This is a genomic window from Lysinibacillus sp. GW247-5R2A, assembly GCF_059424475.1.
Window position 1 is genome coordinate 1 of the sequence record NZ_JBWKZL010000007.1, and the last position, 57,671, is coordinate 57,671.

47 protein-coding genes, 1 pseudogene and 1 riboswitch (1 of these 49 running past the window's edge) are annotated in these 57,671 nt (G+C 37.6%); of the genes and pseudogenes, 16 read left to right on the forward strand and 32 right to left on the reverse strand.

Annotated elements, in window-relative coordinates:
• Positions 1 to 144 precede the first annotated feature (144 nt).
• Entirely contained in the window at positions 145 to 915 is a 771-nt protein-coding gene (locus AC07YC_RS11815; RefSeq protein ID WP_494919472.1) for a Cof-type HAD-IIB family hydrolase, read from the reverse strand.
• A 433-nt stretch (positions 916 to 1,348) separates the two neighbouring features.
• Between AC07YC_RS11815 and AC07YC_RS11820 the strand changes: the two genes are divergently transcribed.
• From AC07YC_RS11820 to AC07YC_RS11830, 3 genes are all read left to right on the forward strand, one after another.
• Entirely contained in the window at positions 1,349 to 1,558 is a 210-nt protein-coding gene (locus AC07YC_RS11820) for a DNA-dependent RNA polymerase subunit epsilon (RefSeq protein WP_336636783.1), read from the forward strand.
• A 5-nt stretch (positions 1,559 to 1,563) separates the two neighbouring features.
• The gene (gene rnjA / locus AC07YC_RS11825; RefSeq protein ID WP_025113774.1) at positions 1,564 to 3,231 is read left to right on the forward strand and encodes a ribonuclease J1; all 1,668 of its coding nucleotides are present in this window, start codon (positions 1,564 to 1,566) and stop codon (positions 3,229 to 3,231) included.
• A 337-nt stretch (positions 3,232 to 3,568) separates the two neighbouring features.
• Positions 3,569 to 4,372, forward strand: coding sequence for a serine/threonine protein kinase (locus AC07YC_RS11830; RefSeq protein WP_494919473.1), 804 nt, complete (start codon positions 3,569 to 3,571; stop codon positions 4,370 to 4,372).
• A 47-nt stretch (positions 4,373 to 4,419) separates the two neighbouring features.
• Here AC07YC_RS11830 and AC07YC_RS11835 read toward each other — a convergent pair whose 3' ends face one another.
• Positions 4,420 to 5,253 (reverse strand): TetR/AcrR family transcriptional regulator, encoded by an 834-nt coding sequence (locus AC07YC_RS11835; RefSeq protein WP_494919474.1) that lies wholly within the window; start codon positions 5,251 to 5,253, stop codon positions 4,420 to 4,422.
• A gap of 99 nt (positions 5,254 to 5,352) precedes the next feature.
• On the opposite strand from AC07YC_RS11835, the gene AC07YC_RS11840 reads away from it, so the two are divergent.
• Positions 5,353 to 8,442, forward strand: a complete 3,090-nt coding sequence (locus AC07YC_RS11840; RefSeq protein WP_494919475.1) for an efflux RND transporter permease subunit — start codon at positions 5,353 to 5,355, stop codon at positions 8,440 to 8,442.
• 51 nt (positions 8,443 to 8,493) lie between these two features.
• On the opposite strand, the gene AC07YC_RS11845 is transcribed toward AC07YC_RS11840, so the two are convergent.
• Positions 8,494 to 10,062, reverse strand: a complete 1,569-nt coding sequence (locus tag AC07YC_RS11845; protein ID WP_494919476.1) for a glycoside hydrolase family 10-like protein — start codon at positions 10,060 to 10,062, stop codon at positions 8,494 to 8,496.
• Positions 10,063 to 10,629: 567 nt separating this feature from the next.
• Here AC07YC_RS11845 and AC07YC_RS11850 point away from each other — a divergent pair.
• A complete protein-coding gene (locus AC07YC_RS11850) occupies positions 10,630 to 11,883 on the forward strand; it encodes an MFS transporter (RefSeq protein ID WP_494919477.1) in 1,254 nt (417 codons plus the stop codon).
• Positions 11,884 to 12,492: 609 nt separating this feature from the next.
• On the opposite strand, the gene mprF is transcribed toward AC07YC_RS11850, so the two are convergent.
• The 3 genes from mprF to AC07YC_RS11865 all read right to left on the reverse strand — a co-directional run bounded on the left by mprF (position 12,493) and on the right by AC07YC_RS11865 (position 17,635).
• A complete protein-coding gene (gene mprF, locus AC07YC_RS11855; RefSeq protein ID WP_494919479.1) occupies positions 12,493 to 15,021 on the reverse strand; it encodes a bifunctional lysylphosphatidylglycerol flippase/synthetase MprF in 2,529 nt (842 codons plus the stop codon).
• Between the two features lie 304 nt (positions 15,022 to 15,325).
• Positions 15,326 to 16,033: a response regulator gene (locus tag AC07YC_RS11860; protein WP_494919480.1), complete on the reverse strand. Its 708-nt coding sequence runs from the start codon at positions 16,031 to 16,033 to the stop codon at positions 15,326 to 15,328.
• Positions 16,034 to 17,635: an ATP-binding protein gene (locus tag AC07YC_RS11865; protein ID WP_336636775.1), complete on the reverse strand. Its 1,602-nt coding sequence runs from the start codon at positions 17,633 to 17,635 to the stop codon at positions 16,034 to 16,036.
• Positions 17,636 to 18,035: 400 nt separating this feature from the next.
• Here AC07YC_RS11865 and AC07YC_RS11870 point away from each other — a divergent pair, with 400 nt between their 5' ends.
• The 3 genes from AC07YC_RS11870 to AC07YC_RS11880 all read left to right on the forward strand — a co-directional run bounded on the left by AC07YC_RS11870 (position 18,036) and on the right by AC07YC_RS11880 (position 20,316).
• Positions 18,036 to 19,298: a dicarboxylate/amino acid:cation symporter gene (locus AC07YC_RS11870; RefSeq protein ID WP_336636774.1), complete on the forward strand. Its 1,263-nt coding sequence runs from the start codon at positions 18,036 to 18,038 to the stop codon at positions 19,296 to 19,298.
• 135 nt (positions 19,299 to 19,433) lie between these two features.
• The gene (locus tag AC07YC_RS11875) at positions 19,434 to 19,637 is read left to right on the forward strand and encodes a YczO family protein (RefSeq protein ID WP_012293071.1); all 204 of its coding nucleotides are present in this window, start codon (positions 19,434 to 19,436) and stop codon (positions 19,635 to 19,637) included.
• 130 nt (positions 19,638 to 19,767) lie between these two features.
• Entirely contained in the window at positions 19,768 to 20,316 is a 549-nt protein-coding gene (locus tag AC07YC_RS11880) for a GNAT family N-acetyltransferase (protein WP_336636773.1), read from the forward strand.
• 33 nt (positions 20,317 to 20,349) lie between these two features.
• On the opposite strand, the gene AC07YC_RS11885 is transcribed toward AC07YC_RS11880, so the two are convergent.
• The 7 genes from AC07YC_RS11885 to AC07YC_RS11915 form a co-directional block, all read right to left on the reverse strand.
• Positions 20,350 to 21,321, reverse strand: coding sequence for a S66 family peptidase (locus AC07YC_RS11885; protein ID WP_494919483.1), 972 nt, complete (start codon positions 21,319 to 21,321; stop codon positions 20,350 to 20,352).
• Positions 21,322 to 21,336: 15 nt separating this feature from the next.
• The gene (locus AC07YC_RS11890) at positions 21,337 to 21,831 is read right to left on the reverse strand and encodes a GNAT family N-acetyltransferase (RefSeq protein WP_036147294.1); all 495 of its coding nucleotides are present in this window, start codon (positions 21,829 to 21,831) and stop codon (positions 21,337 to 21,339) included.
• Positions 21,832 to 21,951: 120 nt separating this feature from the next.
• On the reverse strand, positions 21,952 to 22,467 hold the full coding sequence (locus tag AC07YC_RS11895; protein ID WP_494919484.1) for a GNAT family N-acetyltransferase: 516 nt from the start codon (positions 22,465 to 22,467) through the stop codon (positions 21,952 to 21,954).
• Between the two features lie 130 nt (positions 22,468 to 22,597).
• The gene (locus AC07YC_RS11900; RefSeq protein ID WP_494919485.1) at positions 22,598 to 23,077 is read right to left on the reverse strand and encodes a hypothetical protein; all 480 of its coding nucleotides are present in this window, start codon (positions 23,075 to 23,077) and stop codon (positions 22,598 to 22,600) included.
• Between the two features lie 6 nt (positions 23,078 to 23,083).
• Positions 23,084 to 23,746 (reverse strand): potassium channel family protein, encoded by a 663-nt coding sequence (locus AC07YC_RS11905; RefSeq protein ID WP_004224679.1) that lies wholly within the window; start codon positions 23,744 to 23,746, stop codon positions 23,084 to 23,086.
• Positions 23,747 to 23,899: 153 nt separating this feature from the next.
• Complete coding sequence (locus AC07YC_RS11910) at positions 23,900 to 24,355, reverse strand: TlpA family protein disulfide reductase (protein ID WP_025113759.1); 456 nt, start codon at positions 24,353 to 24,355, stop codon at positions 23,900 to 23,902.
• Positions 24,356 to 24,536: 181 nt separating this feature from the next.
• Positions 24,537 to 25,079 (reverse strand): peroxiredoxin, encoded by a 543-nt coding sequence (locus tag AC07YC_RS11915; protein WP_008174083.1) that lies wholly within the window; start codon positions 25,077 to 25,079, stop codon positions 24,537 to 24,539.
• 411 nt (positions 25,080 to 25,490) lie between these two features.
• On the opposite strand from AC07YC_RS11915, the gene AC07YC_RS11920 reads away from it, so the two are divergent.
• From AC07YC_RS11920 to thiW, 7 genes are all read left to right on the forward strand, one after another.
• Positions 25,491 to 26,033: a helix-turn-helix domain-containing protein gene (locus AC07YC_RS11920; RefSeq protein WP_012293063.1), complete on the forward strand. Its 543-nt coding sequence runs from the start codon at positions 25,491 to 25,493 to the stop codon at positions 26,031 to 26,033.
• Positions 26,034 to 26,050: 17 nt separating this feature from the next.
• Complete coding sequence (locus tag AC07YC_RS11925; RefSeq protein WP_043989687.1) at positions 26,051 to 27,157, forward strand: ABC transporter ATP-binding protein; 1,107 nt, start codon at positions 26,051 to 26,053, stop codon at positions 27,155 to 27,157.
• The gene (locus tag AC07YC_RS11930; protein ID WP_494919487.1) at positions 27,147 to 27,956 is read left to right on the forward strand and encodes an ABC transporter permease; all 810 of its coding nucleotides are present in this window, start codon (positions 27,147 to 27,149) and stop codon (positions 27,954 to 27,956) included. The genes AC07YC_RS11925 and AC07YC_RS11930 overlap by 11 nt, the downstream gene beginning before the upstream one ends.
• Positions 27,953 to 28,750 carry an ABC transporter permease gene (locus tag AC07YC_RS11935; protein ID WP_036226211.1) on the forward strand — a complete coding sequence of 266 codons (798 nt, stop codon included), beginning with the start codon at positions 27,953 to 27,955 and terminating at the stop codon, positions 28,748 to 28,750. The genes AC07YC_RS11930 and AC07YC_RS11935 overlap by 4 nt, the downstream gene beginning before the upstream one ends.
• Entirely contained in the window at positions 28,747 to 29,820 is a 1,074-nt protein-coding gene (locus AC07YC_RS11940; protein ID WP_336636769.1) for an ABC transporter substrate-binding protein, read from the forward strand. The genes AC07YC_RS11935 and AC07YC_RS11940 overlap by 4 nt, the downstream gene beginning before the upstream one ends.
• A 489-nt stretch (positions 29,821 to 30,309) precedes the next feature.
• Complete coding sequence (locus AC07YC_RS11945) at positions 30,310 to 31,506, forward strand: MFS transporter (protein ID WP_336636768.1); 1,197 nt, start codon at positions 30,310 to 30,312, stop codon at positions 31,504 to 31,506.
• Between the two features lie 58 nt (positions 31,507 to 31,564).
• Positions 31,565 to 31,672: riboswitch (TPP riboswitch) on the forward strand.
• 94 nt (positions 31,673 to 31,766) lie between these two features.
• Positions 31,767 to 32,273: an energy coupling factor transporter S component ThiW gene (thiW, locus tag AC07YC_RS11950; RefSeq protein ID WP_494919488.1), complete on the forward strand. Its 507-nt coding sequence runs from the start codon at positions 31,767 to 31,769 to the stop codon at positions 32,271 to 32,273.
• 89 nt (positions 32,274 to 32,362) lie between these two features.
• On the opposite strand, the gene AC07YC_RS11955 is transcribed toward thiW, so the two are convergent.
• The 17 genes and pseudogenes from AC07YC_RS11955 to AC07YC_RS12035 form a co-directional block, all read right to left on the reverse strand.
• Complete coding sequence (locus AC07YC_RS11955) at positions 32,363 to 34,960, reverse strand: VWA domain-containing protein (RefSeq protein WP_494919489.1); 2,598 nt, start codon at positions 34,958 to 34,960, stop codon at positions 32,363 to 32,365.
• Positions 34,944 to 36,689 carry a vWA domain-containing protein gene (locus AC07YC_RS11960; RefSeq protein WP_494919490.1) on the reverse strand — a complete coding sequence of 582 codons (1,746 nt, stop codon included), beginning with the start codon at positions 36,687 to 36,689 and terminating at the stop codon, positions 34,944 to 34,946. The genes AC07YC_RS11955 and AC07YC_RS11960 overlap by 17 nt, the downstream gene beginning before the upstream one ends.
• Before the next feature lie 11 nt (positions 36,690 to 36,700).
• The gene (locus AC07YC_RS11965) at positions 36,701 to 37,576 is read right to left on the reverse strand and encodes a DUF58 domain-containing protein (protein WP_494919491.1); all 876 of its coding nucleotides are present in this window, start codon (positions 37,574 to 37,576) and stop codon (positions 36,701 to 36,703) included.
• Positions 37,573 to 38,568 (reverse strand): AAA family ATPase, encoded by a 996-nt coding sequence (locus AC07YC_RS11970; RefSeq protein ID WP_494919492.1) that lies wholly within the window; start codon positions 38,566 to 38,568, stop codon positions 37,573 to 37,575. Before AC07YC_RS11970 ends, AC07YC_RS11965 begins: the two co-directional genes overlap by 4 nt.
• Before the next feature lie 11 nt (positions 38,569 to 38,579).
• Positions 38,580 to 40,025: a DUF8809 domain-containing protein gene (locus AC07YC_RS11975; RefSeq protein ID WP_494919493.1), complete on the reverse strand. Its 1,446-nt coding sequence runs from the start codon at positions 40,023 to 40,025 to the stop codon at positions 38,580 to 38,582.
• A 12-nt stretch (positions 40,026 to 40,037) separates the two neighbouring features.
• The gene (locus tag AC07YC_RS11980; RefSeq protein ID WP_336636761.1) at positions 40,038 to 40,883 is read right to left on the reverse strand and encodes an ABC transporter permease; all 846 of its coding nucleotides are present in this window, start codon (positions 40,881 to 40,883) and stop codon (positions 40,038 to 40,040) included.
• Positions 40,880 to 41,815, reverse strand: coding sequence for an ABC transporter ATP-binding protein (locus AC07YC_RS11985; RefSeq protein ID WP_336636760.1), 936 nt, complete (start codon positions 41,813 to 41,815; stop codon positions 40,880 to 40,882). Before AC07YC_RS11985 ends, AC07YC_RS11980 begins: the two co-directional genes overlap by 4 nt.
• Positions 41,815 to 44,208, reverse strand: a complete 2,394-nt coding sequence (locus AC07YC_RS11990) for a DUF8725 domain-containing protein (protein WP_494919495.1) — start codon at positions 44,206 to 44,208, stop codon at positions 41,815 to 41,817. Before AC07YC_RS11990 ends, AC07YC_RS11985 begins: the two co-directional genes overlap by 1 nt.
• A gap of 164 nt (positions 44,209 to 44,372) precedes the next feature.
• Positions 44,373 to 45,260: a transcriptional regulator CcpC gene (gene ccpC / locus AC07YC_RS11995; RefSeq protein WP_008174113.1), complete on the reverse strand. Its 888-nt coding sequence runs from the start codon at positions 45,258 to 45,260 to the stop codon at positions 44,373 to 44,375.
• A 69-nt stretch (positions 45,261 to 45,329) separates the two neighbouring features.
• Positions 45,330 to 45,770, reverse strand: coding sequence for a cyclic-di-AMP-binding protein CbpB (gene cbpB / locus AC07YC_RS12000; RefSeq protein WP_336636758.1), 441 nt, complete (start codon positions 45,768 to 45,770; stop codon positions 45,330 to 45,332).
• 197 nt (positions 45,771 to 45,967) lie between these two features.
• Entirely contained in the window at positions 45,968 to 46,207 is a 240-nt protein-coding gene (locus AC07YC_RS12005; protein ID WP_036123559.1) for a hypothetical protein, read from the reverse strand.
• Between the two features lie 63 nt (positions 46,208 to 46,270).
• Complete coding sequence (fadH, locus tag AC07YC_RS12010; RefSeq protein ID WP_494919497.1) at positions 46,271 to 47,038, reverse strand: 2,4-dienoyl-CoA reductase; 768 nt, start codon at positions 47,036 to 47,038, stop codon at positions 46,271 to 46,273.
• A 152-nt stretch (positions 47,039 to 47,190) separates the two neighbouring features.
• Positions 47,191 to 48,375, reverse strand: a complete 1,185-nt coding sequence (locus AC07YC_RS12015) for an iron-containing alcohol dehydrogenase (RefSeq protein ID WP_494919498.1) — start codon at positions 48,373 to 48,375, stop codon at positions 47,191 to 47,193.
• Positions 48,376 to 48,391: 16 nt separating this feature from the next.
• Entirely contained in the window at positions 48,392 to 49,153 is a 762-nt protein-coding gene (locus tag AC07YC_RS12020) for a 3-hydroxybutyrate dehydrogenase (protein ID WP_336636756.1), read from the reverse strand.
• 12 nt (positions 49,154 to 49,165) lie between these two features.
• Positions 49,166 to 50,482: pseudogene (locus tag AC07YC_RS12025) on the reverse strand (GntP family permease).
• Positions 50,483 to 50,549: 67 nt separating this feature from the next.
• Positions 50,550 to 52,070: a CoA-acylating methylmalonate-semialdehyde dehydrogenase gene (locus tag AC07YC_RS12030; protein WP_494919499.1), complete on the reverse strand. Its 1,521-nt coding sequence runs from the start codon at positions 52,068 to 52,070 to the stop codon at positions 50,550 to 50,552.
• A gap of 15 nt (positions 52,071 to 52,085) precedes the next feature.
• Positions 52,086 to 52,979 (reverse strand): NAD(P)-dependent oxidoreductase, encoded by an 894-nt coding sequence (locus AC07YC_RS12035; RefSeq protein WP_336636755.1) that lies wholly within the window; start codon positions 52,977 to 52,979, stop codon positions 52,086 to 52,088.
• 236 nt (positions 52,980 to 53,215) lie between these two features.
• On the opposite strand from AC07YC_RS12035, the gene AC07YC_RS12040 reads away from it, so the two are divergent.
• Positions 53,216 to 53,827 (forward strand): TetR/AcrR family transcriptional regulator, encoded by a 612-nt coding sequence (locus AC07YC_RS12040; RefSeq protein WP_336636754.1) that lies wholly within the window; start codon positions 53,216 to 53,218, stop codon positions 53,825 to 53,827.
• A gap of 45 nt (positions 53,828 to 53,872) precedes the next feature.
• On the opposite strand, the gene AC07YC_RS12045 is transcribed toward AC07YC_RS12040, so the two are convergent.
• Positions 53,873 to 55,879 (reverse strand): putative bifunctional diguanylate cyclase/phosphodiesterase, encoded by a 2,007-nt coding sequence (locus tag AC07YC_RS12045; RefSeq protein WP_494919501.1) that lies wholly within the window; start codon positions 55,877 to 55,879, stop codon positions 53,873 to 53,875.
• Positions 55,880 to 55,908: 29 nt separating this feature from the next.
• Positions 55,909 to 57,671 carry the 3' portion of an RNA degradosome polyphosphate kinase gene (locus AC07YC_RS12050; RefSeq protein WP_494919502.1) on the reverse strand. The gene runs 394 nt beyond the window's last position, so 1,763 of the gene's 2,157 nt are visible here — the last part of the coding sequence; its start codon lies off the right edge, out of view; it ends in the stop codon at positions 55,909 to 55,911.

Genomic DNA, 57,671 nt, shown 5'->3' on the forward strand with positions numbered 1-57,671 from the left:
TTTCAATTCATTTGAATAAACCTGATTTTTTCGAGCCATAGAAAATCCCCTTTAAGTAGAATGTTAACTACAGTTTAGTGTAGTTTTTTTTACATTGTCTACTTAAAGGGGATAATATCAAATTGACAACTAGTTGTTTCTTTATTATATGATGGCAAGCTTGCGCATTATTTTAGCGAGACCATCTTCGTCTACATGATCGGCAATATGATGTGCAATAGCCTTCACTCGTTCATGACCATTTCCCATTGCAACACCTGTCCCAACCGCTTGCAGCATTTCTATATCATTAATGCCATCTCCAAAAGCAATTGCATCCTTTAGTGTGATCCCCATTTTATCCAATACTTTTTCAATTCCTACCGCCTTCGAGCCGCCCTTTGGCAAAATATCGCAAGAATACGGATGCCAACGGACAAATTGGACATTCGGAAACATTTCACAATATAAAGGTTCATCTTTTTCTTCCATAAATATAAGTGTTTGATATACATCGTTCTGCATATAATAGAATGAATCCAATTCTGGATAAGGATATCTAAGTGTATCCAAGCTTTCCGCTACCATTATATGATCACTAACAGATGCAATCATCCGTTTGTCATCTAAAAATACTACTGGTTCATTACGGGCGTCACCAAAAGCAATAATTTTAGCTAATTCTTCTTTTTCAATACCATTCGTATAGACAACCTCACCCTTGTAAACAACATATTGCCCATTGAAGGTCACATACGTATTAATATCAAGTTCTTCTAGTAATGATTCAATCATAAAAGGTGCACGACCTGTAGCAATCGCCAATTCATAGCCATTACGGCGTGCTTCCAAAAGAGCATTTTTCGCAGATTCAGGTAATTTTTTTTCGCTGTTATAGAGAGTGCCATCAACATCAAAAAACAAAATTTTATTCATTTTATAATCCCTTTCTATAAATATTACCCATCAAGGTGAATGACTTTACATAGACAATAATTTTTATTATAATGATCCTAAGGAGTGATGTGCCATGCTGAAGAAACTAAAACGAAAATTGTTGAAGCAACTTCGTGGCGTACTCGGAAAAAAATCAATTGCCTAACATTTGCCCTTCATTATTTGAAGGGCTTTTCTTTATTTTAGAGGAACTGCGTGATAATATAAAGGAAATGCATTTATTTGGCTATACGCAACCACTGTCTCACTACTTCCTATTCATTTTATAACATAGTGCACAACCGACGTATTGAGATACAAGGACTACAAACGTACATTTCTTCTTATAAGAAATTCGTTGTTTTCTTGTAGCACGTGTGTGGTAGTAGTCAAAGGTGCAATAAAATTGTACGCAATTAAAGGAGAGCAAACTATGATTTACAAAGTTTATTATCAAGAAAAAGCACATGAAATTCCAGTTCGCGAAAACACTAAAAGTCTATACCTTGAAGCTGCTTCTGAACGAGAAGTACGTCAAAAGTTAAAAGACCGTAACTACAATATCGAGTTCGTTCAGCTGCTTGAAGGTAACTATTTAGAGTACGAGCAAGCAAGCCCGAACTTCATCTTGGAGGAAATTTAACAAACATGAAGTTTGTTAAAAATGACCAAGCAGCTGTTTTCGCGCTCGGCGGACTGGGCGAAATCGGCAAAAATACTTATGGCGTTCAATTTCAAGATGAAATTATTTTAATTGACGCTGGCATTAAATTTCCAGAAGATGACTTACTCGGCATTGACTATGTTATTCCTGACTATACGTATTTAGTACGTAACGTCGATAAAATCAAGGGACTATTTATTACACATGGACATGAGGATCATATTGGCGGTATTCCTTACCTTTTACGTCAAGTGAATGTCCCAGTCTATGGTGGTAAGCTCGCACTTGGCTTATTACGTAATAAATTAGAAGAACATGGCTTGCTACGTACAACTAAACTCATCGAAATTAAAGAAGATGATGTTATTAAATTTAGAAAAACATCTGTTAGCTTCTTTAGAACAACTCATAGTATCCCTGATGCTTATGGAATTGTTGTGAAAACACCACCTGGTAATATCGTTCATACAGGTGACTTTAAATTCGACTTTACACCTGTTGGCGAACCGGCCAACCTAACAAAAATGGCCGAAATTGGACGAGATGGCGTACTTTGCTTACTATCAGATAGTACAAACGCTGAAAAGCCTAATTTTACAATGTCAGAGCGTACAGTCGGCAAAAGTATCGATGAAATTTTCCGTAAAGTGGATAGCCGAATTATTTTTGCTACATTTGCGTCAAATATTCACCGTTTACAACAAGCAACAGACGCAGCTATAAAATATGGAAGAAAAATTGCTGTCTTTGGTCGTTCAATGGATAATGCGATTACAATTGGACGTGAGCTTGGTTATATTAACGCTCCAAAAGATACATTTATTGATGCTCAAAGCATTAACCGACTTCCAGCAAATGAAGTAATGATTTTATGTACAGGCTCACAGGGTGAACCAATGGCTGCATTATCACGTATTGCCAATGGTACTCATAGACAAATCCAAATACAACCTGGTGATACAGTTATTTTCTCTTCTTCACCGGTTCCAGGTAATACTGTGAGTGTCAATAAAATCATCAATTTATTGTTCCGTGCAGGTGCAGAAGTTATTCATGGTGCATTAAACAATATCCATACTTCTGGTCACGGCTCACAAGAAGAACAAAAATTGATGCTACGTTTAATGAAACCTAAATTCTTTATGCCTATCCATGGCGAATACCGTATGTTAAAAATGCATACACACTTAGCGGAAGATTGCGATGTACCACTTGAAAATACATTTGTTATGGAAAATGGCGATGTATTAGCATTAAGTGCCAATGAGGCACATGTGGCTGGTCGTATCCCTTCTGGTGATGTTTATATCGATGGCAATGGTATTGGAGATATCGGCAATATTGTGTTACGTGATCGTCGCATTCTTTCTGAAGAAGGCTTAGTAATCGTAGTCGTAAGTGTCGATATGGAAAATCAAAAAATTGTTTCAGGTCCTGATATCATTTCTCGTGGCTTTGTCTACATGCGCGAGTCAGGTACGATGATCAATGAAGCTCAAAAAATGCTTAATCGTCATCTGAATGAAACTATTCAAGGCAAAACTCCTCAATGGACAGAGCTTAAAAACGAAATTACAGACGTTTTAGGTCCTTACCTATTTGAAAAAACAAAACGTCGTCCAATGATTCTACCGATTATTATGGAGGTTTAGCCTCATGGAAAGAAGCTATGTACTATGTACATAGCTTCTTTCTTTTTGTTGGACAACAAAAGGTGAATTGTAAATTTACTTATTTTTTATCTTTTTTTGAAACCTCTTTTTTTATTTTTGCGTATATAGTAATAACAACATCAAAAAGGAGCGTTTTTATGCTAGATAAAATTCTTCATTCCCTACTCAATGGTAAATCCAAACGTCATTATTCTTCGTCAAGCAGTCGTCGCAAATATTCTAAACGCCATAATTATTATGGGCATAAGCATTATAAACGTAGTTCTCGTAAAAGCTCACGTAGTTTTTTTAGCTCTTTAAGTTTTTTCAGTAGCTAATGTGGTGGAAACGACTTTCAGAAAAAAACTTTGATCATGCCGTAGAGCTTTTCATAGCCGAGCATCCTGATTTCACGTTTAAAAAATTTCTTGGCTTTGGCTCTTATGGTCGTGCGTACTTAATTGAAAATTGCTCATCAAAAGGTTCGTTCGTCTTAAAATGCCTGCGTCCAAAGCATCGTCATCACCAAAAAACGATACATAAATTCAGGCAGGAAATTCAAATTCTACAACAATTATCATTGCCGAATTTACCTAAAGTCCATTCGACTGGAACTATTCAAGATGTGCCTTATTTTATAATGGACTATATAGACGGCCAAACCTTTGAACAGCTTATTTTTCAAGAAGGTATTAAATTTACCGTCGCTCAGTCACTTGAAATAACAAAACAGCTTTTAGAGCAAATTAACCTGCTACACAATCATGGTATTGTCCATCGGGATTTGCGTATACCTAATATCTTATTAGTTGATCAACAATTACACATTATTGATTTTGGTCTCGCAACGACATTACAAAAGGCCGTTAATCTTTCTTCCATACAAAACCCGAAGCGAGCTGAAAATCATATTAGTGATCTATATTTCGTTGGCCATTTTCTATTGTTCTTACTTTATTCAGATTTTAAACCAAGTAAAAAGAAAGAGGATGCTTGGCAGCAAGAATTGAATTTACCGATCGAAGTGAAGGATTTTCTCGAACGATTATTATGGATTCAAGACCCTTTTAGTAGTGCTTTAGAGGCATGGCAATCAATGCCCCATTTAACAACACCTTCCATGCATTCGAAAGAAAAATAAAAAATAGAATTGTTCACCCCCTAAAGTGAACAATTCTATCTTAAGGTTTAAATATTTAAGTATTTTGCACATACATAAGCAATCCAATGATACGCCGGATTAAGTCGTAAATTTTCTATTAGCCCCTTTACGATGGCTTTACTGTATGTCGGCTTTTCTATTTCGAGTTTTAACAGCTCCAATGATTCTTTTTCTATAGAATCCTCTATATTATCAATATTCTGTTCAATTAATTGCAGTAACATTTCCTTTGAAAAGTCTGGTTCGCAAGGCTTCGCAATAAAAGTAACAAGTTCCTCTGTAATAAATGGTATCGTCGTATGACGTGCAATAATATCTGTTTTCTCTGCTAAAGATTTCGCAAGTTGTTCTAAATCAAGAGGCATATCTGAAAAAATAAACAGTTCCGCATAGCTCTTCATAAAACCTTTTATACAATACATGACATCGTATTTTGTTTTTTGTAATTTATCCTGATACAGTTGCTCCAGCATAAAAATGATAGATTTAGACATCTCTGCTTCATACGCTGTTATTTTATAAAAAAGCTCTTTTTTTGTTAGAAAAACCTTTTCGTTAAAAAATACCCTAGCAGACGCAGAGTGTTCTTTGAATGCCTTAAAGATACTTTTATAAAATTCAACCAACATCGTTTCTTTGTTATACGTCCCTCTGACTACGCGGTCAACATCTGTAATGAAGTGTTGTAAATAGTAGTCAACCATAGAGATAACAAGCTCATCTTTTGTTTTGAAGGATAAGTAAAATGCACCCTTAGAAATCCCACAACGTTCTGTTATTTGCTGTACAGATGTAGCCTCAAAACCTTGTTCAGAAAACAACTCTAATGCTTTCTCCATAATTAATTGCTTTTTTAACATATTTTTAACTCTCTCCTAATGCATTTCGTTGACAAATGACCGATTAGTCATTAGTATAAATAATTGAATTTAGTTAGTCAATAAAGGGTAGGTGTGAAGGTGAAAGGTTTAGTTAATTTCGTATTGAAAAACAAATTGGCAGTGTGGTTATTAACAATTATCATCACTGTCTCTGGTATTTATTCCGGTACAAGAATGAAAATGGAATCTATACCTGATATCTCAATCCCATACTTAATTGTCATGGGCGTATATCCTGGTGCAACGCCTGAACAAGTCATGAATGATCTTTCCATCCCATTCGAGAAATCTATAGAAAGTTTAGAAGATGTGAAGGCAGTTTACTCAACATCCTCTTCCAACGTAGCACAAGTGCAAGTTGAATACGACTATGGCATTGATATGGATGAAAAAAAGCGTCAGTTAGAAGCAGCTTTAGATAATTTAAAATTACCTGAAGGTGCCCAGGAGCCAACTATTATGGCTATCAGCATGAATATGATGCCAGTAGTAGCTCTATCCGTAAGTAGCTCTAAGGAAGATATTGTCGATCTTACATCTACAGTAGAAGATATTTTACTTCCTAAAATTGAAAAAATTGATGGTGTTGCCTCTGCAACCATTACAGGTCAGCATATTGAACAAATATCATTTAAATATGATGAAGAAAAAATGGCCGCTTTAGGTTTAACAGAGGAATCAGTCAAGCAAATGATTCAAGCAAGCGATATGTCCTTGTCACTTGGATTATATCAATTTGCTGTTGGCGAACAAGCAGTTTCCGTAGACGGTAAAGTTCAATCCGTAGATGAACTAAAAGATTTATTAATTCCAGTCACACCTTCAGCAACAAATCCTTCACCATTCGTTCGTCTAGGTGATATTGCAAAGATTGAAGTAGAAGGTAAAGTACAATCTGTGTCCCGTACAAACGGTCAAGATGCTATCGCAATTCAAATCGTTAAGGGTCAAGATGCTAACACTGTAACTGTTGTTAATGCCGTTAAAGACCTTATGAAAGATGAAGAAAAACGTTTAGATGGTCTAAACGTAGATATCTCTCTTGACCAAGGTGCCCCAATCGAAGATTCTGTCTTTACTATGATTGAAAAGGCAGTATTTGGTGGTGCAATTGCTGTATTAATCATCTTGTTATTCTTACGAGATTTCAAATCAACAATTATTTCGATTGTTTCAATTCCTGTTTCAGTTTTCATGGCATTACTACTGCTAAACTGGATGGATATTACATTAAATATTATGACTCTTGGTGCGATTACCGTGGCCATCGGACGTGTTATCGATGACTCGATTGTAGTTGTTGAAAATATTTATAGACGTATCCATTTAAAACAAGAAAAATTAACAGGTCGTGCTTTAATTCGTGAAGCAACAATTGAGATGTTTAAACCGATTCTTTCGTCAACATTAGTGACAGTGGCTGTATTTGCTCCACTTATTTTTGTAGGTGGTATGGTTGGTGAATTATTCATGCCATTTGCACTGACAATGACGTTTGCATTAGGTGCATCATTATTAGTAGCCATTACAATTGTACCTGCATTATCTCATTTCTTATTCCGTAAAAAATTATACGGTGAGAAAAAAGAAAGCCAGCATAAAGAAGTTGGTAAACTAGCAACATGGTACAAAGGCGTGTTAGAAAAAGCTTTAAATCATAAAATTATTACGTCTCTCATTGCGATTTTCTTACTTGTAGGTTCATTAGCGTTAACTCCTTTAATTGGGTTTAGCTTTATGGGATCACAGGAAGAAAAAGTTATGTACCTAACATATACCCCTTCAACTGGAGAGCTTGCAGATGAAACTGCGGCTAATGTTGAAAAAGTAGAAAAAGAATTAATGAAACGTAAAGACGTTGATATTTTACAAGTTTCCATTACAGATGCGAACAATGTCGATCCATCAGCTATGATGATGGGCGGAGGCGCTGGCGGTGCTTTAATGTACCTAATCTTTGATCCAGATATGAAAGACTTCCCTAAAGCACGTGAAGAAGTGGAAGACTATGTATTTAATATCGGTCAATCAGGAGAATGGAAATCTCAGAATTTCTCTTCAATGTCTATGTCTTCAAACGAAGTAAGCTACACACTCTACAGTGATGACTTAGATAAACTACGAGATGCTGTCAATCAAGTTGAAGGTGCTTTAAAAGATGTGGATGGCCTTGAAGATATTAAATCTGATAATGAGGATCCATATGTAGAAAATGTACTAAAAGTAGAACAAAAGAATGTCCTTCAATATGGTTTAACAACGGCTCAAATCGTGATGGCTTTAAATGCCAACACATCACAAGAAGTTTTAACAACGGTGAAAAATGATGGAAAAGATATTGATGTCATTGTTCAGCGTGATGCTAAAGCAGCCGCGACTTCACTTGATGATGTTTTAGCAACTGAAATTAAAACAGCATTAGGCACAACGATGACTATTGGTGAGCTAGTAGACCTTGAAGAAGGTACGACTCTTAACTCACTATCTCGTTCAAAAGGTGAATACTTCGCAACTGTATCCGGTACAATTATCGGCGATGATATTTCAAAAGCAACTTCTGCTGCCGATAAGAAAATTGATAAATTAGATTTACCAAAAGGTGTAACAACAGGTGTTGCTGGTGTTGCTGCAGATATGCAAGAAACATTCACGAAGCTGGGTGTTGCTATGCTAGCGGCCATAGCGATTGTATACTTCATTTTAGTTGTTACATTCGGTGAAGGTTTAGCTCCGTTCGCTATTCTCTTCTCACTTCCATTCGCCGTAATCGGTGCATTTGTTGGTTTATTCGTAACCGGTCAAACGATTTCTGTTTCTGTTATGATGGGCCTACTGATGTTAATCGGTATCGTCGTGACCAACGCCATCGTATTAGTTGACCGTATTATTCATATGGAACATGATGGTCTAGCCATGCGTGAAGCTATTCTAGAAGCCGGCGCTACACGTTTACGCCCGATTCTTATGACAGCCATTGCAACAATCGGTGCGATGGTTCCTATGGCACTTGGTTCTGGTGGTAGTGGATTAATATCAAAAGACTTAGCCATTACTGTAATTGGTGGTTTATTATCTTCCACTCTATTAACATTAGTTGTTGTACCAATCGTGTATGAAATGCTTTCAAAAATGTTAAAGAAAAATCGTAAAGATACGGAAGAAAATTAATAAAAAACAGCTACTCATGCGGTTCAATCGCTTGAGTAGCTGTTTTATTATTTATTGAACTTCTTTTACTACAAAGGCTTCCTTGCTTTCTATACCTGTAGCAGATACAGCCTTAATGCCGTATGTATAGCTTTGCTTAGCAAGAGCTGACTTGTCCACAAATTGAGTGATGCCATCCTTATTATAAACAACATCCACTATATTTTGAGGGTCTTGGTAAGAGCCTTCTTTATTCCCTTTAAAACGATAAATAACATACTTACGTGGCTGTGTTTCATTATCGTCAATAATTTCAATCTTACGACCTGCCGCTTCCTTTGTCACTTCTACATAAGTTGGCTTGTTCGGCACTGTGTCATCATTCCAGGTTGTTTCTGGTGTCAATGCCGTATAATTATATAATTGTTGACTTACAATTGTTGCATAGCCTAATTTATTAGTTTGAAAGCTTCTTAACGAGAAATGCATTTGCCCATCGGCTGCTACCTTTTCTGAACGATTGTCTAGTATTTGACTTGGCAATTCCATTTTATTTTTCCACGCAGCATCACTGTCATTACCAACTTTGTAATCAGCCAGCCCGATGTATAGATGAACAGGGTGCGTTTTTGCATATGTTTGTACTTCGTGGCTCCACCAATTTAGCAATGTCCCATATTTCGCAACAGACAATGTTCTGGACCAATAAATTTGTGGGGTAATATAATCAATCGTGCCATTTTGAATCCACGTTCTGACGTCTGCATATAAATCATCGTAATTATTGACACCAGCTCGTGTATCACTTCCTGTGTTATCCAATGATTTATTACGCCATACTCCAAATGGTGAAATACCAAATTGTACATATGGCTTTGTTTCTTTTATGGCTGTATAAAGATTTTCTACAAGCTTGTTCACATTATCTCTTCGCCAATCCTCCACTTTTTTAAAGGAAGCACCATATTTTTTGTAGGCTGCTTGATCCGGGAAAACCTCATTAGCGATTTTGTATGGATAAAAATAATCATCCATATGAACGGCATCCACATCATAATTGGCTACTAGCTCACTTACTATTTCAACTAAATAGTCTTGCACCTCAGGTAAGCCAGGATTTAAGTAATATTGTTTGCCATATTTAACAACCCAGTTTGGATGAGTTCTAGCTACGTTATCGGCAGCAAGGTCAGTAAGCTTTTGTCCAGACATTGTTACACGATAAGGATTCATCCAAGCATGCAATTCCATCCCTCGTTTATGTGACTCCTCTACTATTATCTCAAGAGGATCGTAACCGGGATTTGTACCTTGCTTTTTCCCTGTTATGTAGGACGACCATGGGGCTAGCTCAGACGCATACATTGCATCATTTGTTGGTCTTACTTGATAAATAACCGTATTGAATCTATTGGCTTTTAATTGATCCAATGTTTGGCGTGCCCAAGCCGTGTACTGCTCCTTCGTCATACCTGCTTTCATATCAAGATTAAGAACTGTTGAAATCCAGACAGCCCGCATTTCTCTTTTCGGCTGTGTCGTGCTTGCCTTCACTGTATTAGCAGGGATTGCCGATAGGCATAACACCAAAATCATAGTGACTAAAGCAATAAATTTCCATTTACTATTTTTATTTCTCATATTTCCTCCATTTGCTATTTTTCTATTTTAGTATATGATAAGTTCTCCCTATATGCACGTCCCCGAAACAACTTTTTCACTTGATGGTCCAAGTCATGTAATCTTAATTCCTCCATTGATTTACAAGAAGCATGAAACAAATTAATTCTTATGCGGCATCTCGTTTAATAAATGAACTAAATACCCCCACAATATGTATAATTTTAAAATCCCCTCAAAAAATAGATGACCTTTATATACATGATTATTCCAAGTTTATATAATGATTGTTACAATTTCCTTATTTTAAAATCCCACCTAATTTTTGTTTGATTCTTTCTTTACCCGATCATGAACTGTATGCTACAATCAACACAGCTTATATAGAACGGAGGGTATTCCAAATGACAGCTTCAATTAGACTACGATTTCACATTACAAATTAAATATGCATACACTTTGCCTGCTGTGCAAGGAAAATGGAATTAGGTCTAGTCTGTTTTAGGAATACTGGAAAAGAGGGGACTTCTACTCCCCTTTTTTTTGTTGTCTTTTTACTTTCCACACAGGCACTACTGTTAGAAAGGGATGACGAATTTGGAACATTGGAAACGTAACACAATACTTTTTTTAAGTAGTCAAACGATTTCACTTTTTGGCTCTGCTCTTGTGCAATATGCCATTACATGGTATATCACGCTTACAACGCAATCAGGTAGCATGATGACCATTTCGATTATTTGTGGCTTTTTACCAACCTTCTTCTTAGCACCTATTGCTGGTGTCTGGGCAGATCGCTATAACCGAAAATGGCTGATTATCCTGGCAGATGGCCTAATCGCCTTGTCCACGCTCATTTTAGCCATTTTATTTTTAATCGGCTATGATGAGCTCTGGCTACTATTTGTTATATCAGCGGTACGCGCAGTTGGTGCAGGTATTCAAACACCAGCTGTTGGCGCAATTTTACCGCAATTTGTACCTGAAGAGCATTTAATGAAAGTTAATGGTGCAAATAGTAGTATTCAAGCTTTTATTATGATTCTTGCCCCTATGGCAAGTGGAGCATTATTAACGATGGCTTCAATCGAGTCTATTTTCTTTATTGATGTTACGACGGCTGCTATTGCCATCGCTATCTTCTTAATATTTCTGCACATTCCTGCACATGCAAAAGCTAATCAGCCACAAACAACAGGCTATTTTAGTGATATGAAACAAGGCTTCATCTACATTAAAAAGCATGCTTTCTTAAAGCATTTGTTCCTGTTCTTTGCCTTTTTCATGCTGCTCGCTGCACCTGCTGCCTTTTTAACACCTTTACAAGTTACCCGTAGCTTTGGTAATGATGTCTGGCGTTTGACTGCCATCGAGATGGCCTTTGCCATTGGGATGTTAATTGGTGGTATTGCAATTGCAACATGGGGTGGCTTTAAAAATAAAGTGCATACGATGACATTATCTGCCTTATTATTTGGTCTTTGTACAATGGCTCTAGGAGTCATACCTGTTTTTTGGCTGTATCTTATGATCATGACCGTTACTGGAATAGCTATGCCAATCTTTAACGCACCCGCAACAGTGTTATTACAAGAAAAAGTGGATAGTGATTATATGGGAAGAGTATTTGGCATTCTCAGTATGATATCTACCTCTATGATGCCTTTAGGTATGCTAATCTTCGGTCCAATTGCAGATATTATTGCTATCGAGTGGCTACTTATCGGTACAGGAATCCTCTTATTTATCCAAGGATTTTTCCTGTTTGGCAGTAAAGTCTTATTAAAAGCTGGCAGACCTACTACTGAGCATATGGATGTTGAAACGCTAGAAAAAAAGTGAAGACTTCGTATAAGAGACCGTTGCTGTTGATAAAAAATAATTAAAACGTAGCTTTTATATTTTAGACGCTAAAAAACCCTGTTTTATGCAGGGCTCAGACTGTTGACAAAAGTCATCGAGAAGTTCAGTCTCGACGGCTTTTGTCATTTTTTCTTCTTTTTTTATTTTCAATATTTGATAAATAATTGCCATTTTCAATATAATCTTCGAGCATAGTTGCTATTTTATGGAACCAAATGTAAGCATCGCCTGCATGGACGATTTTTGGGGACCTCATAAGGTTGTCCATCGCATATCCTGCTTTTCCTGAATATGGAGTTATTATGTAGAAGTTGATTGGAACGGAGGGCGGCGACTCCTGCGGGAAAAGCGGGAAAGTCGAGATCTGGACTGAGCGCAGCGAGGGAAGCAGCTCAACCCCGCCCGCGGAAAGCGTCCGCCCTTCGTTCCAATCAAAGGCGTTACTTTATTTTATTGTAAAAGAAAAAAGACTGTAGGAAAACTCAAAAATTATTGAGTTTGTCTACAGTTGAAAGCCCTGCTTTACCTCTTGCTTCAATACGTGAATGATACCTATTCGCGCTAAAAAAATGATAAAGTCTACATGATTTACTTCTTTTTCCTCTTTTGCCCGATTAACAATGTGATTTGTGCCATCGTGAATGGTAATGAAGATTTTTTCCGATAGGCTACATATTTGGGTACCCAAAAATCTGCATATTTTAACTTGAAGTTTTTTAATCCTTTAAAATGATAAAAATGCTGTCCATGTAGAAAGATTTGTGCAGCTATTTTTTCACTTAAAAAGGAATATCTAGACTGTCCGACATTGGATAAAGGCGACATCCCCATATTAAAAACACGATAGCCTTCCGATTTTGCCCATTCAAATAATGATAGGAAAATAAAATCCATTGTTCCAGATGGTGATCCTGGCTTAAAACGCATTAGATCTACTGACAACCTTTCGCCTTGATCATACATAGGCATAATACTAGCAAAACCGAACGTTCCTTGCGCACCACGTAAAACAGCAATATTGGAAGTGCTTAAATAGTGTTCATCAAAAAAACCTAGTGAAAAACCTTTCTCTGCCCTTCCCTGCAACCATTTTGTTGAAACCTCTTTCAATTCCTTCATGACTTCCTGAGAATAAGGTGGGCTCATTATTTCCACTATATAATTTTCCCGTTCAAACTTATTTCTTATCGCTCGACTGCCCTTCATTTCTTTACCCGTGAACGTAAATTTCTCTAAATCTACAAAGGCTTCCTCTCCAAGCTTAAAGAAACTATATCCATACTCATGTAATGCAGAGAAAATTTTATTGTTAATTTCATAAAAGACAGGTGTATAGCCATGACGATCAGCCAATTCCAAAAATTCCTGGATAGCAGATAAAAAATCAGATTCATTCCCAACCGGATCTCCAAGAACGATCATCTTATCTGCATAAATTTGATAAGAGAATAAAACAGTTCCTTTTTCATTCCAATGTACAAATTTATCATGCAAAAAAATCAAATGTGAATACTCCGTTCCTTCATAGGACTTCAAATGATCTTGAATAGCTTCCTCCTGCTCTTTAGATAAAAGCTTTACCATTTTTTTAGGTGTCCGTATAAAATAGCCTATATAAAAAATAACAATGGCAATCAGAATGCCGATGATTGCACTATTAAAGAGGTCCCGATAATCGGTTATCATATAGTCTTGTAGGGCACTAGGGAAATGAATTTTAGCGGAGGGTAAATTGACATAGCCAATTACCACATACATCGCTGTGATAACAGTTACTACAACAAGATCAATGATGACAATCCCCCACGTCAAAACATAACTTTCTCGATAAAACTGCTTTTTGGACACCATTAATAACACTGCGACAATGACTAAAAAAATGGCTTCCTCATAATCAAAACCCTTAAAAAGTGAAAATAACGCCGAACTACTTAGCACCACAATCGCGAGCTGGTATGCCCTTTTTACTTTGTATTTGATTCCCCTACATAATCCTAGCAGTATAAAGCCAGCTGCTACGGTCAATTGATGGGATACATTCATAATGGGCGAGGATAAAAACTCCTGAGCAATCTTTAGACGACTTAGTACCCCAGGCAAAGCTGCAGATAGCAATAAAATAATGCCAGCTATAAACACCAATATGGTTAATAGCGTATGGCTTAGTTTCTGAAAAATAATAGTAGGTAAGTCATCCCAAGATTCATTCCAACGCATCCAATATTCTTTAATAAATAAGAGTGCGGAAACTAAAAATGGTAGAACAAAATAGCCGACACGGTACAAAATTAATAGGAACAGCACCTTTTCATCAGCAATTCCTATACTTTGTGTTCCCCATAAAAAAACGAGATCAAAGGAGCCAACTCCTCCAGGTATCATACTGACTATTCCTGCACTAGAAGCAATTAAAAATATGGGAATTAAAGCTGATAAACCAATTGGAATCTTCAAAATGAGCGTTAAAGCCCAGATCACAAAAAATACAGCTAGCCACTCTGCTACTGAAGTGATCATTAATTGAAGTGATATTTTTGGTTTTAAAGAACTTTCCTTTTTATAGCGAATCAGATACGTCGCCAAAAAAGCTAGTACATATAGGCTGACAAGTATAACAGCAATCGATAACCATCGTTCTTCTTTGAGCATTGGAAAATCCCAAAAGAATATATACATAAACCACGTTAACAAAGAAATTCCAGTTAAATAAAACAGTGTCACCGAAGCAATACTTTTTATCATGCCTTCTTTATCTTCTTTATATTTTGAATAAAAGTAATCACGTAAGAATATACCTACTAACCCGCCAAAGCCAATAAGATTCGAAAAGGTATTAACAATAAATGAATGATTAAGTAAATTACGTTTATTGATTTTAATACCTAATATATTTACTAAAATAACATCGTAAAATATCATGGGCGTAATCGCGACAAAGGTAATCAGAAAAATTAATAAAAGCTCCCATAGCTGCAGCTCATTCACTTCTTTTTGTAGTAAACGAACATCTATCCCACTCACTGTTTGTTGAATTTCATAAATAGCTATCGCCAAAAGTATTACTGGGAATAAAATTTTCAAAAATTTCAACAGTGCCTCTTTTCGAATGTTAAACATATGCCTAACCTACTTCCCATAAGCTAACTTAAAAATTTGCTATTACCTAAACAAGGTAACGGACCATTTCCATATTGTAACGTATTCTTTGCTATATGTATTGTCAAAGTAAGGTACTACTATTCATACTAGTAAATAAACTATTGCACAATGTTACGCTCCTAAATGGCCAACATCAAAAAAGGCCATTTTCATCCCTCTATATAGTAGAGAAATAAAAATGACTATATGGGCTCTAATTTTTTCAGTGACACATACATCTAAGGGGATTATTTTCCCATCTATAAATCTAGAAAACTAATGATTAAATATAATAACGATGAATAGGACGTCCTACACTTCCATATTGGATATCTACTTTTAATAGATTTTGCTTTTCTAAAAAATCAAGATAGCGTCTAGCTGTAACACGTGCTGTACCTATATAAGTAGATACCTCCTCGGCAGATACTGCCCCTTCACTTGTTTGAATATAGGCAAGTACCTTATCTAAAGTAGCTCGATTAAACCCTTTTGGTAGCTCTGCTATCATCATTGCTTCCGCTCCTGTCGTTGTAACGACAATTTGCTCCGGAAGACGTTGCTGCATAAGATGATCTACATCATGTTGGGTTAAATCCTGCATACCGCTTATTTTTTTTCTGTAGCTTTGATAATTTTTTAAAGTTTGCTCAATCCGCTCAAATGTAAAAGGCTTCATAATATAATCATATACACCTAAGTGTAAAATACGTTGCACAGTAGGCATATCGTTCGCGGCAGTTACCGCGATCACATCGACAGGAAGATGCTCCTCTCTAATTTTCCCTAACGTAATAATGCCATCTTGCTCTGGCATAAAAATATCCATAAAGACAAGCTCAGGGGTTAATTGTTTAATTTTTTGAATTCCCTCAATACCATTACTAGCATAGCCAACTAATGAAAAACCTTGAATTTGCTCAATAAATTGCCTGTTCACTTCACGTACCATTGGATCATCTTCAATTAATAAGACATTTATTACATCCATCTATACTTCTCCTAACTCAAATAAAATTAAGAAACTTGTTCCTTTCATAAATTCACTCACTACTTCAATATCTCCATTGCCTTTTCTTACAATTTCATAGACTAAATGCAAGCCAATGCCCCGATTTTCATTCGCCTTTGACGAAAATCCATTTTCAAACATACGATCCTGTACCTCTTTGGACATACCAATTCCATTATCGGAAACGGCTATCGCTAAGACGCCATCATGCTCATCCACAGAGATGGCTACATACTTATTTTCCTTCGAAAGGACATTTAGAGCCTCAAAAGCATTTTCGATTAAATTGCCGAGTAACACAACAAAATCATGGTGATCTACTAGGGGAGGAAAGCGTTTAAAATGGCTTTTTCGATCAATCTCAACCTCGATACCAAGCTCTTTTCCATAGCTTACTTTACTTAATAGCAAACCTGAAATATTTTCATTATGAAAGCGTTCGTTTAAAAATTTCGTCAAGGATGCTTCATTTTCAGTAGTGACTGTAACATATTCGAGGGCTTGCCTTGTATGTCCCAATTGTAATAGCCCAGCAATTGTATGAATCTTATTTTTATGCTCATGGGTTTGCACACGTAATGCTTGAACAAAGGCTTTTACACCTGTTACTTCCTCCGCAAGCTTTTTCACAGTTGTTAAATCTTTAAACATAGCAACTGCACCAACTAACTCGCCATTGACAATAATCGGTACACGATTACTTAAGATACTATGATGATTAATGTACAGCTCTTGATTGTAAACAGGTGTTGCTGTTTCAACAATTTCAGGCAAACGGGTATCGGGCAATACATCATAAATTTTTTGTCCAATACAGTCCTCTATTTTCCTAGTAACGCCTAAAATAACAGCCGCTTTCTCATTAAAAATTGTTATATTCATTTCCTTATCAACGGCTATTATTCCTTCATGCATCGCATTAAACGTTTCTGTTCTTTCCACATACATTTTTGCAATTTCATGAGGTTCAAGCCCAAACATTTGTTTTTTTATATGCCGTCCAAGTGTATATGCACCAAAAATACTGAAAATCAGCGAGATAACAATGGTGATCATAATTTCTCGCTCATAGCTTTGTAGCATTTCTAACAAAGTCGGTAATGAATAGCCAACTACTACAATCCCCACTTGTTCCCTATTGTCATTTATAATGGGCACAAAAGCGCGTATCATAACACCCGATTCTCCACGTGCCTTCGATACATAATAATGCTCACTAAATGCTGCATTTAAATCCTGCGACTCACTGTGCTCTCCTAATTCCTTACTTACCGGATGTGATAATTTAATACGTTCCATATTCATCACAACAATATACTCTGCCTTATTAATCACCCTAATGCCATCTACTATTTTATTAATATTTTTCGCGGATTCTTTTATATTGTCATTGTTCAAATGAACACTTAACTCTGGCACATTCGATACGGTTCGTGCTACAAGCATTGCCCGCTGACCATAATCTTTTTCTTGTTCAGATAATAAGTTACCGAGTACAAAAATACCACCTAGTAAAAAAGAGAGTGCAATGATTAAAAATGTCACTAACAGTATTTTGCCGTTCACAGGCATTTTCATCATTCAATAGTTCCTTCCTTTCAAATTCGCATTCTCATTAGTAGTGGTACACTTTTTATGATATGGATTTAAGATTATCTGCAAAAAATTCTTTTGACAATACTTTAGTTTATATAAGTGGCAGAAAATATTGAATTTAATGAACAATATTATAATTTGTTTATTTTTAATGAACTTTATTATTACTTTATGCTTTTGTATTATAACAATAATATATTAACTATAGCGTACCATAACAGAGATAGTTATTGATATTACTATATTTATATGTGAATATAAGGAAATGTACTTAATGAACGTTATGTTTCTTATTTTCTAAATCTCTTTTTTTAAGAAGTATTCGCTATGATAATTCTAGTGAAAGCGATATCAAAGAGAAAATTTAGAAAAGAGGTAGCCAAAAATGAAATTACTGAAAAATTTGACTGTTCAAGTTATAGTAGCTATCATCCTTGGGATTATTGTCGGAGCCATTTTCCCCGAGTTCGGTGCTAGTTTAAAAATCTTAGCAGATCTATTCATTAAATTAATTAAAATGTTAATTGCTCCAATTATCTTCCTAACAGTCGTTATCGGAATTGGCAGTATGGGCGATATGAAAAAGGTCGGGAAAATCGGAGGTAAAGCATTACTTTACTTCGAAATCGTTTCTACAATTGCCTTAGCAATCGGCATTGCTGTTGCTCTAATTGTAAGTCCTGGTACAGGCTTAGATACATCAGGAGCATCGGATGCAGATATTTCGAAATATACAACTGCTGCAGCCGAATCTGAGCAGGGCTTAGGTGCATTTATCTCTAGTATTATTCCGGAAAATGTAGTTGGCGCATTGGCAACTGGTCAACTATTACCCGTTCTATTTTCTGCTATTTTATTTGGCTTAGCAGCTGCCTCAATTGGCGCACCTGCAAAACCAGTCATCACATTCTTTGAGCAAGTAGCAGAAATTTTCTTCAAGATTGTCAGTATGGTGATGAAAATATCACCAATCGGAGCTTTTGGTGCAATGGCCTATACAATTGGGAATTTTGGATTAAAATCTTTAGGTAATCTAGGTCTATTAATGGCTGCTGTCTATATTACAATGTTTTTATTTGTTGTCTTTATTTTAGGTGGCATTGCAAAGTTCTTTGGATTTAATATTTTTAAATTTATTGCTTACATTAAAGATGAGATTTTCTTAGTAATTGGGACTTCCTCTTCTGAATCTGCCCTACCATCTATGATGCGAAAGCTTGAGAATTATGGTTGCTCGAAGCAGGTTGTAGGTTTAGTCGTTCCTACTGGGTACTCCTTCAATCTAGATGGGACTTCCATTTATCTATCAATGGCTGCCTTATTTATTGCACAAGCATATGGAATGGACCTAACTTGGATTCAAATCATTACACTACTCGGAATTTTAATGATTACTTCTAAAGGTGCAGCGGGTGTAACAGGTTCAGGATTTATTACATTAGCAGCAACTTTAGCTGCCTTCCCAATGATACCAGTAGAGGGAATAGCACTTTTAATTGGTGTCGATCGTTTTATGTCTGAGGCTCGTGCTGTTACAAATTTAATTGGTAATGGCGTAGCATGTGTTGTAGTATCGAAATCCGAAAAAGAATTTGATGTAGCGATGGAAGAACGTGCCCTTCAAGGGAAGGCCACTATAGTATCCTAAGAAAAAGGGCAGTGATGACAGCCATGGCTGTTTCACTGCCCTTCTTATGTTTTTTATCCAAGGGTAGACTATGAAAAACAATGATGTTTAAACTCTAGTAAAATGGTGAAAGTGTATAGGAAGAGGTGATCATAAATGACTAATAAAAAACAATCAAAAACGCGTTATACAAACAATCCCGATGTGTTGGATACAGGGAAGGAAAGTATTTTTGATAAACATGAGGATATGAAAACCGTTGATCCTATACCTGTCGAAGAACTAAATGAAAAAGTCAAAGATGAACAGCATAAAACGAAAACAAAGGACTCCTCTGCAACCGATAAGCGCTATCCGTAAAAAGAAATTTTGGCTAGTAGAAGTGTCCACAGATGATGAATATTCCCTCATCTACCTGTTAGAAAAAGTTGACCCCATTCATTCTGAGGTCAGCTTTTTTGTATACACTAATGTTAAAGGAGGAAAACATATGCAATATATTATTCCCATTTTGAAAACGGAAAGGCTACTTTTAAGACCTATTACCCAGCAGGATATAGAGGCTATGTTCGTTTATACCTCTCAAGAAAATGTAGCCCGTTATGTTACATGGCATGCCCATACAAGTATAGAGGATACTAAAACTTTTTTGATGCTCATATTAAGTGGGTATGAACAAGGCAATCATCTACTTTGGGGTATTGAATATTCTGGGACGCTCATTGGCACAATCGACTTTGTAACGATTGATCACACACATAAATTGGGAGAAATCGGTTATGTTCTTTCAGAAGATTATTGGAATAAAGGATTAACAACGGAGGCCACAAAAAAGCTGATTGACTTTGGATTTAAAGAATTGAAACTCGTCCGTATTCAAGCGAGATGCTTGGAAGAAAACATTGGTTCTCAAAAAGTGATGGAGAAGTCCGGAATGCAGTTTGAAGGGCTGTTACGCAAAAGTATGTTCATTAAAGGACAATATAAAAATGTCAAAATGTACGCTATAACTGATGATGATGCAAGGAAACCATCATAAATAAAGCCTTGCCACATTAGCAAGGCTTTGTACTTATAACCATTGTTCGATACAGTATATCTTTTTAGCTGTAGCATCTAGCCTCACTCGTTTACCGATTGCTATCGGATGCATAGGCTGTGTGTGACAAATATCCACTTCCGCCAAAATAGGTATGTGTATACCGTCCAATTGTTCTAATAAAATATCAGATGGCTGGCGTCCGGTTCCTAGATCATCGTAACATTCATGCTTACCCAAAATAATTCCACTTATTTTGTCAAAAATTCCGTGCAATTTGAGCATCGCAAAATTCTTTTCCACGATCGCTGCATTTTTCATACAATCTTCCATTAATAAAATATCACCTTCAGCAATGGCAGGGAAATAAGGTGTCCCAATAAAACCATACATGGCATTAACATTCCCCCCCATTAGCCTTCCCTCTATAACTCCCTCTCGAACGGTTTTCCATTCATTCTTGATTACCTTTTTCTCTACTGTTTTCTCCAGCCAATTGACCGGCTCATCTGACCAATAAGAAGGCTTCTGTATTTCATAAGGGAGTGTTTGAGGCTGCAAGAAATACTCCTCAAAAAATTTGTATGTATCGTTGACTAATGGCTCAAACTCGCCAAAGGATGGCACGAGCGCTGGACCATAAAATGTTGAAATACCAGTCTTCGCATAAAGTGCCAGTAGAATGGCTGTTGCATCAGAGTAACCTATAATGATTTTTGGGTTTCGTTGGAAAGCCTCATAATCAATATAAGGCAGCATACTATTGGAATTGGTACCTCCAATGGTAGACATAATAATATCCACGCTAGGATTGCGGAGTAATTCATTTAATTCCTCTGCTCGTTTTTGTGGTGAGCCTGAGCGATAATAATCAGATTTGCCAGTAAGAGAACCTTCTACAATATGAACATCTTTCTCTTCTAGAAATGCTTTTGCACGCTCAAAACGTTTCGTCGCAGAAACCGTCGCTGGAGAGGAGGGTGAAAAAATACCGATAGTCGTCATCTTTTACTCCTTTTCTTATACAAGTTTTGACATGTAATATTCATTGATGTATTGTCCATCTACATACAAGGAATCCCGTTTCGTTCCCTCTATTTCAAAGCCCATTTTCTTATATAAAGCAACTCCGGCCTCATTATTTTCCATAACCGTTAACTCGAGACGATGGATATTATTATCTTTAGCCCATTGTTCTACATGATTAAATAAGGCTGTTCCAATTTTTCTGCCTCTATAATGACTATGGATGCCAATGACAAGATAAGCACGATGAGCAATTCTTGTTGCTTCATTCCCTTGTGCAATTAAATAAGCCACCACCTTATCATTTATTTCTGCTACGAATAAGGCTGAATGACGGCTATGATAAAGCTTTTCTAAATAATTTGCAAATGTCTCGGGCTCCATTTTTCGCTCGCCAGGACCAAATAACATCAGATTGGATGCCTCCGCATTTGTCATAACTGCTATAATTTGAACACTATCATTTCTTGTTGCTTCTCGTATTCGCATGTAAAGTACCTCACTTCCTATTTTTTGTCTTTATCCATTAGAAAAGTTTATCTAAAACCCCCAATCTCTGCTTTTAAAGCTTTAGCATGTTTGACCTGACTATAATTTTATTCCCTTTTACTAGCATTGGATTTTAGCAACTAATTTTTCATCGTTAAAAAATTCATAGACCGCTTGCTCTCGACCAAATCTTTCAAGTACCTGTACTTTTTTCATCCCTAGCTTTTCGAGTAGTCGACAAGATGCACGATTAGCTGTTTGTGTCTCTGCCACGATAGAGGAGATATTTAAATACGTCAAACCCTCCTCAATCACTTGCGTTAGAACTTCAAATGCTAACCCTCGCCCCCAATACTCGGGTAAAAATTGATAGGAAAGTTCATACATCTCATGCTCATGATACTCATCGATGGATACAAGGCCTATAAATTCCCCTGTTTTCTTTAATGAGATATAAAAATATGTATTAGGAAATGGTGCCTCTAGCATGCCTCTAAAGGAAGCTTCGATATAATTTTTTTGTGGAATTCCTCCAAGATACTCTCTGACGCTTTCATTTGTGTAGAGACCTTGAATATCCATGTAATGTTCTGGTTGTATACGTTCGATCACACATCGATTAGATATAAACTTCATGTATTTACCCCCTCTTTATGTCAAAGTTTAATCGAACTGCCATACTGAAATCAAACATTTTTTTCCAAGTAGTACTTTCCTATAAACTAAAAAATAGTGACCAGCCATATGTGCTGTGTCACTACCTTCATTAATGTTGATATTGCTCAAGTAAACGTTGCGTATTGGTTGATTGTTCTAAAACTTTTTTCTCTTGAGCCCAATAAATCATATATTGATCGTCACCGATTGGAAAAACCATTTGTTGCAATTCTTCGCTTAGCCCAGAGCTAATCGCTACCTTTAAAATGTCCACTTCATAAAGCGGTTTGTCCTTTATTTTATAAACAATATGATAGGCGGGCTCTTCTTCAAAAATTGCTCGTTCTTTTTTAGAAAGCTTCTTTACATGACTTAAAGGGTATTTTTCAATAAAGTTCTTCGCCTCGCCGTCAGACCCTCGAAATACCGTTTGTTCCCCTTGGAATAATTCGATTGAATCAATATTTGTAGCTTCATCTAAAATAAAAGAAATCGCTTCCTTCTCATTTTTTTCACGAGATTGCATAACAAAAATTCCGATCAGTAAAATAGCTGCAAATATAATTAGTCTCCATCTTCGTTTTGTCATTGCCAATTACCCATTCAATGCCTTTTTTACGAAACGATTTATATCAACATCAGCACCAATTACAAGCATAATATCTCCCAATAAAATCTTATCACTTGCCTGAGGTGATACGATAATATCAGCACCACGCTTAATCCCTACGATGTTAATCCCATATTTAGCTCGAATATCTAAATCCATAATCGAATATCCAGCAATAGCATCATTCGCCTTTAATTCCATAATAGAGTGTTCATCTGAAAGCTCTAAATAATCTAGTACTGTATTCGATAGCATATTATTGGCAATACGAATACCCATATCTCTTTCAGGATGGACTACAAAGTCGGCACCAATTTTCCGCAATACCTTCTCATGGTAATCATTTTGAGCCTTTACTGTAATTTGCTCAACACCAATTTCTTTTAAAATAATGGTTGTTAAAATACTTGCTTGAATATCTTCCCCAATTGCTACAATCACATGTTCAAAATTACGAATACCTAATGAATTTAGAACCGATTCATCTGTTGAATCTGCAATGACGGCTTGTGTAGCAATAGAAGCAAATTCGTCTACACGCTCTGAGGAATGGTCGATTGCCATCACTTGAGCACCCTGACTCATTAATTCACGAACAATACTTCCCCCAAAACGTCCAAGCCCAATGACCGCAAACTCTTTTTTCATCATAAAAAATCCCTCCGAAAACTACTATACCATCATTGTAGCGTATTCTTTGCGATATGTATTGTCAAAACAAGACCCGGTTCGTCATTGTTGGACAACGCTTTAAGCATAAAAAAAGACGAGGACCTAAATCCCCGTCATCACTTACTATGATTATTCAGCGTTACGCATTTCATCTAGTACGCGATTTACACGTTTTTCTAACATTTTCATACCGCTACCACCAGCTTGCATATGGCGCAGCTGACCATCTTTATCGAACACAAAATAAGCAGGTACATATTGGTTTTCAAAAGCATCTGTTAACTTCATTTCGCTATCCACAAAGATTGGTTGCGCAATGTCATGCTCAGCCGCTACTGCCTTAATCGTCTCTAAATCAGTATCTGCTTCAGAACGTGGCATATGTACTGCTACAACATTTAGCTCATCTTTATATTGATCACGGAAATTATTAACATCTGGCATAGCTTCTTTACATAAATGACAGCTCACTGACCAGAAATGGATTAATGTTGGTTTTTTGCCTACTAGTTCTGCTTTTGTTACTTCACCATTTAACCAAGTTGTTGCGCCAACTAGTTCTGGCATTTGTTCACGAAGTTTCATGAAAAATCCTCCTCTATTAAATCGTTGTTCTTTAGATGCTTGAATGGTTGGGTAAAACTCCTCCCAAAAATATATTGCCATCTAAGATAAAGTAAATTAGCACTCGCCACTTACTTAAAAGTCCCCACAAGCATGTCGTGGGGACTCTTTATTTGTTACATCATGACGCAACTCTATTTTATTATAGAGTTGCTTGACCTGGACGCCAGTTTGCTGGGCAAAGACCGCCAGTTTGTAATGCTTGAAGTACACGTAACGTTTCATCAACATCACGGCCGATGTTATTATCGAATACTGTTTGGTATTTTAATTCACCTTCTGGATTAATGATGAATAAACCACGTAGCGCGATACCTTCTTCTTCAATTAACACACCGTAATCTTTAGAAACTTGGTGGTTTGTATCCGCAGCTAATGGATATTTTAATTCACCAAGACCATTTTGAGTACGGTCTGTATTAATCCATGCTAAGTGAGTGTGGATTGTATCAGTAGAAACACCGATTACTTCTGCATCTAAGTCTTCGAACTCGTCATAACGATCGCTCATTGCTGTGATTTCTGTTGGACATACAAATGTGAAGTCCATTGGATAGAAGAAAAGTACTGTCCATTTATCTTGTGCTTTAATATCTTCTAATGATACTTTACCAAATGATTTGTCTGAAAGTACTGCTTCCATTGTAAAGTCAGGTGCTTGTTTACCTACCATGCGTTCTGCCATAATAAATCCCTCCGAATAAATATGTAGTTTATATATTCTATTCCATTCGCACAAGCGAACTCGTCTTCTACGATAGCAGAGTAAACGTAGTTTTTCAAACAAGTAAGCTCCGCCCCATTACCTGATTGTAGTGAGTCGACAAAAAATCGTCAAATCCAAAATTGGAATTTCTGCTACATCCTATTTACTAGCTATTTTTGACAACTATATTCTCCTTTATACAATTTTTTTCTCCCCTACATTTATGACTATTTTTTTAACATTTTACAGCTATTTTTTTCATAAAAAACGATTGCAAATTTTAATTTATTATGTATAATTGTAATGGTTTTAGTAAACTAAAAGTTTCGTTAAAGTAAACTTCATATTTCAAAAGTTTATCATTGCTAAACTTCTTCTAGGAGGGAAAAGATGCAAATAGGAGCAAAAATTAAAGCGCTTCGTTTAAAAAAAGGTCTTACCCAAGAGGAACTTGGAGAACGTACAGATTTAAGTAAGGGCTATATTTCCCAATTAGAACGTGATTTGAATTCACCTTCTATTGAAACACTTTTTTCTATATTAGAAGTGTTAGGGTCAACACCAAAGGAATTTTTTGATGATGAATCACCTGAACAAAAGGTTGTTTATACAGAGGAAGATCAGTCCATCTTTACGGATGAAGAAAAAAAATACGAAATTCAATGGCTCATCCCTACATCCAACGAAAAAGAAATGGAGCCTATTTTTTTAACATTTGAAGCCAATGGCGAATTCAAGCAATTTGAGCCATCACTCTCGGAAACATTTATTTATGTAGTGAAAGGGCGTATTCGTCTCGTTTTAGGGAATGAACAATATATCGCTAGTGAAGGCAATGCTCTTTATTTTGACGCGACAGACCATCATCAAATTTTTAATGCACATGCTGCTGAAACGAAAATTTTACTCGTTGCAACGGATTCATATTTATAGCTTAAGGAGGCGCATCAATGACAATGAATTCCATTATCCGTTTTGAAAATGTATCCAAGTCTTATAGTGACGGAACAGTTGTCTTAAAGAATATTAACTTGGAGCTTGAAAAGGGCAAATTTTATACTCTCCTTGGCCCATCTGGTTGTGGGAAAACAACCATTTTACGAATTATTGCTGGTTTCACAGAGCCTACAACAGGAGATGTGTTTTTCCATGATAAAAAAATAAATTCGGTTCCTGCCAATGAACGTCAGGTGAATACTGTTTTTCAAGATTATGCGCTGTTCCCTCATTTAAATGTATTTGAAAATGTCGCATTCGGACTACGTATTAAGAAGTTACCTGAAAAGGAAATTAAAGAACGTGTTGCGGAGGCTTTAAAATTTGTCAATTTAGCAGGCTATGGCAATCGTGAAATCTCCGAAATGTCTGGTGGTCAGCGTCAGCGCGTAGCGATAGCACGGGCTATCGTTAACGACCCTGAAGTAATTTTACTGGATGAACCACTATCAGCATTAGACTTGAAATTACGTACAGAAATGCAATACGAATTACGTGAATTACAGCAACGTCTTGGCAAAACCTTTGTTTTCGTTACGCATGATCAGGAAGAGGCACTCGCTATGAGTGATGAAATTTTTGTTTTAAGTGAAGGACAAATTCAACAATCTGGTACACCAGTAGATATTTATGATGAACCTATTAATCGCTTCGTAGCAGATTTCATCGGTGAATCCAATATAGTGCCTGGTGTCATGATTGAAGATTTCAAGGTTGAATTTGCGGGTAAGATTTTCGAATGTGTTGACCAAGGTATGAAACCAAATGAGAAAATTGATATCGTTATACGCCCTGAGGATTTAGAAATGACAACTATTGATAAAGGGAAACTTGTTGTTAAAGTAGATACACAATTATTCCGTGGCGTCCATTATGAGCTATCTACGTATGATAAAGATGGCAATGAATGGCTAGTCCATTCATTGAAAAAAGCTGAAGTAGGGACAGAAATTGGCTTAGACTTTGATCCAGAGGCGATTCATGTAATGCGCTTAAATGAAACAGAGGAAGAGTTCGATAAACGATTAGAATCGTACGGAGACGACGAAGATGCAAGCTAAGCCATCAAAATCAGCGTTATTTCCATATGTTTTATGGATTGCCCTTTTCGTTATCGCGCCGATTGCACTCGTTGTTTATTATTCCCTACTCGATTTACATGGCAATTTCACGCTCGATAATTATAAAGCGTTCTTTACTTCTGTTTACTTAAAAATGACATTAAGCTCGTTCTGGTATGCATTTTTAATTACATTCTTTACATTATTAATTTCATATCCAACTGCTTACTTTTTAACAAAAACGAAACACAAGCAGCTTTGGTTATTGCTTATTATTATTCCTTCATGGATTAATTTATTGTTAAAAACATATGCCTTTATCGGTATCTTTGGTTTATACGGGCCGATCAATGCATTTATCGAAGTGTTTGGCTTTGATCCAAAGCAAATGCTCTTTACAGATATTAGCTTTGTTTTTGTATCCGTGTATATTTTTATTCCGTTTATGATTTTACCGATCTTTAACTCTTTAGATCGTTTAAATCCAACACTTATTTATGCGTCTCGTGATTTAGGCGCATCTGCTTTTACAACATTCCGTCGCGTTGTTTTACCATTGACAATGGATGGCGTTAAATCGGGTATTCAGGTTGTCTTTATCCCTGCTCTATCACTTTTCATGATTACTCGTTTAATTGCAGGGAATCGTGTTATCACCCTTGGTACAGCGATTGAGCAGCAATTCCTTGTGACACAAAATTGGGGAATGGGTTCAACTATTGCCGTGTTCTTAATTTTATTTATGGTAATCATTATGCTTATTACGGGACAAAAAGATAAAGGAGGTCGCGTGCGATGAACAAACTTTCTGCATCAGCCAAAGTCTATTTAACGATTGTTTTTATCGTTCTGTATGCACCCATTCTCTATTTAATCTTTTACTCGTTCAATAGTGGTGGCTCCATGAATAACTTTGAGTCCTTTACGTTAGAGCATTATCAGGCTGTTTTTGAAGATTCAAGGCTACTTGTTATTTTAATTAATACCGTTATCGTAGCATTACTTTCAGCTCTAATTTCTACTATTATTGGAACGTTAGGAGCAATCGGTATTGTAACAGTCAAGGATTCAAAAATGCGTAATACATTATTGTCCTTAAACAATGTTTTAATTGTCAGTCCAGATGTCATCATTGGTGCAAGCTTTTTAATCTTATTTACAATGGTGGGCATAAAATTGGGCTTTGCTTCAGTATTATTGGCACACGTAGCGTTTAGTGTACCAATTGTAGTGTTAATGGTTTTACCTAAATTGTTAGAAATGAATAAATCACTAATTGATGCAGCATTAGATTTAGGAGCAACCAAAAAGGATGTTATGATGCGTGTCATTCTACCATATATTCAGCCAGGTATTTTTGCAGGTTTCTTCCTAGCTCTTACGTATTCATTAGATGATTTTGCTGTGACATTTTTCGTAACAGGCAATGGCTTCAGTACATTATCGGTTGAAATCTACTCGATGGCTCGCGCGGGAATATCTCTAACAGTTAACGCCATTTCTGGTTTAGTATTCTTTGTAACAGTTATCGTTGTGGTTGGCTATTACTTCATTACAAGTCGCACAAGCAAAAGAACGGAGGGACAACAATGAAGTCATTAATTCAAGCGACCATCGCAATACTTGTTGTTTCTGCCCTTTTATTTTATGCTGCTGACGCATTAAGTGCTGGTGGAGGTAAGAGTGGAAAAGACACTTTAACCATCTTTAACTGGGGAGAGTATATTGATCCTGATCTATTGAAAGAGTTTGAAAAAGAAACAGGTATTCATGTCATTTACGAAACATTTGACTCCAATGAAGCTATGATGACTAAAATACAGCAAGGTGGTACAGCGTACGATATTGCTGTCCCTTCTGAGTATATGATTGAAAAAATGAAGGAAGATAATTTATTGATTCCTTTAGACAAAGCGAAAATCCCGAATTTTAAAAATATCGATCCATACTTTTTAGATTTACCATTCGATGATAACAATCAATTTTCAGTTCCTTACTTCTGGGGAACAGTAGGAATCGTTTATAATCCAAAGCTTGTTGGGAACTTAGATTTCTCCTCCTGGGACGATTTATGGGATTCCTCATTAAAAAGAAAAGTATTTTTAGTAGATGGTGCCCGCGAAGTGATTGGGATGGGTTTAAATAGTCTTGGACACTCGTTGAATTCATTGGATAACGCTGAACTGCGTGAAGCAACTGACAAGCTGATTACACTTGCGCCAAACGTAAAAGCGATCATTGGGGATGAAATTACGCCTTTAATGATCAATAATGAAGCAACAGTGGCTCTCACTTGGTCTGGTCAGGCAGCGGACATGATGTCTGAAAATGAAGAGTTGGACTTTGCTGTTCCTGAAGAGGGCTCCAATTTATGGTTCGATAATATGGTTATTCCAAAGACCTCAAAAAATATTGATGGTGCACATGCCTTTATCAATTTTATGCTAAGTGCTGAATCTGGTGCTCAAAATGCCGATTATGTTGGCTATTCGACGCCTAATATCGCTGCGATGGACTTAATGGACCCGGAAGTAGTTGCTGATGAACGCTATTACCCTTCTGAAGAGCAACGTGATACATTAGAGGTCTACAAAAACTTAGGTCCAGATTACTTAGGTAAATATAATGAGCTGTTTTTAGAATTTAAAATGAGTATTCGATAATTTATAAGAGCGAATTGGTCTAGAAACCAATTCGCCCTTTTTATGTAAGCATTCAGTTGCATTACTATATTTAGAAAGCAATTCTACTAGTAGCCTGTAGTAGATCATCTTCACAGCCCCGTCTTCTATAATCCCTTTGTCTATGTTTAAGCTATCCATTATTTTCACTTCTATATCAAAGAAAAAACCATAGATACTACGTGCCAATACATATGCCCATCATAGCTTCATCTTAAACAATAGTATTCACTTTTATCACGCTATTTCATTTCAACAAAATATCTTCTAGTCAAAAGTTCATACGCTCTCCAAACTATTCATGTTTAGTAATCAATTAGATACTATTCCATTGTGAGGTTTTCTGAGAAAAAAACTTTTCTGGAAAACCATTCTAATGATCGGATCAGCTACAGCAATCTCAACTATTAGCCAGCCCTAATTCTTTATGATAGACTGTACTATATTTGATTACATAAAGGGGGTTTTTCGATGACCCAGCAGAAGTCCAATAAGGCGGCTTTGTATATATTAATGTTTAATATGTTTATCGCAATGGGGAGTATTGGAATTATTATTCCTGTAATGCCGGAATACTTAAGAATATTTGGAGCAGCAGGACAAGTTCTAGGTATGCTTATTGCAACGTTCGCCTTGGCACAATTCGTATTTTCTCCAATTGCTGGGAATCTTTCTGACCTGTATGGGCGGAAAAATTTAATTATTTTCGGTCTTATACTAACAGGACTTGCACAAATCGGTTTTGGCCTTTCTACAGATGTTTGGATGCTCTTTTTGGCACGCTTTTTAGGTGGCCTTGGCTCTGCATTTGTTGCACCTCCTATTATGGCTTTTGTAGCAGACGTGACAACTTATGAAGAACGCGGAAAAGGAATGAGTATGTTAGGGGCTGCGATGTCTTTCGGTTTTATGATTGGCCCTGGGATTGGTGGTTTCCTCGCAAAGGTTAGCTTACATTTTCCATTTTTCATGGCGGGAGCTGCCGCCATTTTAGCGTCTATTTTATCGTACTTTTTATTACCATCTACAAAGCCAAATACTGCGCAAAATAGACAAAAGCAAGATAATCTGGTGAAACAGATGGCTCGCTCTGTACATATGCCTTATTTTGTTATGTTAATTATTATGATGGTATTCTCATTTGGAATTGCTAACTTCCAAACAACCTTATCACTATTTGTGACAGAAAAATTTAATTACTCACCTGGCGATATTGCTACCATTCTAGTAGTTGGTGGAGCATTTGGGGTAATTGTACAGATGTTTATCATAACGCCACTCTTTAAACGTTTTGGTGAAATGAAAGTAGTTTTGGTCAATTTATTTATTGCCTCCATTGCTATTTTCTTAATATTATTTGTTTCAGGTTTTGCACTAATATTAGTTGTAGCAACCATCTTCTCTACGGCTACAACGTTAATTCGTCCAGCAGTCAATACACTCATCTCTAAACTTGCTGAAACAGAGCAAGGATTTGCAGCCGGCTTGAATAATGCCTATATGAGTCTTGGAAATATGATTGGACCCGCTTTAGCTGGTTTCTTATTTGACTGGAACATGAATAGTCCTTATATTTTTGGTGCCATTATCTTATTAGCTTGTTTCTTCCTTGCCCTAATTTGGACATTGAAAAAGGCACCACAGCTTATGCAGCCAGATTCACACTAATCATTAAAGCTTATTAACTATTAATTGAAGTATGTTACACTTCTAAAAATAGAAAAATACTTACCACTAGGGGAGTCTTTTAAAGGCTGAGACGTATATGGTTATATACGGACCCTTCGAACCTGATCTAGTTCATGCTAGCGGAGGGAAGTGGCGCTTCTTGCTATTTTCAGTGTATAAGCAAGGCCGCTTCCTGTCGTTTGAAGGAAGCGGCCTTTTTCGTTTTCCTAGTGGCTAAAACGAAAAGGAGCGCACCTATCATGTCTATTCGAAAATTAACAATTATGGCTTTATTCGTAGCGATTGCCGTTGCAGGCTCTACATTCATCTCCATTCCAACTGGGATTGCACGTGCCTACCCTGTGCAGCACGCTATTAACGTAATAGGGGCCGTTATACTTGGACCCGTACCTACTGTTGTAGTTGCCTTTGTTACGGCTATCATTCGTATCCTTACAGGAACAGGCTCACTGTTAGCCATTCCTGGTAGTATTATTGGTGCATTATGTGCAGGGCTTGCCTATAAATATAGTAGTAAAATGTGGTTAGCAGGTATGGGTGAAGCGATCGGCACTGGTCTTCTCGCATCGCTTGTAGCAGTGCCCTATGCAAAGTTACTTATGGGCACATCCGTAGCGGCCTTATTTTTCATGCCTGCCTTTTTAATATCAAGTACAATCGGAGCAATTTTAGGGGTTGTAGTAGCTAGCAGCTTGCGTAAAACCGTGCTAGTAAAATATTTTAATCCCACTCTCTTTATTAAATAATGTCGTTGATATTACTTAGAGGATTTCTCTCTCCATGTATATACAAAAAGCAGTACGAAATCATTCGCACTGCTTTCATCTAAACTAAATTATTGGCGCTTTTTCATACCCTTTAATAATTGTGCCACATTCGTGTCTTCTGCCTGTACGGGGTGGTTCTCTACAAGTTGCTCCTTTTTCTTCGGCTTCGTTAGGAAATTCCAGCCAAAGCGTCTTATTGTAATATCAATAAAGAACAAGAGCATACCTGCAAGGAGAAGCCATGTCGCAATGTTTTGACGATCCGCCCCTTGCTTTGTAAAGTCACGGAACACTTCTTGTGGTTCTTTTAAAACAGCACCTCCAGTTTGTTCGGTTAATTCTTCTATTAATTTATCATTAGCAGGAAGAAGTTCATACTCAGCACTATAGGGAACACTTAATCCAGCCTGATAAATCGTTTCCTTTTCATCAGCGATACGGAAGAAGATTAACCCCGGGTCAGCTTGTACTACAGCACGAACCTGAGAGGCTGATATAGTTTCAAGCTGTGTGTCTAACTCTTCACCAGCTTCATTAACCGCAACAATATCTAAAAAGGCTGCTTCATTTGTAGGATCTGTAATCATAAAGGACCCATCTGATTCTATTCTTACATCATAGGCAACATCATTATAACTTGGAAGCATTTGTGAAATAAGCGTTTGCCAAAATGGGCCCCAGTTTTGCCATCTTGCCCAGTCGCCTGCCCACTTTCCTGTTGAATCAGAAGTGAATGCGAATGTTTTGCCAAGACCATATTGCCATTGTGCTAACACCGGATCTTCTTTTTCGCTTTCAGCCACGACGGTAGCACCCTGCTTTGCGGTTGTTCCGATATAAGCATTCATTTGTGGAACACCATTGGCAAATAGCGTATTCCATCCCCCTGCATTATAAAGTATTGGATAGAAAGGGTTATCCTCAATGTACGTACGGGAAATCATTGCTGTTTCACGAGATAAAATGGAAGGGATAGTTTGCTCATCGATAACATTGTAGAAACGTCCGCTTCCCATCTCACTCAGAGCTTCCAATAAATTAGCATCCGCATCTTGACCAATAGCCACTGTCGATAAAGTTATTCCACTATCTTTTCCTTGTTCAATTAAATCTTCATAATTTCCTGGCTGTGATTGTCCATCCGTTAAAAGAATAATATGCTTACGTTGCAGTTTTATATCTGCTAGGTTTTCATATGCTTTTGCAAGTGAACCATAGATTTCTGTCCCGCCTCCTGGTGTAACAGATAAAATGGTATCCACTGCCTCTTCTTTATCGTTCAGAGGACCAGTCTCTATAATTTCCCAAGGTCGATCATCAAATGCTATAAATCCTAATGTATCTTCATCACGTAGCATCTCAACTGAACGTGCTGCCGCTTCCTTTGCAAGCTCTAGCTTGGATCCCGACATACTACCAGAGCGATCTAGTACAATGACAAGTCCTAATGAAGGTAATTGTTCTTTCCCCTTAATTTCCATTTCAACAGGTAATAATGTTTCAATTGGCGTTTTAAAATAACCACCTAAACCAAAGCTATTTTCTCCACCAACCATTGCAAAACCAACACCAAAGTTTTTGACTGCTTGCTCTATCACACTCATTTTCGCCTCACCGACTAAATGTCCTGGCACATTATCGAAAATAATGGCATTATATTGCAAATAACTGGAGAGTTCATTTGGTAAGCTTTCAGGTGATTTTACATCATAGGCTATTGATTGCTGACCAAGTGCCGCCGCTATTGGTGAAGCTGTTTCATAGCCATTCACAATGAGTAAATGTGGTTCGCTTTGTACCATTGTGACACTTGTTAATTTATTGTTTTCAAATATTGCGTCTTGTCCTACTTGAACAACGGCTTCATATTTCACCAGCCCTTCACCAGTCGCTGCATGTTTATAGGTAAACATATTCGTTCCTTCGGCTAGCTCGACTGGCTCACGATGAATCAGTTCATCATTTTCATATAATAATAGCTCGCCCTGTCCAGCTGTAGTTGCATGCACTTCTGTTACCAGTTGTTGTTGCTCACCGACATAGGCAACTTGTGGGGACACAAAGCTTTTTAATGAAACATCATTCACAACAGGCTGACTAAAGGGCACAACATCCACACTAATATTGGAGCCTTTAAACTTCGTGGCGAAATCTAAAGCATTGCCCTTTGTCTCATTGCCGTCTGTTAAGAGCACAAAGCGTGTTGCTTTTTTCGGATCTATAATACCTGTGGCAAGTTGCAGGCTTTGTTCTATATTCGTTTGATCAGTAGCCTTTATTTCCGTAAACTTTGGTACTTCCTTTAATGTTTTAGTCAAAATGGCTTCTGTTTGTAATGTTGATGAGAATGAATACAGCCCTGCAAGCTGTTCGTCTTTTTTCGCTTGTAAACTATCCTGTATAAACTGTACCATCTCATCTTCAGTCCCATTCACGGAAGCTGAGCGGTCAACTAGATACACGATTTGTTCTTCTTTTATAGGTAATAAAAGATACGGCCCTGCCAATGCGAAAACTAAACAGCCTACCGCTAGCATACGAATCAAAAGTACGATAGTATGACTCTTTTTTAGTCGCTGTCGCTCTCGCCAATAGGTCCAACCAAAATAAATGAGTAATGGAAGTAATAGCAACAATATTAATGGCATATCAATTCGTAAATCCACGACGTCGTTGCACCTCCCACTCTGAAACAAGTAAAACTAAAATAATTAGAATTAGCCAAGGGACAAAAGAAGCCTTCGAAATCTCAGCCCTTCCGTTATCAGAAATATCCCCTAATGTATAGCTTGTTCCTTGTTCAATAACACGTTCTTGCGCCTGCAATTGTACAATAAAATGTTTTTCTTCATTATTAGAACGCACAAAATAGATGCCTGGTTTTGTTGGCGCAGTTAGCATACCATCCGTAACTAATGATAGAAATTCATCTTCCTGTGAATATACACTCCAGTCTTCCTGCGCTAAAGCTACTACTCTTTGTTCATTTGGTGTGAAAATACCGAGTGAACCAATGGATTCTGATACCTGCTGTTCAGTACTCCATAAGAATAACGGGAATGATGGGTGTAGTGGCCAATCCGTATCTGCAATATCTGCTAAGACGACGATATCCCCTTTAGGAGAGCGCTGTATAAAAGGCTGTTCTCCAACAGTAGCGATAGTTTGATAATTTGCAAATCCAGGATACAAGGCGCTAACATAAACATCCTTGAGCTCGCTAAAAGCAAATAAAGCATCACTTTTAGTACTTACTATGCCACTTACCTCTACCTTTTCGGCATCATCACGGCCAAATAACACTAGAGGTTTGTCCATCTTTTCTAGCAATTCAGCTTGATTAGTGATCACCGTGGCATCCTGATTGTCTACTACTTGTAAAGGTGGAACAATTTTCACACCCGTACTTACGGATTGAAACCCTTTTTGAATCAATTGATGCATGCCCTGGTCAACCACAATTTTTGAAGTAGCTGTTTGTAGTAAAACGGTTTGTTGATTATCTACTGCATAATCATCTTGCACATCAATGATTGCTGTCATTGATTTTTCTAAAGGTAACTCCTTGAAGGTTTTTGTTATCGCTTCCTTTGGTGGAACAGCGATATTTTCAGCTACTAACTCTTTACCCTCTTCATTTAGTAATGCTAGTGTGACCTTTTGCTCGATGTCTGTATCATTATGAAGCTGCACAAGCGCCATTGTAGCCTGTCCATCTGTTGTTGCAGCAAATCGAGTAATAGCAATATTTGTTAAGTCCTTCGCAGCACCTCTTACTAGCCATTTAACAGAGTCCTTGTTCATAGGTAGTTGTTTTTTATCGAGTGTATCTGTAAATACATAGATTGAAGTCGGTGTGTCTCCTACAAATGCTTGTGCCACATCTAGCGCCTTATCCATTTCTGCCGTTTCATAGGTTACTTGTAAGTCTTTAATACCTTTTTCGATATCTTTAACATTTGTCTCTTGCTGCAAAATCGCTTTTGGTGCTGAACCAGTCGTAATTAACGTGACTGGTCTCCCATTTAATTCATCTATAAGCGTCAGCATTTCCTGTTTATGTGCGTCAAAGGTAGATTGCCCCTTACCAGCTAACATTGTCGCAGAAGTATCAACAACAAATATAGTTTGCTCACCAACAATCGTTGATTTTTTCACATAGGGATTCATGAGTGCCAACACAAGGAGTAGCAATGCTAGTAACTGCAAATAAAGTAGGGCATTCTTTTGCAAATGCTTTAAATAAGGAGATACCCGTGTTTCCTGCATAATTTCAGACCAGAAAAGTGTTGAAGAAACCGTCTGATCTGTATATTTTTTTCGAAAGAAATAATAGAGTAGGACAATGACCGGGATGATGGCCGTCCAGCTAAATATGATTTGACTAAAGCCCAATACGGCTCACCTCACCTAATCCAATGTGCTTTTAATAATTGCTGAAAGATTGCCTGTTGCAAACCATCTTCCACCTTCAATTGTAATTTCCGAATGCCGAAACGACGACAAATGGCTTCAAATTCTTCTTCATGTAATAAACGTCTTGCGTGATAGGTTTCTAGAACTTTAGTGGACATTGTCACATTGACTTCATTACCTGTTTCACGATCAAGAAGACGAACATCACCCGAATAGTTTGGTGATAGCTCTTCTTGCGTCACAATTTGTAAAATACGGACATCACCAGCATAGCGTGGTAGCCTTTTTAAAAGTTGCTCCCATTCCTCGATTGACTCTAGTCCATCTGTCACAATAAATAACACTGTACTGTCTTTTGGTAAAGCCTTTAAGGCACCCTGTGCAAAAGGATTCGAATAGCTCGCTTCCTCTATATCTGTTACTATTTGTAAAAATGCACGGCGATACATAGCGCCCTTCCGACGAAACGGTGGCTTCGCATCATCCTGTAAAAATGAAAAAGACAAACGATCGTCTCGACCAAGAACCATAAAACCAAGGGATGCCACTATTTGACGAGCAAAAACCCACTTGGCTTCTGTCCCCATTGATTTTGTGGTATCGAGTAAAATGTGTACGCGCATTTCTTGTTCATCTAAAAATCTTTTAATAAAGTATTTATTCGTTCGGGCAAAGACGTTCCAATCCACTTGTCGTACATCATCACCTAAATGATATTCTCGAAAATCCGAAAAATCGAGGGAAGCCCCAAAGCGCTGTGAACGATGCGAGCCTTTATGCTGCCCGCGTAGTTTGGAGGCAGTCGCTATTTGAAAACGACTGATTTTTGCTAACCAGTCTTCGGGCAATAAGTAGTTGGCTGTCACTTGCTAACACCTTGCTGAACTTTATCTAAAATAACATCAATGACATCATCTGCTGTCTTTCCTGAAGCCTCCCCTTCATAGTTCAACAGCATCCGATGACGTAATACAGGCTTAGCGACAGATTTAATATCCGCTACCGAAACATGGAACCGCCCATTCATTAGCGCTCTAGCTTTAGCTAATTTTATTAAACTTTGCAAACCACGTGGTCCACTGCCATACATGGCATATTGCTTGACCTCGTCCAGAGCATCAGCTCTTTCTGGATGCGTTGCCACCACTAAATCAGTGGCAAATTCCAGCATTTCATCAGCAACCAGCACTTCTTTCACCATTTGCTGTGCTTCTATTAGAGTCTCAGTGTTCATCAGTTTTTGTAAGCCAATTTCCTGAGCACCTGTCGTACGTTTCATGATTTCCATTAGTTCATTTTTTTCCGGATAGGGAACAAGAATTTTACAAAGGAAACGGTCCATCTGTGCTTCTGGTAACGGATATGTCCCTTCCATTTCAATAGGATTTTGCGTCGCTAACACGAAAAAGGGTCTCGCCATTTTTTTTGTATCTCCCAAAATCGTTACCGTTTTTTCTCCCATCGCTTCTAACAAAGCACTTTGAGTCTTCGGCGTAGCACGATTTATCTCATCCGCTAAAACCATCTGACTAAAAATCGGACCTGGCTGAAACGTAAATTGTTGCTTCCCATCTGGGGTACGTTCAATCATACTTGTTCCTGTTATATCAGCTGGCATAAGATCTGGTGTAAATTGTATTCGTGAAAACGACAAGTCAAGAACTTCAGAAATTGTACGGATTAACATCGTCTTCCCTAAGCCTGGTAAACCTTCTAATAATGCATGACCATCTGCTAGTACTGCGTACAAAGTATAATCAATTGCATCCTCTTGCCCTACAATAAAGCGATGGATTTCATCTTTTACTTGTTGTAATTTTGTACTCATTTCTACATACTGTTGCTCTGTAAATGCCATTTCATTTCCTCCTACTGCGACTCAATTGACGTGAAATAAGATTGCACGACATTTTGTAAATCCTTCGGTAATTGTAAACGCTCTGAGCTTTCTAAATAGCTGTCTTTATAGGAGCCAATTACTTCTTCATACGGGCGAATGGTACCCTTTGTTATCGGACCATTCCCTTGTTGCTCAGAAACATGGGAACCATCTCCCAATGCTCCCCCATCCACGGATGTCTCGTTTGACCCACCAAGACGATTCGGTGTCGTCAATAAATCACGACCACCTTGACCTCTGCCTGCGCCTTGACCTTGTCCCTGGCCTTGACCTTGACCTTGTCCCTGGCCTTGACCTTGGCCTTGACCTTGTCCCTGGCCTTGACCCTGGCCTTGTCCCTGGCCTTGGCCTTGACCTTGGCCTTGACCTTGACCTTGATTATTACCATTTTGTTGTTGGGAACCACTTTGAGCATTATTTTGACCAGACTGGCTTGCCTGCCCTTGCTGATTGCTTGGCTGGGAATTCCCAGATGGCTGCTGACTACCTTGTTGTTGGTTATTATTTTGATTGTTAGTGCCAGCATTATTAGCACTAGCAATCGCATTTTGTAAGGAATTACTTGCTGGTTTACCAAGTTTACTCATAGCTGTTTGTGTGGTATTTGCATTTTGTGTGAGATTTTGCTGCATTTGAGCAAGTTCCTTCAATTGTTCAACTTCTGCTTTCGATAAGCCGTTTTCGTCGGTTGCACCGTCTTGACTTGCCGATTGCTTATCCTTTAATTGCTGCTCCTTAAGAGCAAGCTCCTTTTGCTTCTTCACCACTTCACGCAATGCCTCTTCAGCAGTTTCTGCTTCCTTCAGCGTGTTTTGAAGCTCTTGCAATTGCTCTTTTACTTCTTTTGTCTGTGCTTTTTTCTCCAGCTCCGCAACTTCCTTCTTCATATCGTCGATTACAGCTTGCTCTTTTTCAACTTCTATCGCTTCAATTTGAGTCGCTGCTGGGAACATATAAAGGATTGCTAGGACGACAGCTGTGCCAAATAATCCAATAAACGCCTTTGGTCTAAACAAATTTTTCTTCCGAGCCTTAAAGCTACCGAAAGCCTGTTCAACATTCTGTATCGCCTTTAATAATAATGCTTGAACAAGTGGGTCCTGATCGTCTTTCAATGATAAAGCAGTCACCAGCTCATTATGTGAAAAATAATGATCCAATGTATGCAAAGCTTCTTTCTCTTTGACACGTCTCCACCAGATGTAAACTATCGTTGCAATCAGAAGCGTAACAAAGACAGCCAACGCAACTTGGCGATAATAGGGCCAGACAAATAATCTTGAAATAAGAACAAGAGAAGCACTCGACAGCAATGCCAAAAACAGACCGTATTGTGCAATAGGGATGCTTTTTTCAAATGTTAAACTCGACTTTGCACGCTGAATATATTTTCGTAATTGCTTACGACGCTCCATAATAATTCCTCCTCATCGGTTACTTTTCATGTTGGCACGTAATTTTTTTATCGCAATCGTTAAACAAAGTACAATAATCAATACATAAGCAATTAAATAAGTAATCCACACGGGTAGTTCTACTCCTGAAAGCTCAGCTAGCGCATTGCCCATCTCCGGTGAAATTAGCGTCAGCATTAGGGCGCCTGGATTTATTGACGCCCAAAAATAAGTCATAAAGGAGGTACTTGTACCAACGGCATTACCCATTTGATGGAAAGCCATTGTTAAAAAGAAGAAGAATGCTGTAATCCCGCCTAAAAAAATAATAGATCCATATGTGGCAATCATGGCAACTATTGTTTTTTTCGTAATCGTTGAAAACATGACGCCAATACTACCTATTGCTACAACCGTAACTAAATAAAATAAAAATATAGAAATAAGCTGAGAAGGTGAAACTCCACCAAATAGGAACACTAAACTATATAATGGTAATCCTGCTACGAGCATTAAAACTAGAAATGACACGGACGATAATAATTTTCCAATGACAATTTGTGTAGAGCTTTGTGTCGTTGTTAGCAAAATATTTAAGGTTTGTTTTTCACGCTCACTACTGATAGCTCCTGCTGTTAAGCTTGGTGTAATGAATAGAACTAATGCCATTTGTAAAATCGTTAATACAGCAAACATCATAAAACTTGTTTCTGGTCTAAAAAATCCTTTGCCAGTAAATTCAGTTGTCAGCAATAAAAAGCCTGCAATGAAAATACAAAGAACTGCTAAGTAAAACATTAACCCTGAGAAGCTTTTAAAAGAACGGAATCGCAGCTTTAACTCTTTCACAAATACTGGATTATAAAATCTTTCCATCATTGACTGTCCGCTCCCTTCGTAATCGCCATAAAGACATCCTCTAAATCTTTTTCTTCCTCACTTAACGCATAAATAGGTAAATCGGCAAGTATGGCCTCTTTCAGTAATGCCACCTGCTCTGCATCTGTTCCACGATAATTAAAGGCTATTTCAAGACGATGCTCAAGAACATCAATAGACGAAATATGGGGATCTTCTTCTAAATATGCACGTACTTCATTTATACGATCTGTCACTTTCATTACAATACGCTTTTCTCCCTGTAGCTGTGCCTGAATGGCAGCAACATTTCCATGTGCAATTAATTTGCCATTATCAATGACACCAATTTCATCACACATTTCAGCTAGCTCCGGCAAAATATGCGAAGAAATTAAAATGGTTTTACCCATAGACTTTAAATTTCGTAAAATATCTCGCATTTCCACACGGGCGCGAGGGTCTAATCCAGATGCTGGTTCATCTAAAATCAATACTTTAGGATCATGAATAAGTGCACGGGCAAGACATAAACGTTGCTTCATCCCACGCGATAATAAGTCTACGTATTCATAACGTTTACTCGTTAAATTTACAAGTTCTAAAAGCTGTGGAATCAGCACTTGGCGTTCTGCCAGTTGTATACCATAGCTAGCTCCATAAAAATCTAAATATTCATCTACTTTTAGCTGATCATAGACACCAAAGAAATCAGGCATATAACCAATCTGCTTGCGTACTTCTTTCGGTTCCTTGACGACACTTTTTCCGTTTATCAACGCATCGCCTGAAGTCGGTGACAATAATGTCGCTAAAATAGAGAATGTTGTTGATTTTCCTGCTCCATTTGCACCAACAAAGCCAAACACGACGCCTTCGTCTAAGGACAAATTTAAATGATCCAGGGCCGTAAAGGAGCCATATCTTTTCGTTAAGTCTCGAATTTCAATCATTATTTTGCCACTCCCTTCAGCTCTATTTCAGGTAATTTCGTTTGTTCGCCAGTTGGATCTGGGCCATATTTTATTTCAAGTCGAACTTCACTATCTTGATTAATATAATTTTTAATGTTATTTGTAAATACTTGCTTTGTATCCACTAATGGCTCATACATATTCGTCGCATGATTCCATATCGACAGCTGCATACGCTTAACATCCTTATTAGAAATAGTAAGTTCATTAAGTGATTCCACAGCGTCCATAAATTGATCGGGCATTGCCATTGTTAATTCGTATAAACCATCAGATAGATACCAGTTATTTAATTCCTCATCAATTTTATCGAAGTATCCACTCGCCGATAGTGAGTTTAATGAGTACGTGAAATTATTACGTTTCATTGTAAAAGGTCCCGATAGTTCCACTTTCCCTTTAAACGGTTGAACAAGCATTGTGATTGGAGACATATTTGCACTTGTTTCAAGTTCAGCCCCTACAATCGCTTGATCTGTCCATGCTGTCAGTACGGGCTGTCTATCATTCTCTACAAGTGGCAATGCTAATGTTTTCATTCGTTCAACACGCATTGGATCTACCTCATCTTTCTGAGATGGGTAACTATAATTATAACTATTAAAAACAGATGGCTTTTGAAGTACGGTTGTCTTCATTTCTTTATCTACTTGTAAGGTTCCGTTTGCTTTAATATCACCCAGTTTTACTTCTTTCACGCCAGAGATTAAAGTGACGTCTTTTAATTCAAATGGGAAATTATTTTTTATTGTTCCAGTTAGCTTCTCATTTTTCAGCGTTATATCAACATCCATTTTACCAATATTTTGAGCAGATGTTTTCCCTCCAAATGATTGAACAGACCAATAATTTAAATCACGTAATGTTAACGTTGAACCGTTGGCATTTTCCTTAATATAAGAAGATTCATGTAAATTACCCACCGAACCCGTGAAATTATTATAATTTCTCATCGCAACAGCCGTTGTGTTTTTATCCGTATTCACGATAAAATCCCCGCTACGATTCGTTAAGATTGATTCAACATAATACCCATTTAAACTACTATCCTCATTGACCTTATAAAATGCGGATTGTTGTACTTGTGGCTGAACAATTCTGTCTTTTGCTCCAACAATGAAAAGACCAATCGAAAGAACGATTGAGAACACCGGAATAATCCACCATGCATGCTCCCGTTTGTCTACCTTTTTCAGGACAAAATAAAGAACTGGACCAATGATGATAATATAAAGAATAATGACGATAAGCATATAGCTTACGGAAACTTCAAAGGACGGGAATAACTCATTTATGTTACGAAGCTCATAAGAAATTTGATCGAGTGGGGATTGTCCCTGACTCATCATTCCTTGCTGAGAGATACTTTGAATATCAATTATCTTTGTTAGGAGGGCTGCATAGCCATCCATTGAAGCGAGCGGCTGATCTCCTAAAGAAAAGGCTGTTTGAATAATTTCACCACTGCCAATTTTTTTCTTCGAGGCTAGGACTACATTATTTTCCGTTAATACCGGTAAACTTTCTTCATGATTAGTAGCTGTATGAATCGAAATTGGCTGCGTAAAAATACCACCGCCCGATAATTTTGTTAATGTTTCTGCAGAGATAGATGTCATTTCTTGTGATAATGACATTGGTAAATAATCCTTAAAAACCCCTGCTGTGGCATTTACTTGATCAGAAGCGCCTAAAAGTAATGTACCCCCATCTTGTACCCATTTCAGCAATGCCTCTTGTTGTTTTTGTGCTAAGTCGGCTATTGCTACTTCATCTACAACGATGACGTTTGCCATGGCAAGTCCTTGTTCATCTTCTGGGAATGTATAATCCTTTAATTGATTAATATTAAATATTTCCACATTGTTTTGAGGAACAAATGATGATAAACGTAAAAGTGCTGATAGTCGATCACTCTTATCTGTTAATGTATAGATAAATGTTGATGTAGGATCTAAAAAATTGGATTGCAGGCGCTTGGTCCCCTTATAGGCAATCTTTTTTCCCTTTTCAATATTTCCTTCATAAAAGGCAAATAAATCTGCGTCCGAATATCCATTGTCAGCTAACCCATCTAGATAGAAGGTAAATGTCTTCTCTTCTCCTGCTGCAATATCAATTGGAACGACAAGTGCGGATGCTGCTTCATAAGAATTGGAAGAATTTATTGCCATATCTCCAGAAAAATCTGCACCGTTATTTTTCACTGTCACTTGTAATGGCACAACTGATTGATATTTAGCTTTCCCTGAAATACCTGCTGTTGCTTTGACCTCTAATGGTGCAGCTGCTTGCGCCTGTGTGGATGGCAGCAGAAAGCTTATCATCAGCATAACGAATAAGGTCAGTGCCGTAATTTTTGTCTTTTTCAAAAGCTCAACCCCTTTTTATGTAAGTAGATGGTTACATAATTATACGATTTAAATTGCATTTTGTTCCATTTCTTATGATATCTTCATCAATATTCATAAACTCTTAAGAAATCACCGGCCAAAGAAAAAGACAATCCCCTAATAGACTGGAATTGTCTTATTTTTTATTTTGTATAGTCAAACAAACAACGCGCATGGTCTTGCACTACTTCTACAAATGCTTCTACCTGTCGCAATTCAAAAGATGATTCATAGCCGATGAGCCATGTATCGCGTGTAATTCCAAATTCCTTTTCATCGTTTGTTAAAGGTATTTTATGAATTTCATCATGGTCATTTAATGTAATGGATGGTAGTATAGCATACCCTATTCCATTTAATGCCATCTGTTTACAAATTTCTATTTGATCGACTAAAATTTGTTTTCTTGGATTGGAGGCAAAGTGCTGCTGCCACCATTGTTGAATTTCCTGATAATAGTTCGAGTCACTTTTATATTGAATAAAAGGACGATCTGTTGTCAGCACATCTTCAATTGTCTTCACCTCTTTATCCACCAAATAAAGGGTGTCTCTGAAAAGGTGAATCTTTTCCCCTTTCCAATCTACCTGACCTCGTACAATTCCAATATGTGCCTCGCCCTCATAAAGGGCTTTCACAATTTCAGAACTCCAGCCCGTCATAAGTGATATTTTTGCATCGGGATATTTAGAGACAAATTCCTTCAGGATTTTAGGCAACCAGTTTTGACCAACAATAGACGCACAGGCAATTTTCAAGGTTCCATTTACCTTTGTCGTTAAGGATTGAATCGTTTCAAATATTTCTTCCTTTTTGGCTAGCATTTCCTTTGCATAAGCAATAACCTGTTCACCAGCAGGTGTTGCTGTTAAACCTTTTTGTGAACGAATAAATAATTGTGCACCCCAGTCCTTTTCAATCGTCTGTAAACGTTGGGAAAGGGCTGGCTGGGATAGAAATAGACGTTCAGCCGCTTTCCGCATATTGCGTTCCTCAGCTAAAATTTTTAAAATCTCTGCCTCTGTTGCCATCAATCTGTAAACCTCCAATTACAAGCAAAGAGGGCCTCATGATTTTCATATGAGCTCCCTCTTAAACTACTACTCTTTTTGATAAATATATTTTTTCAATTGCTTTAAAATAACACGTCTTGTTAGTATCCCTGCAAAAGTACCGTCTTCGTCCACCACACATAAGAATGCGTGGTTAATGACTAAATCCAAAGCTCGCTGAAATGTATCTGACAACTTTAATACAGCGATCTCTTTATCCATAATAGAGTCAACTTTAATATCAGGAAGCTTTTCATACTCAATATGCTCGAGTCCTAGAATTGATTCCGTTATCATTTTCATGCTCAGTAAACCTTGAAGTCGATATTTCAAATCTAATACAGGTATGGACGAATATCCTGTACGCGTTAGTACAAGTAGTGCGTGCTCAGCACTATTGCCACTTTGTACATGCGCAACTTTTTCAGAGGAAATGATAAAATCACTAATTGGCATTGCTAATAAGTCTTTGCTGTTAGTTGAAATCATGAACTTCTTCTCCTTTTCTGTCCTGGCTGTGCAGAACAGTCCTTCCCTTTTATCATATCACAACTTTTCTATGTCTGACCATGATCAGGACGGGAAGAGTTTTTCAGGAATAACGAATTTTTTTGAGCAATTCAACAAAAACTAAGTACACCCTCAATCAGTTCAGTATTTCATCACTGATTGAGGATGAGTCATTTCTAATAGCCAACCTTGCTCCAGTAATAAAAAATCATGATCCCTAAAAAAAGTAAAAATATTCCGTATACCCATACGATCGGATTGAGCATCGTTGCATACTCTTCAACCGTTTCTGAAATCGGCGTATCCTTTTCAGACTCCCGTTCAGAAGTCATCTTTGCAATTTTCAACGTGGATACAAACGAAATAACAGAAATAATTACGATGGCAATTAGAGCTGGTATTAACCACATACCCATTGTCAAAACTCCTTTCTTTACCCTTAGTATGCGTCAATCCAGCTCTTCATTATGCAAACATTTTTAGAATGGATATTGATTGAGCCACTGGCCACCATCCAGTGTCACACATTCTCCGTTCATATAGCTTGCCTTATTAGACATCATAAATGTAGCTAAATCAGCTATTTCCTCTGGTGTACCCGTACGGCCTAGTGGAACAGAATCTAATGTACGCGCAGCAGCTGCTTCAGATTCCCAAAGCTTATCAGCACCACCTGTTCGTTCAATTGGCCCTGGTGCTATCGCATTGACGCGAATACCATACTGCTTCCCCCATTCTACTGCTAATGTTCTCGTCAATGATAATACCCCCGCTTTTGCTGCAGCTGAATGGACCACACCAGCTCCTGCATTCCAAGCATAAGTAGCAACCATATTCAAAATAGAGCCCTTAATATTATTTTTAATCCAATATTTACCTACTGCTGAAGAACAGAAGAACGTACCATTTAATACGATATCTACTACTGCCTTCCAGCCATTAGGTGTTAAATCCTCAGCATGTACAATGAAGTTACCAGCGGCATTATTAACAAGGCCATCAACCTGTCCAAATTTTTCAACAGCAAATGCTAGCATCGCCTCAGCATGTTCTGGTACTCTTACATCCATTTGGAAAGTTTCAATCGTTGAGCCAGCCTCTGCAATAAACGTTTTTGCCTCTGCTAAACGTTCTTCGTTGCGCCCTGTGATGACCACATTTGCTCCTTCAGCAACAAATTGCTTCGCCATATAAAGACCCATCCCACTTGATCCACCTGTAATTATAATTGTCTTCCCCTGCAACATTCCATTTCCCCCTTTGTCAAAAATGAATGGTTATTCATTAAAATTTTACTATATTTTCTCGAAACTGTCATATTAATTCTGCCAATTGCTCTTTTTATTTTCTATAAAAACATAAAAGAGCTATCCACATGAATGAATAGCTCGGAAATTTTTTAGAATTCATAAGTATAAGCTGTATGATACAACTCCATTAGTTCCTCTTTTGTTGGTATCTTTGGATTATTACTAGGACTACCACTTGCCATTGCGTCTTCAGCCATTTTAGGGATAGCCTTATAATACGCGCCTTCCTCTATCCCCCACTCTTTTAAATTTCCAATATTCATTTGTTTACACATTTTTTTAATGGAAGATATCGCTAGCTGAGCAAGGTCCTCCTGTGATAGAGTTTCATTCTTTTCATGAAAGAACTGGCCTAAAACTGCTAACCGATCTATACAAGCTTCTTTAGAAAATTCTAAAACCACTGGTAAAAGCATCGCATTGGAAATACCATGGGGTACGTGGAATAATGCACCTATTGGACGAGACATTCCATGTACTAACGCAACCGAGGCATTAGAAAAAGATAGACCTGCCTGCATGGAGCCTAATGACATAGCTTCTCTTGCATCAACATCATCCCCTTGCTCATAAACTCTCAAAATATTATGGACGATTAAATCCATGGCAGAAAGAGCAAGTACATTTGAGTAAGGATGAGCTAAACGGGACAAATAACTTTCAATGGCATGGCTTAAGGCATCAATCCCTGTAGCTGCAGTAATCGCAGGTGGTGATGTAATCGTTAAAATAGGATCAACAATGGCAACCGTTGGCATAAAGGCGGGCTGCTTAATCATCATTTTGACTTCACTCTTTGTATTGGTAATAACAGTGGCATCTGTTGCTTCTGAACCTGTTCCAGCTGTCGTTGGAATAGCAATATGTGGGATTGGCACTTGCTCTGCCATTTTTGCCATTTTCATATAATCTCCTATGTAGCCACCGTTTGTAGCCACCACTGCAATTGCCTTTGCTGTGTCAATACAGCTTCCACCTCCAACAGAAATGATAACATCACAACCTTCCTGCTGAAGAAGATGTAGCCCTTCCTCAACATACGTGTCATCCGGTTCAGTTACTACCCCTAAGTATGGAACCGCTTCTATTCCATATGTGTTTACCATGCTTCTACATTGTTTCACAAAGCCTAAGCTGTCCATAATTGGATCACTAATAATAAGTGCTTTAGTGCCGAGTTTTTTAGCATACTCGCCCACCTCTTCAAAGGAATCACGCCCATACACAATCGTTCCAGGTGAATGAACGGTAAAGCTTGTTTTTGTTTGAATCATCTTTTTCCCTCCTACACTATTGAGCAGTATAGCCACCATCTAAAAGAATAGCTTGACCCGTTAATCCTTTTGCTAAATCACTCGCCAAATATAATGCAAGCCCTGTAACTTCCGATACATCCAGTAAGCGTTTTTGAGGTACAAGTGGATAGAGCACCTCTTCAAGTACTTCTTCTACTTGAATTCCTCTAGTTTTCGCTAAATCTTTAAATTGATGGCGCACTAGTTCGGTATCAACATATCCTGGACAAATCGCATTTACCGTAATTCCATCCTTTGCTACTTCCAGCGCGGCTACCTTCGTTAATCCAATGACTCCATGCTTTGCCGCATTGTAACCAGCCTTACCAGCAAATCCAATCACACCATTAATGGAGGCCATATTGATAATACGGCCATATTGATTTTTCTTCATATGAGGTAATACATATTTCATCGCAATAAATGGTGCAACGACCATTACTTTTTGCATGTCTTCGAAAATTTCCGTCTTAAAGTCTTCAATAAGGGAGACATGTTGAAATCCTGCATTATTTATTAAAATATCTAATGTTGTAAAGCGATTGATTGTCCATTCAATTGCCTCTCGTATGGCTTCTTCATCTGTCACATCACATGTATAAGCCGTTAAGGAAGGATTGTTTTCAACAGCCTCTTTTAAAAGCCGTTCATTTTTATCTGTAATTACGACATTGGCTCCTTGCTCGGTAAATGCTTGTGCCATGGAAAGACCAATACCACGGGCTGCTCCAGTAATGAACACTGTTTTTCCTTGCATACAACATTCCTCCTACATCCCTATTGAAAATAATATAATGGCAATTATTGTACCGATGGTTGGAATAATAACCGTCAACGCTCCAAATGGCATATAGGCGTCCTTATGCTTTTCATTACAGACTGAATTAATGGTCGTGACAACATAACCACCATGTGGCAAAGAATCAAGTGATCCTGATGCAATGGCAATTGTGCGGTGCAGTGCCTCTGTATCTACCCCCATGTCCATATAGTGAGGTGCAAGCAAAGGCATCGCAATTGTTTGACCACCTGATGCTGAACCTGTTAAACCTGCAATGACAGCAATCGCTAGTGCTCCCCCAATTAACGGACTACCAGGAATATTTGTCATGACATCTACTGTAGCCAAAAAGGATGGCGTTGCTTTTACGACACCACCAAAGCCTACTACAGCCGCTGTATTAGCAATAGCAATAATGGCACCCATTGCTCCCGCTGCTAATGTCGCTCCAACGGATTTGGCATACTTGTAACTCACTAAATAGGCGACAATACAACCACTTGTCAAAGCGACAATTAAAGCAGAAGTTCCAAGCGAATTATGGAAAGCAAAAGAAATCACTAAAACGACTAGTAATGGTATTAGACTAAGTAGTGGACTAGGAAGCTTCCTCGTTTCATCAACCACTGGATCTGTTGAGCGTTCAATAAATATTTCCCCATTGTTCACAGCTCGTTTAATCATCTAATTCAGCCAAAGTGAACCACCAACAGCCATAAAAATAGCGACAACAATACTAACTTGCCATCCTGCATAGGGTGTCGTTCCAAGGTATTGAATTGGAATCCAATTTTGAATTTCAGGTGAGCCAGCTGACGTCATCGTAAAAGTGACCGAGCCTAGACCAAGTGCAGCGGGGATAAAGCGTCGTGGAAAGTTCGCTTGTTTAAATAAACTGATGGCCATCGGATAAACAGAAAATGCAACAATAAAAACAGAAACACCCCCATATGTGAGGACCGCTGCGGCTAATACAATCGCATATGTTGCATATTTCACCCCGATTTTTTCAACAATCCATTTAGAAACACTATCAGCTGCTCCAGTATCCTCCATAACTTTCCCGAAAATAGCACCTGCCATAAACATTAAATACCAAGAACCAACGAAACCAGTAAATCCATCCATATAGCTCGTTAGAAAATTAGCTTGATTTTCATTAGCGGTTTGTGGAAAAAACGCAAGACCATTAGTTAAAGCAGCTAACAGTGCGGTTAATGGTGCTGAAATAAGTAAATTAACGCCTCTCATTGTTAAATACACTAATAATGCTAAACTACCAAAAAGACCAATGTACGCCAACATGTACACCCCACCCCTCCCCATTTTTTTTGGAAAAAGAGCTGTATATCGCTACAGCTCTTTGTTGGTATTAATCGTTATTGCTTGGGAATGCAAATGTTGATGCAGTGGATGTATCACTTACCATCCAGCGTTCTGAAACGGTCTTTGTTTTTGTAAAAAATCGCGCCTGATCTGGACCAAACATATGCCCTTCTCCAAAACGAGACCCTTTAAAACCAGCAAAATTATGGTAGCCTACTGGAATAGGAATTGGTACATTCACTCCTACCATACCGACGTCTATCTCTGTTGTGAATTTACGAGCTGCTAATCCATCATTTGTAAAGATAGTGACACCATTTCCTAGCTCATGCTTATTAATTAGTTCAATAGCCTCCTCCAGAGAATCTACGCGAACAACATTACGAGCAGGTCCAAATACTTCTTGCTCATAAATTTCCATACCTGGCTTTACATGATCTAATAGTGTAGGACCTACATAAAAACCTTTTGACTCTTTAACAATAGCCAACTCACGACCATCACAAATAATGGACGCTCCCTCAGATTCTCCACGATCAATGGCAGCGAGTATTGCATCTTTTGATTGTTGAGAAATAACTGGACCAAAATCTGAATCTGGGTTTGTATATGGACCCACCTTTAGATTAGTAATTTTCTCTTTTAAAATCGACACTAGACGATCAGCAGTATTTTTGCCTACAGGCATGATTGTGGATATCGCCATGCAACGCTGAGATGCTGCCCCATAGGCTGCCCCTATAAAGGCGTTTGCAACTTGTTCAAGATCTGCATCTGGCATGACAACCATATTGTTTTTTCCACCGCCAAGTGCCGTTACACGTTTCCCATGCTTAGAACCAGTTTCATAAATATACTTGGCCACTGGAGTTGAGCCGACAAATGAAATCGCTTGCACAGTTGGGTTCTCTAAAAGTTCATTGACTGCATCTTTATCACCATTCACCACTGTCCAAATTCCATCTGGTAAGCCTGCTTTTTTCCATAGCTCACTAATATATAAAGCAGTCATTGGTACACGTTCAGATGCTTTTAAAATCACAGCATTTCCTACCGCAATGGCCATACTCGTTTGAGCTAAAGGCACCATGATCGGGAAGTTAAAGGGTGAAATGGCTGCTACCACACCAAGTGGATATTTTGCTGAATAAGCGTTTATTTGACCTCCAACATTAACGGAGTATTCCCCTTTCATGAGATGTGGAGCACCGATGGCTAAATCAACAGATTCAAGACCTCGTGTAATTTCACCTTTGGCATCTTCCAACGTTTTTCCGCTTTCCTTACAAATAATTTGTAGTAGCTCCTCCATATTTTCTGTCATAAGATTGCGGAACTTTAAGACGATTTCTGCACGTTTAGCCACAGATGTATCACGCCATAATGGAAAGACTGCTTGAGCCTGCTCGATTGCCTCTTTTGTCTCCTCTACTGTTGCCAGTGGCACTTTAGCAATGACATCACCTGTAGTTGGATTGTATACAGAGCCAAATCTGCCACTTCTCCCTTCAACTAACTGTCCACCAATAAAATGCGTTAATATTTTTACCTCTTGAGCTATCGTCATCATCATTTCCTCCTCTTATAATTGTTTTATTTTACATGTATCCTTTAAGCTTAAATAAGCTGCAGACATATCATTTTCACCATAGCCCTGCTGGGCAATCTCACTATAAAGTTCCACCAATTTTTCCCCAATACGTAGAGATACACCAGCTTCATCAGCCATGCCCTTTGCTAACTTCAAATCTTTCAATAATAGATTTGTTGAAAACCCAGGTGCATAATTATTATTTTTCATATATTCCACATAGTTACGCTCATAAATCCGACTTTGACCGTAGCTATTACTTAATACTTCATACAGTGTATCCGCATCAATCCCCATTTTTTCACCAAGCACAATTGTTTCAGCTACAGCCTCTGTGTAAAACCCAATCATTAGATTATTTAATAATTTAAGACGTGTACCTACACTTGAGGATAAACCTAGATGATAGATATTTTTTCCAACTATTCCGAATATTTCACCGGCACTATCATAATCTTTCTGGTCACCCCCGACCATGATCGTTAGGGTAGCATTTACAGCTCCTATGACCCCTCCACTTACAGGTGCCCCTAAATATCGTAATCCCAACGTACTTGCTTCTTTATGTAACGAATCATTTAAGTCAGGATTGACCGTACTAAAGTCAATAAGTAAGGCATCTTTCTTAGCATGATGTATGATGCCCTCCTCTGATAAATACACCATTTCTACAATTTGAGGAGTTGGTAGGCTAGTCATTATCACATCACATTGCTTTGCAACATCCTTTGCTGATGCAAGACCTATACCGCCAGCTTCTGTAAATAGCTCCACTGCCTTCGCATTTGTATCAAAGCCATACACCTCATAGTTTGCCTTTAATAAGTTAATAGACATTGGTAACCCCATATTTCCTAACCCGATAAAACCTAATTTTCGATTCATTTGGATATCCCCCAATCCTTGAAAATTCAGCAATATTGCTGGATGGTCACTAGCCAACTACCGTTTTTTATCGTAACATTAATAACGAGATACCTTTAATGACCTTGGTCAGTGACTGCGGTCAATTAAATCATAATCAAAATAAATCCTTTTCGTCAATTAAAAATTTTATATTTTCAGAATTTTTGATTTAGAAAATATTTTACAATACTTACTATCGGAGGTAATATGCCACTATGGAATCTCTAACTAGCAGGCAAAAGAAGGCATTAGAAACTCGTGATAAATTATTAAAAACATCATTAGATCTATTCAATAAATTCGGATTTGAACATGTTACTGTCGAACAAATTACAAAGGCTTGTCATGTCTCAAAGGGTACATTTTATACACATTTCCCATCTAAATATGATGTTATTTTAGAAAAATTTAAAGAACTGGATCATTTTTATAGCACTGTAGAAAAAAATATCGACCCTACATTACCAGCAAGTGAAAAAATTTTATACGTGTATCAAGAACAAATGAAATACTTAACGAATGTTGTAGGAAAGGACCTGTTACGCACTGTGTATACTGCTGCAATGACAAATCACGTAAAACAGGATCATTACTTAATTAATCCCGAGCGCAAGATTTTTCAAATAATGAATACATATATTGCAGAAGGGCTACAACAAGGTGAACTACGACAGGATATATCAGCTCATGAAGTGCAAGCCATCATACAACGTTGTATGCGTGCCAATGTTTATGATTGGTTAATTCACGGTGAAGACTTTGACTTAGCCGCTGAGATGAATCAATTTACAGCTATTGTGTTAAACGGCCTCAAAAGCGTCCAATAAAAAAAGTAGCACTTCATCCTATGATGATGAGTGCTACTTTTTTAACTAGCTGACGAAATATTTCTGTACAATTGTTTCAACAGGTAAAGGTTTATTATACAAATAACCTTGTCCCTTTTGACAATGATGGCGTTTAAGAAAATCAACTTGTGTGGGCTCTTCGATTCCTTCGGCAATTACCTCTAGCCCTAGGTTATGAGACATCGAAATGATGGCTTTAATGATAGCCTCATTTTTGTCATCTTTAGCGATATCTCTAATAAACGATTGATCGATTTTTATAATATCGATTGGATAACGCTTTAGATAGCTTAATGAAGAATAGCCTGTTCCAAAGTCATCTACTGACACATAAACCCCTAATTGCTTCAATTCCGTAAGAATCGAAAATGTCTCATGAACATTTGTCATAGAGCTTTCGGTAATCTCTACCTCCAGAAGTTCTGGAGGCACCTCGTATTTCTTTAATGCCGCTTTTATTTTTCGTGCGAAGTTTTCTTTTCTGAACTGTTTGGGTGATATATTGACGGCTATTCTTACAGGACGATACCCTTTCGATTGCCATTCTTTTTGATGACGACAAACCTCGTCAATAATCCAATCACCAATTTCAATAATTAATCCTGAAGCCTCCGCAATAGGTATAAATTGTGCAGGTGACACAAAACCAAATTTACGGTTATTCCATCGCAATAAAGCTTCAAAGCTATTGATACTATTATTTGTTAGGTCCATCTGTGGCTGGAGATGCAAACTCAGTTCATTAAATTCAATAGCTCGTCGTAAATGTGCTTCCATTAAAGCTTCATTTGGGAAAATCGCCGTCATATCCTCACGATAATAACGATAGTGAGATCGTCCATGCTCTTTAACAGAAAATAACGCCTTATCAGCTTTCCTTACAAGTGTCTCTAAATCCTTGCCATCTGCTGGACTTAGGGAGATACCGATGGAAACGCTAATAAAATATTCCTGTCCTTCTATTATAAATGGCTGCTTTAAAACTTCCAAAATGGCATTAGCGGTATATTCAATTTTTTGAATAGTCGCATCTTTTAGGACAAAGATAAACTCATCACTGTTATAACGAAAAAGGGCACATTTTGAATAGCACAGCTCATTAAGCCTTTGACTAAACATACGCATAAGCTCATCCCCCTTACTTTCACCTAGGGATTCATTAAATTTTTTAAAACGATCTATATCCACTAAAAAAAGGGCTGCTTGCTTATGCTCTTGTTTTTTGTCGTTTAGATGATGTAGCCAATGCTCCTTAAATGCCTTCCGATTCCAAATACCTGTTAATTCATCCATTAGCGCTAGGTAATAAAATGCCTCATGATCATTCATAAATGAATTTGCATCTTTTACAAATAAATGGACACCTATAACCTCACCATTATAATAGGTAGGGTGTGTTCTTAAGTAAAAAGGCTCTTTACTTAGCAATTGGTTCTTAAACAAGCATTTCGGCATTCCAAAAGCTGAGCCTTCAATTGTTTTAGCAAATAATAATTTAAATTCTTTCATATATTTACTTTCCAATAATGAAAAAATATCTCGTCCTATTAGACATTGCTGTTCTCTAGAAAGTGCTGCCGTAACAGCCATGTTTTGATGAATAATTCGGCCTTGTAAATCGACCGTTAGCACAGGACTCACATGTTGTTCCACGTATTGTAAATAAGGTTTATCTTCTATTTGTGTTTCTCTCAAAATAACCGCAACCATGGATTTAGAAAAGTGTTGTACATGAATAGCAAATGCTCGTTCATAATAACCGGTACCTAATTTCAGGACATGCTGTGTATGGCCTTCTTCGTTTAGAAAATTCGACAACTGTAGCCAGCATTGCTTGGTAAAAAAACGTTCAGCGTTCGTCGCTGCTTTATCTTGCAGCTCCATAAATGATAATAGCTTATCATTAAAATCAACGACCTCGAACACCTTTTTATCAACTTTTCTCAAACAAATGACTGCATCAAATGGATTCATTTGAATGAGTTGTTGATAATCTGCAAATGTCGCTACACTCTCTCTATAATTTTTCATTCTATCCCTCACTAAGTATCGTGTTTGCTCTATTCTTCGTCTAGCGTAGGCTTTAATGCATCTTGTAAGAAAATCTCCTGGCTATTCAGTGGATCTTCACTACGATCAAAATCTTTATAATGATACTTACCATTGGAATCTTGAATACGAGCCTTAGCAGTATCCATTAATTGTGTATTCATTATGTCAATAATACGAGTTTTTGCTTCATTTGCATATACAGGGAATAAAATTTCTACACGTTTAATCATATTGCGTGTCATCATATCAGCTGAAGATAAATATACTCTGTTCTCTCCATTATGATGGAACCAATAAATTCGGGAATGTTCTAGGAAACGACCGACAATACTTGTTACTGTAATGTTTTCACTAATGCCAGGGATACCAGGTCTAATACAGCAAATACCACGTATAATAAGCTCTACCTTTACCCCAGCAATCGAAGCCTCATATAACTTCATCATAAGATCTTTGTCTGTCAATGAATTCATTTTAGCTCGAATAAAGCCATCCCCGTATTTTTTATGACAAGCAATTTCTTCATCCATTAATCGAATAAATTCATCTCGAATATCAAAAGGTGCCACGACTAAGTGATTAAATGTAGGTTTTTCTGTATAGCCACTTAAATAGTTAAAGAAGTTTGTCGCATCAATACCAAATTCTTTATCTGTCGTTATTATGCCCATATCCGTGTAAATTTTTGCAGTGGCATCATTATAATTTCCTGTGCCAAGATGAACAAAACGTTCAATTTTGCCATTACGACGACTAACGACTAATGTGATTTTGGAATGTGTTTTTAAATTGTTCATCCCATAAATAACAAGACAGCCTGCTTGTTCTAGCTGTTTTGCCCAATGCACATTATTTTCCTCATCGAATCTGGCCTTTAATTCAACTAAAACTGTTACTTGTTTACCATTTTCTGCTGCCAGCTTTAGGGCTTGAATAATCGGTGAATTACCACTTACTCGATATAATGTTTGTTTGATTGCTAAGACATTCGGATTTACGGCTGCCTCAGAGATAAAATCAACGATTGGTGCAAATGATTCATATGGATGATGGAAAAAGATATCTTGTGTTAATGCTTTTTCAAAAATATTTTCATCGGATTGTAAATCGAAAGGTGGCTGTGGAATAAAACTTTCATATTCCAGATGTTCACGACCAACAGCTATACCTTTAACAAAAGAGAACATAAAAGTTAAATCTAAAGGTCCATCAATATGGAAAACGTCATTTTCTTCAATTTCAAATTCATCTAATAAGTAGAGAAGTACTTCCTCATTCATTTCTCCAACTCGAACTTCTAAACGACTTCCTACTCCCCATTTACGTTTCTTCAATTCTTTTTCAATTTCTACGAGAAGATCCCTTGCGCCCTCTTCATGGATCGTTAAATCCGCATTCCTAGTTAAACGGAAGGCTTGCGCTGATTTTACACTATAGCCATAAAATAATTTTTCAATATGCGCTACAATGACATCCTCCAACAATACTACGACCGTTTTGCCTTCTTCAGTGGGCACTTTAATATAACGATCTAAAACAGATGGTACTTGAACGATTGCGACTTTTTCGCGACTTTCAAGATCCGATTCATCCTGCTCTAAAAGGACTAGTAAATTGAGTGTTTTCCCCAGCAATGTCGGGAATGGACGATACGCATCTACTGCTACAGGTGTTAGAACTGGGAATATAGTTTCTGCAAACATTTCATTAATAAAAGCTTTTTGTGTGCTATTTAAATCTTTCATGTCTGCAATATGTACATTATGCTGTG

Bases quoted from the DNA above. Each gene is read 5' to 3' on its own strand.
- AC07YC_RS12035 (WP_336636755.1), bottom strand. From the start codon at position 52,979: ATGAATCGAAAATTAGGTTTTATCGGGTTAGGAAATATGGGGTTACCA.
- AC07YC_RS11815 (WP_494919472.1), bottom strand. From the start codon at position 915: ATGAATAAAATTTTGTTTTTTGATGTTGATGGCACTCTCTATAACAGC.
- AC07YC_RS11835 (WP_494919474.1), bottom strand. From the start codon at position 5,253: ATGTTAAAAAAGCAATTAATTATGGAGAAAGCATTAGAGTTGTTTTCT.
- AC07YC_RS11860 (WP_494919480.1), bottom strand. From the start codon at position 16,033: ATGGATGTAATAAATGTCTTATTAATTGAAGATGATCCAATGGTACGT.
- AC07YC_RS11940 (WP_336636769.1), top strand. From the start codon at position 28,747: ATGAAGTCATTAATTCAAGCGACCATCGCAATACTTGTTGTTTCTGCC.
- AC07YC_RS11975 (WP_494919493.1), bottom strand. From the start codon at position 40,025: ATGGAGCGTCGTAAGCAATTACGAAAATATATTCAGCGTGCAAAGTCG.
- mprF (WP_494919479.1), bottom strand. From the start codon at position 15,021: ATGTTTAACATTCGAAAAGAGGCACTGTTGAAATTTTTGAAAATTTTA.
- ccpC (WP_008174113.1), bottom strand. From the start codon at position 45,260: ATGGCAACAGAGGCAGAGATTTTAAAAATTTTAGCTGAGGAACGCAAT.
- fadH (WP_494919497.1), bottom strand. From the start codon at position 47,038: ATGTTGCAGGGGAAGACAATTATAATTACAGGTGGATCAAGTGGGATG.
- AC07YC_RS11920 (WP_012293063.1), top strand. From the start codon at position 25,491: ATGCAAATAGGAGCAAAAATTAAAGCGCTTCGTTTAAAAAAAGGTCTT.
- AC07YC_RS11830 (WP_494919473.1), top strand. From the start codon at position 3,569: ATGTGGTGGAAACGACTTTCAGAAAAAAACTTTGATCATGCCGTAGAG.
- AC07YC_RS11875 (WP_012293071.1), top strand. From the start codon at position 19,434: ATGACTAATAAAAAACAATCAAAAACGCGTTATACAAACAATCCCGAT.
- AC07YC_RS11935 (WP_036226211.1), top strand. From the start codon at position 27,953: ATGAACAAACTTTCTGCATCAGCCAAAGTCTATTTAACGATTGTTTTT.
- rnjA (WP_025113774.1), top strand. From the start codon at position 1,564: ATGAAGTTTGTTAAAAATGACCAAGCAGCTGTTTTCGCGCTCGGCGGA.
- AC07YC_RS11820 (WP_336636783.1), top strand. From the start codon at position 1,349: ATGATTTACAAAGTTTATTATCAAGAAAAAGCACATGAAATTCCAGTT.
- AC07YC_RS11970 (WP_494919492.1), bottom strand. From the start codon at position 38,568: ATGGCATTTACAGAGCAACAGTATGTAGAAATGAGTACAAAATTACAA.
- AC07YC_RS11910 (WP_025113759.1), bottom strand. From the start codon at position 24,355: ATGAAACTTCGTGAACAAATGCCAGAACTAGTTGGCGCAACAACTTGG.
- AC07YC_RS11925 (WP_043989687.1), top strand. From the start codon at position 26,051: ATGACAATGAATTCCATTATCCGTTTTGAAAATGTATCCAAGTCTTAT.
- AC07YC_RS11915 (WP_008174083.1), bottom strand. From the start codon at position 25,079: ATGGCAGAACGCATGGTAGGTAAACAAGCACCTGACTTTACAATGGAA.
- AC07YC_RS11905 (WP_004224679.1), bottom strand. From the start codon at position 23,746: ATGAAAAAAGAGTTTGCGGTCATTGGGCTTGGACGTTTTGGGGGAAGT.
- AC07YC_RS12030 (WP_494919499.1), bottom strand. From the start codon at position 52,070: ATGACGATAGCTCAAGAGGTAAAAATATTAACGCATTTTATTGGTGGA.
- AC07YC_RS12015 (WP_494919498.1), bottom strand. From the start codon at position 48,375: ATGATTCAAACAAAAACAAGCTTTACCGTTCATTCACCTGGAACGATT.
- cbpB (WP_336636758.1), bottom strand. From the start codon at position 45,770: ATGATTTCAACTAACAGCAAAGACTTATTAGCAATGCCAATTAGTGAT.
- AC07YC_RS12005 (WP_036123559.1), bottom strand. From the start codon at position 46,207: ATGGGTATGTGGTTAATACCAGCTCTAATTGCCATCGTAATTATTTCT.
- AC07YC_RS11890 (WP_036147294.1), bottom strand. From the start codon at position 21,831: ATGCGAATACGAGAAGCAACAAGAAATGATAGTGTTCAAATTATAGCA.
- AC07YC_RS11930 (WP_494919487.1), top strand. From the start codon at position 27,147: ATGCAAGCTAAGCCATCAAAATCAGCGTTATTTCCATATGTTTTATGG.
- thiW (WP_494919488.1), top strand. From the start codon at position 31,767: ATGTCTATTCGAAAATTAACAATTATGGCTTTATTCGTAGCGATTGCC.
- AC07YC_RS11885 (WP_494919483.1), bottom strand. From the start codon at position 21,321: ATGACGACTATCGGTATTTTTTCACCCTCCTCTCCAGCGACGGTTTCT.
- AC07YC_RS11900 (WP_494919485.1), bottom strand. From the start codon at position 23,077: ATGACAAAACGAAGATGGAGACTAATTATATTTGCAGCTATTTTACTG.
- AC07YC_RS12045 (WP_494919501.1), bottom strand. From the start codon at position 55,879: ATGAAAAATTATAGAGAGAGTGTAGCGACATTTGCAGATTATCAACAA.
- AC07YC_RS11895 (WP_494919484.1), bottom strand. From the start codon at position 22,467: ATGAAGTTTATATCTAATCGATGTGTGATCGAACGTATACAACCAGAA.
- AC07YC_RS11880 (WP_336636773.1), top strand. From the start codon at position 19,768: ATGCAATATATTATTCCCATTTTGAAAACGGAAAGGCTACTTTTAAGA.
- AC07YC_RS11985 (WP_336636760.1), bottom strand. From the start codon at position 41,815: ATGATTGAAATTCGAGACTTAACGAAAAGATATGGCTCCTTTACGGCC.
- AC07YC_RS11945 (WP_336636768.1), top strand. From the start codon at position 30,310: ATGACCCAGCAGAAGTCCAATAAGGCGGCTTTGTATATATTAATGTTT.
- AC07YC_RS11850 (WP_494919477.1), top strand. From the start codon at position 10,630: ATGACGAATTTGGAACATTGGAAACGTAACACAATACTTTTTTTAAGT.
- AC07YC_RS11870 (WP_336636774.1), top strand. From the start codon at position 18,036: ATGAAATTACTGAAAAATTTGACTGTTCAAGTTATAGTAGCTATCATC.
- AC07YC_RS12040 (WP_336636754.1), top strand. From the start codon at position 53,216: ATGGAATCTCTAACTAGCAGGCAAAAGAAGGCATTAGAAACTCGTGAT.
- AC07YC_RS11845 (WP_494919476.1), bottom strand. From the start codon at position 10,062: ATGAGAAATAAAAATAGTAAATGGAAATTTATTGCTTTAGTCACTATG.
- AC07YC_RS11980 (WP_336636761.1), bottom strand. From the start codon at position 40,883: ATGATGGAAAGATTTTATAATCCAGTATTTGTGAAAGAGTTAAAGCTG.
- AC07YC_RS11865 (WP_336636775.1), bottom strand. From the start codon at position 17,635: ATGATGAAAATGCCTGTGAACGGCAAAATACTGTTAGTGACATTTTTA.
- AC07YC_RS12020 (WP_336636756.1), bottom strand. From the start codon at position 49,153: ATGCAAGGAAAAACAGTGTTCATTACTGGAGCAGCCCGTGGTATTGGT.